Source organism: Shewanella surugensis, assembly GCF_023284005.1.
GTDB lineage: Bacteria > Pseudomonadota > Gammaproteobacteria > Enterobacterales > Shewanellaceae > Shewanella > Shewanella surugensis.
On record NZ_JAKIKS010000026.1, the window covers coordinates 1 to 54,200 of the forward strand.

At 40.7% G+C, this 54,200-nt stretch carries 47 protein-coding genes, 3 tRNA genes and 1 pseudogene; 26 read left to right on the top strand and 25 right to left on the bottom strand.

All coding sequences use genetic code 11. From position 1 onward, the window contains the following. Positions 1 to 110: pseudogene (locus L2764_RS08620) on the top strand (IS30-like element ISVsa7 family transposase); the annotation flags it as partial. Between the two features lie 585 nt (positions 111 to 695). On the opposite strand, the gene L2764_RS08625 reads toward L2764_RS08620, so the two are convergent. Further along, a complete protein-coding gene (locus L2764_RS08625) occupies positions 696 to 1,439 on the bottom strand; it encodes a DUF481 domain-containing protein (protein WP_248939817.1) in 744 nt (247 codons plus the stop codon). 233 nt (positions 1,440 to 1,672) lie between these two features. On the opposite strand from L2764_RS08625, the gene rpsF reads away from it, so the two are divergent. From rpsF to rplI, 4 genes are read left to right on the top strand one after another with little or no spacing between them, the layout of a single operon-like run. Next, positions 1,673 to 2,104, top strand: a complete 432-nt coding sequence (rpsF, locus tag L2764_RS08630; protein WP_248939818.1) for a 30S ribosomal protein S6 — start codon at positions 1,673 to 1,675, stop codon at positions 2,102 to 2,104. An 8-nt stretch (positions 2,105 to 2,112) separates the two neighbouring features. After that, positions 2,113 to 2,418, top strand: coding sequence for a primosomal replication protein N (priB, locus tag L2764_RS08635; protein ID WP_248939819.1), 306 nt, complete (start codon positions 2,113 to 2,115; stop codon positions 2,416 to 2,418). An 11-nt stretch (positions 2,419 to 2,429) separates the two neighbouring features. Beyond that, a complete protein-coding gene (gene rpsR / locus L2764_RS08640) occupies positions 2,430 to 2,657 on the top strand; it encodes a 30S ribosomal protein S18 (RefSeq protein WP_248939820.1) in 228 nt (75 codons plus the stop codon). Between the two features lie 27 nt (positions 2,658 to 2,684). After that, positions 2,685 to 3,137 (top strand): 50S ribosomal protein L9, encoded by a 453-nt coding sequence (gene rplI / locus L2764_RS08645; RefSeq protein WP_248939821.1) that lies wholly within the window; start codon positions 2,685 to 2,687, stop codon positions 3,135 to 3,137. Between the two features lie 89 nt (positions 3,138 to 3,226). Here the strand turns inward: rplI and L2764_RS08650 are convergent, their stop codons facing one another. The 4 genes from L2764_RS08650 to L2764_RS08665 all read right to left on the bottom strand — a co-directional run bounded on the left by L2764_RS08650 (position 3,227) and on the right by L2764_RS08665 (position 8,031). Continuing rightward, the gene (locus L2764_RS08650; RefSeq protein WP_248939822.1) at positions 3,227 to 3,547 is read right to left on the bottom strand and encodes an HdeA/HdeB family chaperone; all 321 of its coding nucleotides are present in this window, start codon (positions 3,545 to 3,547) and stop codon (positions 3,227 to 3,229) included. A 233-nt stretch (positions 3,548 to 3,780) separates the two neighbouring features. Beyond that, entirely contained in the window at positions 3,781 to 5,520 is a 1,740-nt protein-coding gene (locus tag L2764_RS08655; RefSeq protein WP_248939823.1) for a hypothetical protein, read from the bottom strand. Positions 5,521 to 5,933: 413 nt separating this feature from the next. Next, positions 5,934 to 7,577 carry a curlin gene (locus L2764_RS08660; protein ID WP_248939824.1) on the bottom strand — a complete coding sequence of 548 codons (1,644 nt, stop codon included), beginning with the start codon at positions 7,575 to 7,577 and terminating at the stop codon, positions 5,934 to 5,936. 22 nt (positions 7,578 to 7,599) lie between these two features. Next, positions 7,600 to 8,031, bottom strand: coding sequence for a curlin (locus L2764_RS08665; protein WP_248939825.1), 432 nt, complete (start codon positions 8,029 to 8,031; stop codon positions 7,600 to 7,602). 493 nt (positions 8,032 to 8,524) lie between these two features. On the opposite strand from L2764_RS08665, the gene L2764_RS08670 reads away from it, so the two are divergent. Both L2764_RS08670 and L2764_RS08675 read left to right on the top strand, forming a co-directional pair. After that, positions 8,525 to 11,038: a S8 family serine peptidase gene (locus L2764_RS08670; protein WP_248939826.1), complete on the top strand. Its 2,514-nt coding sequence runs from the start codon at positions 8,525 to 8,527 to the stop codon at positions 11,036 to 11,038. Positions 11,039 to 11,458: 420 nt separating this feature from the next. Then, positions 11,459 to 11,905 carry a hypothetical protein gene (locus L2764_RS08675; protein ID WP_248939827.1) on the top strand — a complete coding sequence of 149 codons (447 nt, stop codon included), beginning with the start codon at positions 11,459 to 11,461 and terminating at the stop codon, positions 11,903 to 11,905. A gap of 93 nt (positions 11,906 to 11,998) precedes the next feature. Here the strand turns inward: L2764_RS08675 and galK are convergent, their stop codons facing one another. From galK to L2764_RS08690, 3 genes are all read right to left on the bottom strand, one after another. Beyond that, complete coding sequence (galK, locus tag L2764_RS08680; RefSeq protein ID WP_248939828.1) at positions 11,999 to 13,165, bottom strand: galactokinase; 1,167 nt, start codon at positions 13,163 to 13,165, stop codon at positions 11,999 to 12,001. Positions 13,166 to 13,835: 670 nt separating this feature from the next. Further along, positions 13,836 to 15,470 (bottom strand): cation:proton antiporter domain-containing protein, encoded by a 1,635-nt coding sequence (locus L2764_RS08685; protein WP_248939829.1) that lies wholly within the window; start codon positions 15,468 to 15,470, stop codon positions 13,836 to 13,838. 229 nt (positions 15,471 to 15,699) lie between these two features. Next, positions 15,700 to 17,538 carry a protein-disulfide reductase DsbD gene (locus L2764_RS08690; RefSeq protein WP_248939830.1) on the bottom strand — a complete coding sequence of 613 codons (1,839 nt, stop codon included), beginning with the start codon at positions 17,536 to 17,538 and terminating at the stop codon, positions 15,700 to 15,702. Between the two features lie 356 nt (positions 17,539 to 17,894). Here L2764_RS08690 and L2764_RS08695 point away from each other — a divergent pair, with 356 nt between their 5' ends. Then, positions 17,895 to 18,446, top strand: a complete 552-nt coding sequence (locus L2764_RS08695) for an FxsA family protein (protein WP_248939831.1) — start codon at positions 17,895 to 17,897, stop codon at positions 18,444 to 18,446. Positions 18,447 to 18,458: 12 nt separating this feature from the next. On the opposite strand, the gene L2764_RS08700 is transcribed toward L2764_RS08695, so the two are convergent. Continuing rightward, positions 18,459 to 20,318, bottom strand: a complete 1,860-nt coding sequence (locus tag L2764_RS08700) for a protein kinase domain-containing protein (protein ID WP_248939861.1) — start codon at positions 20,316 to 20,318, stop codon at positions 18,459 to 18,461. Positions 20,319 to 20,773: 455 nt separating this feature from the next. On the opposite strand from L2764_RS08700, the gene L2764_RS08705 reads away from it, so the two are divergent. From L2764_RS08705 to L2764_RS08715, 3 genes are read left to right on the top strand one after another with little or no spacing between them, the layout of a single operon-like run. Further along, a complete protein-coding gene (locus L2764_RS08705; protein ID WP_248939832.1) occupies positions 20,774 to 23,311 on the top strand; it encodes a hypothetical protein in 2,538 nt (845 codons plus the stop codon). Between the two features lie 18 nt (positions 23,312 to 23,329). Beyond that, positions 23,330 to 27,094 (top strand): DUF637 domain-containing protein, encoded by a 3,765-nt coding sequence (locus L2764_RS08710; protein WP_248939833.1) that lies wholly within the window; start codon positions 23,330 to 23,332, stop codon positions 27,092 to 27,094. Between the two features lie 16 nt (positions 27,095 to 27,110). Next, positions 27,111 to 27,599 carry a hypothetical protein gene (locus L2764_RS08715; protein WP_248939834.1) on the top strand — a complete coding sequence of 163 codons (489 nt, stop codon included), beginning with the start codon at positions 27,111 to 27,113 and terminating at the stop codon, positions 27,597 to 27,599. Positions 27,600 to 28,167: 568 nt separating this feature from the next. Here the strand turns inward: L2764_RS08715 and L2764_RS08720 are convergent. Continuing rightward, on the bottom strand, positions 28,168 to 28,440 hold the full coding sequence (locus L2764_RS08720; RefSeq protein WP_248939835.1) for an endonuclease V: 273 nt from the start codon (positions 28,438 to 28,440) through the stop codon (positions 28,168 to 28,170). A 302-nt stretch (positions 28,441 to 28,742) separates the two neighbouring features. Here L2764_RS08720 and L2764_RS08725 point away from each other — a divergent pair, with 302 nt between their 5' ends. From L2764_RS08725 to L2764_RS28185, 5 genes are all read left to right on the top strand, one after another. Further along, positions 28,743 to 29,336: a hypothetical protein gene (locus tag L2764_RS08725; protein ID WP_248939836.1), complete on the top strand. Its 594-nt coding sequence runs from the start codon at positions 28,743 to 28,745 to the stop codon at positions 29,334 to 29,336. Continuing rightward, complete coding sequence (locus L2764_RS08730; RefSeq protein WP_248939837.1) at positions 29,270 to 29,971, top strand: hypothetical protein; 702 nt, start codon at positions 29,270 to 29,272, stop codon at positions 29,969 to 29,971. The genes L2764_RS08725 and L2764_RS08730 overlap by 67 nt, the downstream gene beginning before the upstream one ends. A 23-nt stretch (positions 29,972 to 29,994) precedes the next feature. Continuing rightward, positions 29,995 to 30,906 carry an NHL repeat-containing protein gene (locus L2764_RS08735; RefSeq protein WP_248939838.1) on the top strand — a complete coding sequence of 304 codons (912 nt, stop codon included), beginning with the start codon at positions 29,995 to 29,997 and terminating at the stop codon, positions 30,904 to 30,906. An 84-nt stretch (positions 30,907 to 30,990) separates the two neighbouring features. Beyond that, the gene (locus tag L2764_RS08740; protein WP_248939839.1) at positions 30,991 to 31,185 is read left to right on the top strand and encodes a hypothetical protein; all 195 of its coding nucleotides are present in this window, start codon (positions 30,991 to 30,993) and stop codon (positions 31,183 to 31,185) included. A gap of 649 nt (positions 31,186 to 31,834) precedes the next feature. Beyond that, positions 31,835 to 32,128, top strand: a complete 294-nt coding sequence (locus L2764_RS28185) for an avidin/streptavidin family protein (protein WP_376708394.1) — start codon at positions 31,835 to 31,837, stop codon at positions 32,126 to 32,128. Between the two features lie 186 nt (positions 32,129 to 32,314). Here the strand turns inward: L2764_RS28185 and L2764_RS08745 are convergent, their stop codons facing one another. The 3 genes from L2764_RS08745 to dkgB form a co-directional block, all read right to left on the bottom strand. Further along, entirely contained in the window at positions 32,315 to 32,650 is a 336-nt protein-coding gene (locus L2764_RS08745) for a hypothetical protein (protein WP_248939840.1), read from the bottom strand. A 181-nt stretch (positions 32,651 to 32,831) separates the two neighbouring features. Then, on the bottom strand, positions 32,832 to 33,062 hold the full coding sequence (locus L2764_RS08750; protein ID WP_248939841.1) for a hypothetical protein: 231 nt from the start codon (positions 33,060 to 33,062) through the stop codon (positions 32,832 to 32,834). Between the two features lie 146 nt (positions 33,063 to 33,208). Further along, entirely contained in the window at positions 33,209 to 34,015 is an 807-nt protein-coding gene (gene dkgB / locus L2764_RS08755; RefSeq protein WP_248939842.1) for a 2,5-didehydrogluconate reductase DkgB, read from the bottom strand. 160 nt (positions 34,016 to 34,175) lie between these two features. Between dkgB and L2764_RS08760 the strand changes: the two genes are divergently transcribed. Genes L2764_RS08760 through L2764_RS08775 form a run of 4 tightly spaced genes read left to right on the top strand, consistent with a single transcriptional unit; the run spans position 34,176 to position 35,365 of the window. Beyond that, positions 34,176 to 34,322 carry a hypothetical protein gene (locus L2764_RS08760; RefSeq protein WP_248939843.1) on the top strand — a complete coding sequence of 49 codons (147 nt, stop codon included), beginning with the start codon at positions 34,176 to 34,178 and terminating at the stop codon, positions 34,320 to 34,322. A 26-nt stretch (positions 34,323 to 34,348) separates the two neighbouring features. Beyond that, positions 34,349 to 34,501 (top strand): hypothetical protein, encoded by a 153-nt coding sequence (locus L2764_RS08765; RefSeq protein WP_248939844.1) that lies wholly within the window; start codon positions 34,349 to 34,351, stop codon positions 34,499 to 34,501. A 4-nt stretch (positions 34,502 to 34,505) separates the two neighbouring features. Further along, complete coding sequence (locus L2764_RS08770; protein ID WP_248939845.1) at positions 34,506 to 34,661, top strand: hypothetical protein; 156 nt, start codon at positions 34,506 to 34,508, stop codon at positions 34,659 to 34,661. A gap of 38 nt (positions 34,662 to 34,699) precedes the next feature. Further along, entirely contained in the window at positions 34,700 to 35,365 is a 666-nt protein-coding gene (locus L2764_RS08775) for a thiopurine S-methyltransferase (RefSeq protein WP_248939846.1), read from the top strand. A 97-nt stretch (positions 35,366 to 35,462) separates the two neighbouring features. Here L2764_RS08775 and L2764_RS08780 read toward each other — a convergent pair whose 3' ends face one another. The 6 genes from L2764_RS08780 to L2764_RS08805 form a co-directional block, all read right to left on the bottom strand. Further along, positions 35,463 to 36,335, bottom strand: a complete 873-nt coding sequence (locus L2764_RS08780; RefSeq protein WP_248939847.1) for a DUF417 family protein — start codon at positions 36,333 to 36,335, stop codon at positions 35,463 to 35,465. A gap of 181 nt (positions 36,336 to 36,516) precedes the next feature. Continuing rightward, positions 36,517 to 37,584 carry a porin gene (locus L2764_RS08785; protein ID WP_248939848.1) on the bottom strand — a complete coding sequence of 356 codons (1,068 nt, stop codon included), beginning with the start codon at positions 37,582 to 37,584 and terminating at the stop codon, positions 36,517 to 36,519. Positions 37,585 to 37,666: 82 nt separating this feature from the next. Next, complete coding sequence (locus L2764_RS08790; protein WP_248939849.1) at positions 37,667 to 38,773, bottom strand: porin; 1,107 nt, start codon at positions 38,771 to 38,773, stop codon at positions 37,667 to 37,669. Positions 38,774 to 39,120: 347 nt separating this feature from the next. Continuing rightward, positions 39,121 to 40,176, bottom strand: a complete 1,056-nt coding sequence (locus tag L2764_RS08795) for a porin (RefSeq protein WP_248939850.1) — start codon at positions 40,174 to 40,176, stop codon at positions 39,121 to 39,123. A gap of 395 nt (positions 40,177 to 40,571) precedes the next feature. After that, entirely contained in the window at positions 40,572 to 41,630 is a 1,059-nt protein-coding gene (locus L2764_RS08800) for a porin (protein WP_248939851.1), read from the bottom strand. Positions 41,631 to 41,871: 241 nt separating this feature from the next. Continuing rightward, positions 41,872 to 42,921, bottom strand: a complete 1,050-nt coding sequence (locus tag L2764_RS08805) for a porin (protein ID WP_248939852.1) — start codon at positions 42,919 to 42,921, stop codon at positions 41,872 to 41,874. Positions 42,922 to 43,521: 600 nt separating this feature from the next. Here L2764_RS08805 and tcdA point away from each other — a divergent pair. Then, positions 43,522 to 44,343, top strand: coding sequence for a tRNA cyclic N6-threonylcarbamoyladenosine(37) synthase TcdA (tcdA, locus tag L2764_RS08810; protein ID WP_248939862.1), 822 nt, complete (start codon positions 43,522 to 43,524; stop codon positions 44,341 to 44,343). Positions 44,344 to 44,373: 30 nt separating this feature from the next. Beyond that, a complete protein-coding gene (locus L2764_RS08815; protein ID WP_248939853.1) occupies positions 44,374 to 44,964 on the top strand; it encodes a superinfection exclusion B family protein in 591 nt (196 codons plus the stop codon). Positions 44,965 to 44,984: 20 nt separating this feature from the next. Here L2764_RS08815 and L2764_RS08820 read toward each other — a convergent pair whose 3' ends face one another. The 6 genes from L2764_RS08820 to rsgA all read right to left on the bottom strand — a co-directional run bounded on the left by L2764_RS08820 (position 44,985) and on the right by rsgA (position 52,720). Next, positions 44,985 to 45,179 (bottom strand): bacterioferritin-associated ferredoxin, encoded by a 195-nt coding sequence (locus L2764_RS08820; RefSeq protein WP_248939854.1) that lies wholly within the window; start codon positions 45,177 to 45,179, stop codon positions 44,985 to 44,987. A gap of 292 nt (positions 45,180 to 45,471) precedes the next feature. Next, positions 45,472 to 46,398, bottom strand: coding sequence for a D-2-hydroxyacid dehydrogenase (locus L2764_RS08825; protein ID WP_248939855.1), 927 nt, complete (start codon positions 46,396 to 46,398; stop codon positions 45,472 to 45,474). Positions 46,399 to 46,484: 86 nt separating this feature from the next. Further along, positions 46,485 to 47,183, bottom strand: coding sequence for a glycerophosphodiester phosphodiesterase (locus L2764_RS08830; RefSeq protein ID WP_248939856.1), 699 nt, complete (start codon positions 47,181 to 47,183; stop codon positions 46,485 to 46,487). Between the two features lie 3 nt (positions 47,184 to 47,186). After that, entirely contained in the window at positions 47,187 to 50,387 is a 3,201-nt protein-coding gene (locus tag L2764_RS08835) for a mechanosensitive ion channel domain-containing protein (protein WP_248939857.1), read from the bottom strand. 365 nt (positions 50,388 to 50,752) lie between these two features. Next, the gene (gene asd / locus L2764_RS08840; protein WP_248939858.1) at positions 50,753 to 51,631 is read right to left on the bottom strand and encodes an archaetidylserine decarboxylase; all 879 of its coding nucleotides are present in this window, start codon (positions 51,629 to 51,631) and stop codon (positions 50,753 to 50,755) included. Between the two features lie 18 nt (positions 51,632 to 51,649). Next, entirely contained in the window at positions 51,650 to 52,720 is a 1,071-nt protein-coding gene (gene rsgA / locus L2764_RS08845) for a small ribosomal subunit biogenesis GTPase RsgA (protein WP_248939859.1), read from the bottom strand. 129 nt (positions 52,721 to 52,849) lie between these two features. On the opposite strand from rsgA, the gene orn reads away from it, so the two are divergent. The 4 genes from orn (at position 52,850) to L2764_RS08865 (ending at position 54,042) form a co-directional block, all read left to right on the top strand. Further along, a complete protein-coding gene (gene orn / locus L2764_RS08850; RefSeq protein WP_248939860.1) occupies positions 52,850 to 53,395 on the top strand; it encodes an oligoribonuclease in 546 nt (181 codons plus the stop codon). Between the two features lie 186 nt (positions 53,396 to 53,581). Continuing rightward, a tRNA-Gly gene (locus tag L2764_RS08855) sits at positions 53,582 to 53,657 on the top strand. 116 nt (positions 53,658 to 53,773) lie between these two features. Continuing rightward, positions 53,774 to 53,849: transfer RNA gene (locus L2764_RS08860), tRNA-Gly, on the top strand. 117 nt (positions 53,850 to 53,966) lie between these two features. Continuing rightward, positions 53,967 to 54,042 (top strand) — tRNA-Gly (locus tag L2764_RS08865). Positions 54,043 to 54,200 lie beyond the last annotated feature (158 nt).

Below are 54,200 nucleotides of genomic sequence, written 5' to 3' on the forward strand. Positions count from 1 at the left end.
TAGCCAATGCTGAATTTTTAATTAACATGAGGCCAAGAAAGGCGTTAAACTTTCTCAGTCCTTATGAGTTTTTAACAGGTAAACGTGTGTCGCTTATTGCTGAGATCTAGGCATCAGTGACGTACAATGAATTGGATATCCATGACCTTCATTAAGCGGAGCTTAATCAATAAGACCCCTGTGTGAGTGGGAACTCACGACCTTAGCCTAACCGAAGGTGATAGATCATGATCTTAGACTGTTGCAAGCGATAAATAAGATTGAACTTAAAAGGGCCCAGTAGCCTTTTAGATAGTGAAAATACTCAGTAAAGTCCATAAGGAAGCTATCCAGCATACCCAAGAAACACTTCGAAGAAACCCTCTAGCTTTTAATCAAAGTGTAGATACATCTGTGACCTTCGGCTTCAGGGATGAAGTCGTAGAGCGGCCATGGATGGCTTCACAGCGTGTCACAGGAGTATCTGCACAAAAGCCTGCGGCAGGGTGAATATGGCAACGCCATGAGTTAATGAACGAGAAACACGGATGTTGAACTGGCGTTTAAACAGGATGTTGTTATGCGCAAGCAGTCTTCCTTGCTACTAGTGTGAGTGGGAACTCACGATCTTAACCCGCTGTAAGCGATGAGTAGTGATTCATATCATTTTATGTTTGAGCTGCAAAAAATTGCAGCTTACAATTTCGCTATACCCTTTATTGAAAGGTATAAAGCAACCCTATGGTGGTGATCGTATCGGTTTGCTTAGTGCCGTCGGGGACTACTTGGGTGTATTTCATCACTGTGCCGATGGTGAAGGCCCAGTCTTGAAACAGGGTGTTTTTGTAGCTCATATCTAAGGCGATAGTGTTGTTCTCTGCGCCGACTTCTGAGGTGATTGCCGCATTTAAGCTAGTGTATTCTTGCATTTTAAATTCAAAAATAGCTGCGGAGCGCAAAATGACGTCGGTACTGGCGGCGGGATCCGGAGCGGAATCGGTGGCAATAGCTAAGTTGTAACGATAACCTGGACCGACTTCTAGGCTGAGGTTGGTTTTGCTATTATTGATCGCATCGAAGCCATAACCGCTTGAAATCGTATATATTCGAGTATAACTACCAAATCTGTCCCAGGTGGCATCACCTCGGCCGAAGACATAACCGCTATCGAGTTTATAGTTCGATTGCAGTTGTAAATCATAGCGCTCAGAGGTGGCACTTTGAGAGTCTGCGGCATAGTAAGCTTTCATGGTAGCTTCTTGTTTAGCGGTTACTGTATCGTAGACAAGTTTAGTTCTACCATTGAAACTTGTGGTATTGGTATTCCCCGTATTGAGCTGAAAACCGCCTTCTATTTCGGCAGTAAAATCACTGGGTGGTTCTTTAAAATCGGGTGGAACTAATGCCTGAGCCGATAGGGGAGTCCCTAAGGCGCAGACAACAACAATAGTTCTTAACATGACACTGAATTCTTGGAGGCCTAATTGGCCTAAATTAGGTTTTTCTAATAGTTGGGTATCATACCGATAATGGCGAGGTGAGCAATGAAAATTAGCATTAAAGTTATCGCTTGAATTAAAGGGGGGGTTTGTGTAATACTGCGCCGCTTAATTCAGTCACTTTAATTCGTTCCTTGCCTCTATTTGGTCTGACTGAACCAAGAATGAGGCTAGATAACCGTAAGGAGCAAAAAATGCGTCATTATGAGATCGTATTTTTGGTTCACCCTGATCAGAGTGAACAAGTACCTGGCATGATTGAGCGTTACACTGGGATTTTTACCCAAGCTGGCGGTCAAGTTCATCGTTTAGAAGATTGGGGCCGTCGTCAACTGGCTTACCCAATCATCGAATTGCATAAAGCTCACTATGTTCTTATGAACGTAGAGACAACTGCAGAATCGATTGAAGAATTAGAAACAGCTTTTCGTTTCAACGACGCTGTTCTGCGTAGCATGGTTATGCGTACTAAAGCAGCCATCACTGAAGCATCTCCAATGGCTAAAGCAAAAGATGAGCGTGATACTCGTCGTGACGGTGAGCGTGAATCGCGTCCTGTTACTGAAGCTGCTCCAGCTATTGCCACTGAAGAAGTGAAAGAAAGCGCAGAAAAAACAGCTGAGTAAGTTTTTCTATGTTCACTAATCAACTGAGTTTATCTGGAACGATAACACGCAGTCGGCGATTTGATAGTCCAGCAGGTATTAGCCACGTGGTTTTACAGCTGGAACACAAATCCCAACGTTTCGAAGCCGAAATGCTAAGAAATGTGTATTGCCAGATACAAGTTGTATTAAGTGGCGAACGTTTTAATAACGTTACAGAACAACTGAAAATTGGCGTTGTAATTCAAGTGGACGGTTTTATTGCTCAACAACAGAGCAGAAATGGTCAAAGTCGCTTGGTATTACATGCTGAAAATGTCGAATTGAAAACTTAGGAGACTGTCATATGGCACGTTATTTCCGCCGTCGCAAATTCTGTCGTTTCACCGCTGAAGGTGTGACACAGATCGATTATAAAGATATTGTTACTCTAAAGAACTATATCACTGAAAGTGGTAAAATTGTTCCTAGCCGTATTACGGGTACCAATGCTAAATATCAACGTCAACTAGCTCGCGCTATCAAGCGTGCTCGTTATCTTTCTCTACTGCCGTACACTGATTTACATCAGTAATACTGCAATTATTTAGAGGAATTAATAATGAACGTTATTTTACTTGATAAAATTGCTAACCTAGGCAACTTAGGTGACCAAGTTTCAGTTAAAGCGGGTTACGCACGTAACTTCCTTTTACCTCAAGGTAAAGCGGTTGTTGCTAACGCTGCAAACACTGAAGTTTTTGAAGCTCGTCGTGCTGAATTAGAAGCTAAATTAGCCGGTGAACTATCAATTGCTAACACTCGTGCAGAAAAACTAGCTGCATTAGCAAGCGTTGTTATCGCTTCTAAAGCGGGTGATGAAGGCAAGCTATTCGGTTCAATTGGTAACCGTGATATTGCTGACGCAGTAACCGCTGCGGGTGTTGAATTGGCTAAAAGTGAAGTTCGTCTTTCACTAGGTGCATTGCGCAATACTGGTGATTTCGAAATTGAAGTCCAGTTACACACTGAAGTTAAAGCGACTGTGAAAATCTCTGTTGTTGCAGAAGATTAATTTTCAAAAGCTTTAATAAAAACACCGCCTTCATGGCGGTGTTTTTTTATCTGAAATAGATTATATTAATCTGTTATATTCGTTTCAAACTAGTGTTTATCATTGGGCTTTTTTGGCGGTAATCCTGTTTTAGTTGATGCTTTTACGGCATCAGAAACTTTCGCTTTTGGATTTTGCTTACAAAAATCAACTACATCATCAACTTCAACATTATCTAGTTCATCCACTTCGACAATATTCACATTACCGGCATCGTTAACACCGACAATGTATCCCACGACAACAGGGACGAGATCATCGTCTACTTGCAAAAAATCTTGACACTTTAGATCTTTTACTGGGGTGTGATGAGCCATGCTAAAGGGACTGATTAAGATTAGGGGCAGCAAGATAAGTGGTAAAAATTTCATAGTGTTCTCCAAAATTAACGTCATTAATAGTAGACAAGGATTGTTTTAAGTCGTCCACATACAGCTGAGCGATCTGAAATGGTGGTCAATTTTCAGGGCGCTTGAGTATAAAGTGTAGTCAAAGATAAAGGGTTTGGATAAATCTTAAGGTGGACACAGAGAGACGAAGCCCTCTGTTATCTTTTGTGCAAGTGATATCACACTAACTGATTCTCTCTTGAGAGAAAGTCAAATTAGTGTTGAATAATCGTCGCTACGTTGAAGTCACCTGCTTGTGAAACAAGCAGGTTGTTTTGGCTACCATATTGCCCACCGATGACGGTGTTGTTATTGTCCGTTTGTGTGATCTCAAGCTGGTTAGCTTCACCGACAACAACAAATTCCAATTGGTCATCACCACCAATCCAGTTACTGTTACCCGTTTGAGTCATTATCGCGATATTTTCATCACCATCAATGATCAGGGCTATTAAGTTAAGATCGCCAGATTGTGTCGCTTCAACATTAATGTTTCTTTCACCGATAACCTTTATAAGGCTTACGTTGTCGTTACCCTCTTGTTCCAAATCCACTTCGTTGCTCTCACCATTGATAGCAGCATAACCGAAGTTACCGTTACCTGCTTGAGTCATATCAATATTGTTATTATTACCGTTAGCGAAAGCAGAAAGAGTATTGGCGGCACCATTAGCGTTGAGACTTAAGTTGTTATCATCACCGCTAACGCGAGTGAGGCTGAAGTTTCGGGTGCCTTTTTGCCGTGTTTGAGTGCTGTTTTCATTGCCAATAGTCTGAGTGCTTAAACTATTCTGGCGGCCATTTTGGATTGAAAAATCATCATTATTGTCCCCTTGAGTACTCATTACCGTATCATTATCATTGCCTGCTTGATGGACGTTGGCGGTGTTGCTATCTCGGATATAAGAAACGTGTATATTGTTGCCGTCACCATCAGTGAAAGCGTTAATGGTATTGTTTAGGCCATCAGAGTCGAGTACTAAGCTGTTATCATCCCCATAAATTTCGGTAATGGTGGCGTTAGTGGTGCCTGCTTGTTCTATCTTTATTTCATTGCCAGAACCGATAAGCGGATAAACTAAATTGGAGTTGCCTAAACCTTCTTGGGTAACGATAGAATTATTATCATTACCATCAATAACGTTGGTCGTAGCATTACGATGACCAGACTGTTCTAAAGAGATCTTGTTATTATTCCCAATGTTGTGGGCATCTGTAAAATTAAGTGAGCCCTGTTGTTTGACTTGAGTGTGGTTATCGTTACCGACTGATTTTACTTGTCCAACATTGTCATTGCCTTCAGCGCTAACGATGGTTCCGTTGTCCCATCCATCTTGTTTGATTTTTGCAAAATTGTTCGCGCCTATTGAGCTGATGTTTGTGGCGTTCGTATCACCAAACTGCATTACTTGTGCCCTATTTTCATCGCCTAGATGGCTGATGATGACACCGTTATTAAATCCAATTTGTTCACTACTGGCTGTGTTGCTATTGCCTATTAATAGTATGTTGGCTGCGTTTTCATCATGATGCTGCTTGATATTGGTGAGGTTATTGTTACCGACCGTGTCGTTAATAGTTGCGTTGGAATAACCTGTTTGATTCACTGTGGATACGTTTTCATTGCCTTGCTGAAAGACGTAAGTGACATGATCATTATCGACTTGGTTGATACCGACGTTGTTTTCAATACCTCTAGTATTAACAAAGCTGAAACTGCCAAGACCCGTTTGTAGTACCTGAGTAGTTTGTTCATCACCGATTTGATTGATAATGGCAGTGTGGTGACCACCTGCTTGTTTAACGATAGTATTTTGCCCGATGACATTGCCATTAGTCGCCGTGCTCTGGTTGATTTCGGTGGTGTTATTTGATGCGGCGAATGCAATAGAGCTCAGCCCAAAACTTAGCGTAATGGCAATAGCGAGTGTGGATTTTTTTGTTGCTAATATCATAAGCGTTCCTTGTTTATGTAGTGAATTTTATTGTTCGCTGAGGTATTCGTTAGGTATCTATTATGGGCGTTAAGTTAGATATCAATTGATGGAACGGTGAATGTGTTGAAATAAGCGATTCATTGGGGACTATCGTTAACAATACCACTCCTTTGTATTGGGCTAACGGGTGTTGAGAAGTGATGCTTGATATCCATAATGTCAGCTAGTGTCAGATACAAACTTAACTGTGTTCTTTGAGTAATTTATCGGTATATGCAAATATTGTCATCGGAAGGAAGTCTATTTATCAATTATTATTTTATGAGGATGGAGAAAGATGGGGGAAAAGATAACAGAGAGCAGAAGCTCTCTGTTTCATTTTGTGCAAGCGATATCACACTAACGGTGTTTTCTCTTGAGAGAAAGCCGAATTAATTTTGGATGACAGTCGCAGTATTGAAGTCACCTGTTTGTGAAACAACGATGTTGTTGTTAGTACCGAATTGAGAACCGGATACTAAGTTGTCGTTACCACTTTGTGCAACCATTAAGCTGTTACCTTCACCCACAACAGAAAATGCAGATTGGTCATCACCACCGATCCAGTTACCGTTACCTGATTGAGTCATCATGACGATGTTCTCATCACCCTCGATGATAAGGTCAATTAAGTTAAGATCGCCTGATTGTGTTGCTTCAATATCAACGTTTCTTTCACCCATAACAGTGATAAGCGTCTCGTTATCGTTGCCATCTTGCTCAACATCCACTTCGTTACGTTCACCAAGGACATCAACATAACCGAAGTTAGTGTTACCTTCTTGAGCAATTTCGATGTCGTTGTTATTGCCATCAGCAAAAGCAACGATAGTGTTGCTTAGACCGTCAGAGTTTAGATCGAGGTTGTTATCATCACCATAAATACCAACAGTAGCGAAGTTAGTCGTGCCTTCTTGATCTAAGTCTAAGTCATTTTCATTACCAAAAACTTGGAATTCAACGGCGTTTGCTTCACCTGCTTGATGAATATCGAGGCTGTTGTCATCACCTTGAAGCTCAGCAAGCATCGTGTCGCCAATGATGTTGTTGCTGCCAGATTGAGCAATTTCAACATCGTTGTCGTTACCACTTGCAAAATCGAGGAAGCTAGTGTTATTAAAACCAGTTTGCTCCATTTCGATTTCATTGTCTGAACCGACTAAAGAGTAGACTGAACTGGCGTTTTCATCACCTTCTTGGGTGATCATGAAGTGGTTGTCGTTACCGTCAACACCTTGAATCGCCGCTAAGTTTTCATTACCCACTTGAGATATTTCAGCATCGTTGTTATTACCCACATTCATGCCGCGTTCAATACCTGTCATTGCTGCAAGGTTGTTGTCACCCAGTTGTGAGATGCGGACATCGTTGTCCTCACCTTCTACTTGAGAAATGGCGATGTTAGTCACACCTTCTTGGCTAATAACAGCTGTGTTTGTGTTACCCATGTACTCAACGGTCGCGTCATTTTGTACGCCATTTTGCATAACATCTGCGTAGTTGCTGTCACCCGTTAGGCTAATGGCTGTTTGGTTTGAAGTGTCATACTGATTGACCGTTACTAGGCTGCCATTACCCTGAGAAGTGATCTGTGCATCATTTTGAGAACCGTCTTGCATGACATCGGTGATGTTATTGTCACCCACGCTGCTAATATTCGCTTGGTTAAAGAAGTCATATTGAGCAACACTGGTGTCATTATTACTGCCTTCTTGATTAACGGTCGCAATGTGCCAATCATCAGCTTGGTCGATATCAACGTTGTTTTCAACACCTCTAGAATTAACATAAGCTTCAGCCCACACACCGTCCTGCATGACAGTGGCCGTTTGCCCGTCGCCAATTTGATCGACAGTGGTGATGTGCATAGTCCCTGTTTGCTTAACATAAGCTTCTTGGCCCATAGGCTCGCCCGCAGCGACAGTCGTTTGATTGACGTGCGTGGTGTTATCAGAAGCGGCTAACGCTGAAGCACTGAATCCTAAACTTGCTGCAACAGCAAGTGAAATAATGGATTTCTTTGTAGATGATTTCATAAGCATTCCCTGTTTTATGTTATTAATATTGTGTTATTGATATCGAGGCATTATCGGCAATTTGCTCTATTGAGAAATTAGCGCTGCCAAGTTGATTTAAGTGGACTAAATTATTGTCACCGACTTGAATGATAGCGGCTTGATTATCGTTACCGATTTGATCGAGCTCTATCCGGTTACGTTCCCCAAGTTGCGAAATATCCGCTTGGTTACCTAATCCTACTTGTAAAAGCTCTGCATAATTTTCATTACCAGATTGGATCAAGTTCGCCTGATTCATCTCACCGAGTTGAGAAAGGTGAATAAGATTATCTCGACCGCTTCTTTCCAGCAGTGTTTGGAGGGTGACGGGTAATTCATACGTCCCATTGATATTGCCGAGTTCATCAGCGCTGGCGCTGAAACTGCAAACCTGACAAACAGTGGCGAATAACAAGGTTTTAAAAGCTGACAATGAACACTCCTTTGTGTTTGGTTGAATAAACTTTAGTTACTCTTTTCTATTCAACCTATTAGCTATCCATAAGACTTGGTCGACCCCATGCCTCATGATCCAAGTTATTGATAAATCTACAGGCATATAAATTTGTCGCAATCGGAAGAAAGTCTATTTATTCGTTCGATTATAAATGTATAAATATCGTTCAAATATTGCTTATTTAATTGTTTTTAATAAGTTTAAATTATTTTTATTTGTTTTTAAATGAACGGGCTCACCCAATAGAGCTAGTAACAAAGTTGTAAAGAATGTTAAAAAACTTTTAAATATTGATTTTGCATGTTACCTATTCTCCTGCTTACTAATTTAAAGTTAAGTAAAGCATGTATCTTTTTTTACTTTTCACTTTTGGCTTTGAGGCTATCGTTTCTTCTAAATTAAACGAAGGGTTACAAGGAAGTGAAATGGATTCTCTAAAATGTAAAAAAACTAAATAGGAAGCCAATTTATGTTTAAAACTTTATCTCCTCTTGCGATTGCCATTGCAGCTGCTATCGCGGTTTCATCTGTACCCGCTTTAGCGAAAGGCGCACCTGAGCATGAGTATGTAAAAGACTCACTGATTGTGGTGTATAAAGACAATGTCACTCAAGCGGAACGTTTATCTGCTCAGCGTCTTGTTCGTGGATCCATGCAAGATGTTAATGCCGATGGCGTGGATGACAGATTTTCACGTTTATTAAATGGCAAGCTGGCTCGTTTGGCGTTACGTCAAGGTGCTGATGTTAAAAAGGCTATCAAAATGATCAGCCAGCATCCTGCGGTTAAATATGCTGAGCCAAACTATGTCATTAAAGCATTAGGTGCGCCTGATGATCCTAGTTTTATTTCATTATGGGGTATGCATAACACTGGGCAAGATGGCGGAACTGCTGATGCCGATATCGATGCCGTTGAAGCGTGGGATATTAGTACTGGTGATAGTAATATTGTTATCGGTGTGATTGATACGGGGGTGGATTACAACCACGAAGACTTACAAGCCAACATCTGGACTAACCCGAATGAAATCGCGGGTAACGGTATCGATGATGATGGCAACGGTGTTATCGATGATATTCACGGGTTTAGTGCCGTGAATAATAATGGCGATCCTATGGATGGTAATGGTCATGGTACCCATGTTTCTGGCACGATTGGCGCGAAAGGTAATAACGGTGTTGGTGTTGCGGGTGTTAACTGGGATGTGACGATTGTGGGCTGTCAGTTCTTGGATGCGAGTGGTTCGGGTTCAACAGAAGGCGCGATTGCTTGTATCGACTATATGACTGACTTAAAAATCAATCATGGGGTTGATATTAAAGCGACCAATAATTCTTGGGGCGGCGGCGGCTTTAGCCAAGCGTTGAAAGATTCTATTGATGCAGCGGGTGATGCAGGGATTTTATTCTTTGCTGCAGCGGGCAATAGTGCTGTCGATAATGATGTTAACCCTCATTATCCATCAAGCTATGATTCTGAAGCGCTGATGTCTATTGCCAGTACTGATCGCAATGACAATATGTCGAGCTTTTCTCAATGGGGTTTGACCAGTGTTGATATGGGTGCGCCAGGCTCATCGATTTTATCGACAACGCCAAGTAATGGCTATTCTACTTATTCTGGTACGTCAATGGCAACGCCACATATGGCTGGCGCAGCCGGCCTAGTATGGTCAGTGAACCCAGATTTATCGCCAGTAGAAATGAAACAATTACTGATGGAATCCGGTGATACTAATGCCGATTTAATCGGTAAAACCGTTGCAGGTACTCGTCTTAATGTGGCGAATGCACTTGAGATGGCCGATCCTGATCCAAGTTTTAAGTTTAGTGCTTCACCGATGACACAAACCATTGAAGCGGGCTCAAGCACGAGCTATGACTATACCGTTGGCAGCATTGCTGGCTGGAATGGTGAAGTGTCATTATCGGTTTCAGTCTCACCAGAACTCGCGGGCGTATCTTTATCAACTGATACGGTTGTTGTCGGTGATACCTTTATGGTGAACGTCGCATCAGATGCCAATGCAGCTTGGGGTGACTATAGCATCACTGTTGCGGGTATGAGTGGCGACTTAGCGAAAAGTAAGTCAGTATCTTTAAAAGTGCTGCCACAAGGCATTGAAGACTTTACTTACGCCAATGACGAAGCCATGGATATTCCTGATAACGATGTGAATGGTATCGTTAGCACTATTGAAGTTGCTGATGATGTTCAAATGTTTGGCGTTAATTCAAATGTCAATATTTCACACACTTGGATTGGTGATTTGATTGTGACATTAACCTCACCAGCAGGAACACAAGCTGTGCTGCATAATCGTGAAGGTGGCAGCGCAGATGACATCGTTAAAGATTGGGACTTAAGTGTCTTTAACGGTGAAATGGCAATGGGAACTTGGACATTATCAGTCAATGATAATGTCGGTGCCGATACGGGGATGCTGAATAATTGGGGTATGGTTATTTCGGGTGTGGGTGAAGGCGGAAGCTCTGTACCTGCTGCGAGCTTTGATTATAGCGCTTCAGGACTAATGGTTGACTTCATGAGCACCAGTACCGATGCTGATGATGATATCGTCAGTTATGCGTGGTCATTTGGTGATGATGCAACGTCATCAGACATGAACCCAAGTCATGCTTATGCGCAAGCGGGAAGTTATCCTGTTGAGCTTACTGTGACGGATGCTGAAGGGAACACTGACACCACAAGCATGAGCGTTAGTGTTGCTGAAAATGAAATTACAGCAAGCATCACACGCGCTAAAATCTCTCGTCGTGGCAGTGCGCTAGTTGATTTGAGATGGGAAGGTGCGTTAGGTGATTCAGTCAGCATTTACCGTGATGGTGCGCTTGTGACAACGACAAGTAATGATGGTCGTTATCGCGATCGTTTCACTGACGCTGGTGAAAGTGCTGAATACCAAATCTGTGAAGCTGATACTGAACTTTGTTCTGCAGTGATTGTTGCCACTTTCTAAGGATAGAGGGTATGTATTAAAGCGGCCTTAGGGCCGCTTTTTTTATGTGTTTATCCATCATCATATGGTTGATAAAATGAATAAATGAAGTTTTTACGTGATCAGATTGCTTGTAGTGTGTTGTTTTTATTTGTTTTGATGAGGTTTGTTTGTTTGTTATATTGATTTAACCTAACTTAAAACTTGAATAATTGATGCTTTCAACTAAATTCGATAGAAGAGAATGTGATAACAGATTATTAGATATTCAGTGGTGATGTTTTTGTCAAAAAGCTCTATTGGTTGTCGCCATATTTCTGTTAAGAATAGGCTCTTATAAATCATCGTAAAAGATGAGAGTTTATAGGTGAAGTGAGTTCCTTAGAGGCTGGCTTTGATTCATTATGGCGGGTATGTGTTGATTTAAGGGTATTAGCATATATGTATAATATTTCTAAGAAAGAAGTTTGGTATGGCGAATTAAGAACAGCGCGTGGTAATACGGTTCTTATTTATGATAACCAGTTCCCAGAAGCATCGGCTGGACGGGTCTATTTTTATAATACTGTCCGCGATGAAGTTATTGAATATGCTGAAGATATTGTGAAATCGAATTTACATGATTTAGATGATGCAGCGATTCAAGCCGCTAAAAGTGAATATGGGAAAGCATGGAAAGCAACACGATTGGCTTTTATGGATAAACACGATGGTTGGGTTGAAGCCAATAATCCGAAAAGTGCGCCTGTTAAAAAAGCCAAGCCTGTTGTGGAGCCTGTCCCTGAAATGGACAATGACGCTACGGGAGATGTTAATCCGGAATTAGAAGCTGAAGGTTTAGAAGCTGAATTTGATACTGAATGGCCAAGCGATGATTTTGATGATTAATATTTTTATTTAATGGGTCGTTTAATGTCAGTCGATATTGAGTAGCAAAAAGCAGCGTATGACGCTGCTTTTTTGATCACGTTATTCGTCTTATCAACTTTCAGCAAGGCGCTTAGCCCCGTCACTGGCTGAACATAAATAAATGCTTGCTTCTAATTGTGTTAGGCTAAAATATTGGGTTTCTATGGCGTTGACCACCGCGTCTGTATACTGATGATCGACCAATGCGACCACGCAACCTCCAAAACCAGTGCTGGCCATACGCACGCCACCTTGTTCACCTACCACATTGGCAATAATATCCACAAGGCAATTAATGGCTGGAACGGTTATTTCAAAATCATCTTTCATTGAGGCATGAGACTTCGCCATTAACTGGCTGAGCTTTTTGATATTTCCAGCTTCTAATGCCCAGGCAGCCTGTTGAGTTCGACGATTTTCTGTGACAATGTGCTTGGCGCGGCGATAGTGGATATCGTCTAATTCATCTTTTGCCAATTCTAACTTTTTAAGGGTTAAGTGGCTTAGAGCATCCAGCTTAAAATGGCTCGCCACTTGCTGACACTGAAGTGCTCTTAATTGATATTGAGGCTCTAATTCATGACGTTCTACATTCGAATTGACAATGAATAAGCTTAAATTTTTAGGGATAGTGATCGCTTCACTGTCTAAGTCGAAACAGTCGATTAAAAGAGCGTGATCTTGTTGTCCCATGGCGCTGATCATTTGATCGACGATGCCACAGTGATATCCCGCATATTGATTTTCGCCTCTCTGAGCCACTTGGGCAATGGCGAGGGGAGATAAATGTAATTGATTAATATCATTAATCGCGGTACCAAAAGCAATTTCTAGCGCCGCTGAAGAAGATAAACCTGCGCCTAAAGGCACGTTACTGACAATGGATAAATCCATTCCTGTTGCTGGAAGCCCTGTTGCGGCCATTGAGGCAGTAAAGCCTTTTAAGTAATTGACCCATGCCTTAGGATCTGCGGGGATCATGGTATCTTCTTTACCAAATCGCCATTCTTGAATATGGCCAGGAAAGGCATCAGAAACGGCTCTAAACTGTTGATCAGTACGACGTTTCACTGCAATGACGGTATGAAAATTAATGGCTGAAGATAATACAAACCCTTCATTATAATGCGCATTTTCACCCATGAGGTTAATACGCCCAGGCGCTAAATAAAGGCCATCAGCCTTAGTTCCGAAGGTTTGTATAAAGAGTTTGTTAGCGCGTTGAGCTGGATCCGGCATAATGAGCATTCCCGCAATGTAAAATCAGTATTATTATTATTTTGTTTATCGATTTACCCATTTTGATTGACCCATTAATAATGGCAATAAAGGGTGATAGATTTCAATAGTAAAATTTAAATGATCAAAATATGAGTATAGTAAATAAGTTTACAATAAAGAGAGATGTTTTTTCATTTTTTAAAATTATTTCCATACGTTATAACACGACGGGATGTTCAAAGAACTTGAGTTTTTCTGAATATTTGTACAATTTGAAACGATTTTGATCTCTCAAGTATCACAATATGCTTTATTGGATACTTGAGAGAGGGAAGATGACTAAATGTTAATACCACTTCCAGTAAATAGATGATCAATTCAGAGCCTCTCAGGTTTTTCAATTCAAGGCACATTGATTAATAAATGGTAATTCCCTTTAAAATTAATGCAACGCTGAAGTGGAATGCCTGAGAGACTTACGTAGTGCGGGTTTCAAAATACTTTATGCTACGTTAGATGCTTTCGATATACGCCCCCATGGATGGGGAAGGTAGAGCGACGTTTGAACCCAAGCCGAGAATAACTATTAGCTTCAAACATCGGCGACCGCCATGGATGGTGGGAATGTCTGTTAATGCAGGAGCAATTAATGACCTTGCCTACAGTATTTTGAACTCTCGCTGAAAGATCACTTATATACTGGAATTGGTATAATTTCTTCTTTTAAGTCATGGCTTAATGGTTGAGATGAACTCACTTGCTTCAATGCATGTTCGGCAAAACCGACTCCTGCTACTTCATAAAGATTATACACACTGTCAACGCCTGTGCCTTTTAACGATTCGACATCTTCACTGTAGCGTACAATGGCACTAAATTTTCCTTTATAATTCATTTGCTTTAGTTGCTCCACTGCAAATAAGTTACCGGCATGATGAGGCATTGCCAATAAGACTAATTCTAGATTTGGCGCATCATCGAGCTTTTCCCAAAAATCGATATCGCCGGCATCTCCTTGTATGACATTTCGTCCCTGTTTTTTATGGAAACCAATAACGTTGTGTTTATGTTCTACGCCTATGACTTCATTAGGGTACAGTGAGTTAAGCTCATCATAAGCGCCTGAACCGATACGGCCCATACCCAAAATAAGGAAGCGTGGATTACCGACAGGTATCGGCTTATCTTCTGGATGTAAATCGGCACGCTCTAATTTTTGTAGACGGCGAGGGTTTTGTTGATATAAGCGGTTTGCGAGTGTGTTTAATGGGGCGGCAAATAAGAAACTGATGCTAACAGCGACGGCGATGATCACCATCCAATGAGGTGGTAGCCAACCTTTGTAAGTGGCCACGGCAGCAACAATGAGGCCAAATTCACTGTAGTTACTTAAATTCAATGCTGTGAGTAAAGAGGTACGAGCACGTAATTTAAAGCGGGTGAGTAAGTAAATAAATAACCCGATTTTAACGGGCACTAATAAGACCAAAATACTGGCAAGTCCCACATCGCTTAGGCTCGGTAATCCATTGAGGCCCACGGTTAAGAAGAAGGCGATTAAGAAAACTTCTTTAAAGTAAAACATGGACTTGGCTAATTCTGAAGATTTTTTGTGGTTTGCGAGGAGGATCCCCATAATTAATGCGCCAAGATCGGGCTTTAAGCCGACAAGCTCAAATAAAGAGCCGCCCATCACTAGTGCCATCACTAATCCAAAGAGCACGAGTAATTCACCATGACCCACTTTATCAAAGACTTTATAGATAATCGGGCGAGCGAAAGGCAGGAGCAATAATCCTAATGCCCACCAAGAGGGGATTGCCCCTTTCGATATGGTTAAAAAGGCGACGGCAAAGATATCTTGCATGATCAAAATACCGATGGCGACTCGACCATAAAGGGTTTGCATATCACCTTTATCTTCAAGAATTTTGACAGCAAAAATAGTACTGGAAAAACTTAAGGCAAAAGCCAGCAAAGCGATTTGTGTATAAGCTAAATCGGTTAGCTGTTCGAGTCCTATCCAGCCTAATAATTTAAGTAACGGGATAAAAAACAACATGGATCCCATCAAATGTAAGCTGGCTCCAGCCCAGACTTCAGCTTTAAATAGGCTACGTAAATCGAGTTTAAGCCCAATAGCAAACAGTAAGAGGGTGACGCCGAGGCTGGCTAATGACTGCAGTAGCGGTAAGCTTTTTTCATCGACACCAAAAATATACAGTATGAAACCCGCAGCAAGATACCCAATAAGGGGGGGGAGGCCAATACGCTTAACGAGCATACCGCAAACAAGGGTGGTAATAAGAATGGCGGGTTCCATGATTCTCCACTAAAAGTCAGTTAATAAGTTTATTGCATTTCAAGCATTTTATACTTGCACGATAGCTATCATATGAATAAAAAGATTGGGTTTAAATGGGAAAAACACCTGAGTTTAATACTTAGCAACGGGTTTTAGACTAAAGATAGGCTATCGGCTTGAGGTTATTTGACCGTAAGGCCAGTAAAAAGTGAACCTTAGGCTCACTTTTCACTGTTTTAGCGGGGTGTTATTGAGTTGATAGGACTGTATCGAGATGTTTGGCAAAAGGTTGAGGTTTCATGAAGCCTGTTACCGTTAACGATGAAACACGCTCCCCTTGTCGATTAAACATTAATAAAGTGGGTAAACCCAGTACATCGTAGTGTTCGAGTAATGCAATATCAGTGGCATCATTTTTAGTCACATCAGCTTGTAGTAACACCATTTGCCCCATACGTTGCTTAACATCGGGATCTTGAAAAGTGATGTGTTCAAATTCTTTACAGGCTACACACCAGTCGGCATAAAGATCCAGCATCACCGGTTTACCTTGGCTAGCCGCTTTGGCCACTTGAGTTTCTACGTCTGCAAGGGATTTGACTTTAATAAAACCTTTTTCTTGCTGTGAATTTATTTGGGTGTAAGCAGAAAAGCCAAAATGTTGCATCACAGATTGAAAGCCAAATGAGAACAGGGCGAGCAAGCTCAATATTAATAACACTGAGCGTACCGTTTGCTTCCAATTAAACGCCGTCAGTTTATTCTGATGCATCAGATAACCGACTAAGGTAATACCCCATACTGCCCATAAAACATCGGCGACAGTGCCTGCCCATATTCGAGCAATCAGCGTAATCGAGACGGCGATGAGTAAGAAACCAAAAATGGTTTTAATCACATTCATCCATTGACCTGCTTTAGGTAATAATTTACCGCCTGAGGTGCCCATGATGAGTAATGGGATCCCCATACCAATACTGAGTATGTACAGGGCGAGAAAGCCGAGCACTAAATCGCCCGTTTGTGCGATATAAATTAAGGCTCCCGAAAGGGGCGCGGTGGTACAAGGCGAGGCGACTAAGCCAGAAATTGCGCCCATCAAAAAGACACCAATTAGCTTGCCGCCTTTTTGGTTATTGGAGAGGTTGCTCATTTTATTTTGCCATTTAGAAGGCAAGGTTAAGTCATACAGGCCAAACATCGATAGGCTGAGAACGATAAATAAAATCGCCAGTACCACTAATACCGCAGGATGTTGCAATGCCGCTTGATATTTCATGCCCGCAGAGGCAACCACTAATCCCAGTAGTGAATAGGTAATGGCCATGCCTTGTACGTAGGCCATGGATAATGAGAAGGCTTTGGCGGTCGACAGCTTTTTGCCTTGTCCGACAATGATCCCCGATAAAATCGGGTACATCGGAAAGACGCAAGGCGTGAGGGCCAAACCGATCCCGAGTACAAAAAAGCTGAGTAAAGTCCAAAATAAGCTACTGTTTTCGAGCATTTTGCTTAAACTGTCTTGCTGAGATAGAGGTATGGCTTGGCTATCGGTTAGCGTTTTTTCTGCTGTTTGCGGCGCATTGGTGTCGCTCGTTGCAATGGCGGCATGAGTGCCCGTTTGTGGGTGTGGCACTATTGTGCTTAACGGGATTTCTCGAGTGGTGGGCGGATAACAGAGTTTATCTTCAGCGCAGCCCATAAATGTAACATTAAGCACAGCATCATTAGCGGCTTGGGTAAAGCTGACGGGTAAAGTGACAAAGTTATAATATACTTGTTGCTCACCAAAATAATCATCGATGTGGGTCTTGCCTTCAGGGAGAGTGATCTTATCTATGCTGGCATTGCTGGCTGAAAATTTGAGTTTGTCACGATAGAGATAATAGCCATCGGCAATGACAAAACTAATTTTGACTTGATTACCAACCTGTTTGAAATCCATTGCAAAGGCTTGATCAACGGGCAGTAGTTCTGGCTCACTTTTTAAAAAGTTGAGTCCGCTTTGATCAAACAGGCCTTCTGAATAGGCCAAGGGACTGAGTAAAAGTAATGCAGTAAGTAGGATTGAAATAATTTTTTTCATGATTAATATCGTTTCTTTTATCCAGTCAAAATACTTAAGGGAGTGATTACTGATAGTCGCTATGAGTAATATACTGTAGGTATAAATCGATGATGACACGTCATTATACGGATTTTATCGAGTAAAGGTTAGCCTGTGGATAATACCTCTTATGTTGGTGTGATAAGGATCGGATTTTCATCCGTTAATTTTTGAAATTAGTGTTAAGATTAATACATGTCCTTCTCAGTTATCGGCTGACGTTATTTTTGTCATTCTGTCCTTGGCTTTTCTTTCGGGACGAATGAGAGGCCTTAAGTGAGAAGAGACCCGATATTACCTGTTTAACTTTCATCTCTTGAAAATGTGAGGTCAGCGTGTTTTTAATCGTTCTGTTACTTTTTATTGTGTTACCCATTATGGAGTTGGCAGTATTAATCCGTGTCGGAGAAGTACTAGGGACTTGGCCAACGGTTGGCCTCGTTATTTTGACGGCGGTTATTGGGATCTCATTAGTGCGCAGCCAAGGGATCAGTACCTTGATGCAAGTACAAAAAAAATTATCCAGTGGTGAAGCGCCGGGCCAAGAAATTGTTGAAGGCATGATGTTGGGGATTGCGGGCTTATTGCTGGTGATCCCTGGATTTATCACCGATTTTGTCGGTCTCTTACTGCTGACGCGCTTGATCCGTATTCCTGTTGCAGGCTTTCTCTTTAAGCGAATGCAGCTTAAAGTGGTCGCTAATGGGGGAGGAGGCATGGGAGGCCAACATCGAAAAAACCCTTTTGGAGAGCATTCTCAAGGTGATACTTTTGATGGTGATTATGAGAAAAAGTCCGATCCCAGTGATAAACGGCCTGAGACCCATCAAGTGGAAACCAATGATCCTACTGATTTAGATGATGAGTCTAAAAAGCCCAAAGATTGACCGCTTCCTGATTTATTCACTGACAATAAAGTCTTTCGGGTTTTTGGGATAAAAATGATCCGGCTTATGGGATGCAGGGCTAAAGTGACGAGTATTTTTATAGGGTAGCTTCATGAAACCCGAGACGCCTTGTCCTTGAATTTTTTTCACATGACTTAAGATGCGATCAAGGCTCGCTCTAAAGGCCGCTTGCTTACGCGGGTTGAGCAATCTCAAATAACTGTGGATTTTCATGTGTTGGGGTAAGGCTTCAAAAATGATGCAGCCAGTATGATGAATTTGGTTAATGCGGCGGAGCTCTTCCATGATCTCGCTGGGCAATTCAAGATTTTCTTCAGGATCCGGCCCGTCTTCAAAATAAGAATGTAAGCGAGACTTATCTTCTAAAAAGGGCGTGTCACCGATTTCAAAGGGGAGTTGTTGATCGGGGGCGAGCACAAAAGGATCTTGAGTACGTTCTCGCTCGATATGCAAAGTGTCCTTAGCATTAAAAAAGCAAGCCTTAAACACTCCTAAGCGTTTAATGCCACGCGCAAGGGTGACCATATTATTCACCGCTAAAGTAAATGCGACTTTTTCTTGGGCATGAATTTTGGCTTGTTCATCGTTATTGAGTGCGCTTTGATGTGAGTAATACAGGCTAAAGCTGGAATCAATAAAAATGCCACTCTCTCGCCAATGTATGGCCAAGCCGCCGACGATAGGATATTGCGCCAGTCGGCCTACCGCGACAATAAAGCCTTTTTCATTATCACCCATGCCCGCTAAAAAATTACGATAATATTTTTCTAATTCCTGATCGTCCATATTGGTGATCGGATCGTTGACATTATGCTCTTTTAAGAAGGATTTTCTTGAGCTGTAAGTGACGGTGTCGACTTGCTGTTGTTTATGCAAGGTCCATATGGGGATGTCAGACTCAATAGGGGGAGATTTGATTTCGGGTAAATGTAACCAAGCGTTATGGGACATACTTTTTAAAAAATAGTCCCCAGCTTTGAGCCGAATAAGCGGATCTTGGCTGAGCATGCCGGTTAATGTTTTTGCCAGCTCAATGGGCAGTCCAATGCTGGTGGCAGGGATCACTTGGCTACCAAAGCGGCTCGCTTGACCCGAGGCGAGGGCATAAAGGGTTGCCGCCACACCTTGCTCGTCAAATCTGGGGCTGGACATAGCGCCGTTTAGTTGCTCATCACCAATAAAATACACATCCCCCATTCTGGCGTTGGTATGTTGCTGATCGCTCGACATCACATCCATTACATTGCCATTCACCGGATTATCATGCACATCACGTTGGGCGAATACCGCAGAGCCCCAATCGATGAGTGATAGCTGTTCAGTGTTAAGATCGTAAACGAGATTTGAAGGTTTAATATCACCATGGATGAGCGGGCGACCATGATGTAAATACAATAAAATATCAGCAAGTTGCCGAGCAATGTTCATGATCATGGCGACCGGAAGCTTACCTAAGCGGCGACAAAGCTTATCCAAATCTTCTCCGGGGGCTTTTTCCATCACCATAATGCCTTGCTTACCCACCCGCTCAAATTTAATTAAGGCTGGTACATTAGGGTGAATGACTTGCGATAACATAAAGGCTTCTTCTTCGAGCCTATCTTGCACGCTTTGTGGCAAGGTAATGCGAGAAAACTTAAACACATGAGCTTGGTTGACACTATTGAGTCCTGAAAATACAAAGCCGTAAGCCCCTTTGCCCACCAGCTCAATATCTTGATAACCCAACTTGGTTAACTCTTGCTTACACAGCCTGATCCAAGCCTTATGTTTGCGAGCGTTATCAGCGGTCAATAAGTAAATTGATTGCTCTTCAGAAATATAAAAGTGTTGCAGCTGAGGTGTTTGCAAGGCCGACATCCAATAATCATTGATAGCTTACTTATAGAGAGTATACCGCAGTTATGCGTTTATAAATCGAAATGAGTAAAAGCATGAGCGGGAGAAATCAAGAGAAGAAAAAGGAATGCTGATCTGATGGGAATATTGATTCATTCACTTTATTGTAAAATTAATGGCTTAAGTTTGTTTTTATGTTGAGTTAATGTGTCATTTGTAGATAATGGCATCTTGTATAATAACCAATTGTATTGTTTTATCTGGCAATTGGTTACATCCCCACCATTTTAAACATACAGGATGTTGTAATGTCTCCCATATCCAGAATAGTTAGACGAATATCAAATTCGTTATTCTTGGTTTTAATTTTATATTTTCAATCGTTTATCTCTTTAGCTTCAAGTTACTCGATTGCGAGTAACAGCTCCGATACTCAAATAAAACTTCAGTCAAGCACATCTGCTGACATGTTAATTCCTGCCTCTGCAGTCAATGGGGTGTCTATTAATGTATTCAATGAGTTTTCAGTATCCGGAAGAAAACTCATTATTTATAATGGCAGTCGCGAAACGGGGGGATCAGTAAATGGAGATGCCGCTGGGCTGATTGTCATTGAATCAACAGTGCTTTCACTTGCCGATAACATTGAAATTTTAGGCGCACCTGCTGATCTATTATTGGTGAGTCGCGGCGCTAATAAAACACTGAATTGTTATCAATGTAGCTTTGAAAACGTGGGCCGTTTGACGCTCACGGTAGCGGGATACAACAGCGTTTCAACCATTCAAAGCGGTGGCGATATAGGCCGACTAACCACTAGCTATAATGGCGTCGTTGATATTAATCAATTGTTGGCGCCAGGTGTACAGTCTTTAGAAGTGATTGCCGATAGAGTCTTAACCAACGGCATAATTGATTTAAATTTAACCGCCGATAGCCATCCTGAGGGCGGCTTTATTATTCATCCACAAGGCTCTAAAATAGTCGGTTCTGGTGGAATTAATATTTATGCTGGTGATATATCGATTAAGTATGCGGATTTGACGGTCACTAACGTCGAGGTGAGTGAACACAGCTTAACCGTGAATGGCCAATTATCGGCGGCGAGTATTGCTATTATTAGCTCACAACACATTACCTTAGATCCAGCAAGTCAGTTAAATACTTCATCAGACTTACTGGCAACCAGTACTCACAATGACCGTTTTTATGCGCCAATTGAGGGGATTTATATACAAAGCATAAAAGCCAGAAGCAGTACTGTCGATCATGGTGTATCACTTAATGGCCGCCTGATGTCTGACAATATTATCTCAATTAAATCCCTCGATAATATCAACCAAAACGCCAGCATAGTCACTGGCGATTTAAGGCTGATGAGCGTGGATGATATTGTTCAGCAAGGCTACATTCAAGCAAGCGTAGTTGAAATGGCGGCAAGGCGGTTAATCAATACCGCGACCATTGAGACCTCAACCTTGAATGTAGAAACCCAATACAATATTCATAACAGTTTTGGTGGCGATATCACCGCTAAAACGGCGGTATTAAAGTCTCAACAAGGTTATGTGGTTAATGGGTCTCGTAGCCAGTATCAATCATACCCACTGACGACTCAAGCCTTACCTATATCCACTGATTTGACTTCGTTTTTACATGGTATTTATTACGATGTACAAGAATCTGGCACAAAGGCCAGCAAGCTATCAGCGCATATTCGCGCCAACAGTTTATCCATTGATGCTAAGGCCATTGAAAACATCAACCCTTATTCATTAACGCGGCCCTCTTCAACGAGTTGGGATGCGGGGATCATGATTAATAACAGTCAAGCCCAGCAAGTTTCCATTCAAGTCGAAAATCACATGGCGCTAAAAGCCAGCCAATATATTCTCAATGCTTCAGCCATTATGGGGTTAAACCAAGCGGGCCAATTTACGGTCAACACCCCTAAACTGAGCAATGAGCGCTATCGAATCCAGCTTGAAAATTATATTTTTAATCAAACCACACTCAGTGATGATACCAGTGTGGATCATGATAGAGCCAATGTCGGTACTACCACCAAAGTGATTGCCTATTCGCCGCCAGCACGTTTGTATTCATTTGGTAAGTTACTGTTTAGTAATGGTAATGATGGCAATGATGTCAAAGAGCAACTGATTAATGAGATGTCATACTTTGAGGTGTTTGCCGACAGTCATTTTTATAAAACCCAAATTCAAAGTATTGGCTTAGAGATCACCGAAAATTATGATGCTGTGACCCTAAGTAATGTCAAAGATTGCCTGCGTTACCGTACCTGTGACGGTGACAATATCAGTACTGTCGCAGAAGCCGAAACCCTAACCGCCTTCGGTGGCAATGTGTATGGCATCGATAATAGCTTACCGTCACAGTCCGATCTTGAAATTGGCAACATTAACGGCCAGAACGCGGCGGTTAAACGCGTGGTTGATGCCTACTTAGAGCCGTTTTTTTACGATGAAGTCCGAAAAGTACGTGGGGAATACACTAAAGTGAGAGGGCATGCGACATCGGTGCGCATTGAAGGCGATTTACTTAAGTTCACTGTAGTAGAGTGTGAGGAGTTTATTGATGGCGGTGGCGCGAAAGATGAACGTTGTGGATGGTTTCCTCGTGAACAAAGTATTCCTGAGCTATTAGGCGAAGAAGCCAAAGACCGGGAAGTGGGTGATACCGGTTACACCGATACCCAGTTTGTCGCTGCGAGCATTGAATATGTGAAGACTTTACCGCTTCAAGAAGATGTATTAAACGCTCGATTAGAAGCAATAAGAGAACCACATATGTCTGTTACTTTTTCTCGTTTCGTTGGACATACTTTTGATGTATATAGCATAAGTGGCACTACAGTTAATATTCATTTCTTGCAAACCGTTGAGCTATTCATTTCTGTATCGAGAGGTAGGGGAGAGGCTGATTATACCGACCCAGCCTCTGTCTCTATTTCTATCGATGAATTAATGACCTATTTGCCATAAGCCGTGACAAGGAATTCCATGAAACACACTAATCAGATTTCGCAGACCTTGGTGTCACAGACACCCGAGGCGCCCTTGTGGCAAAAAATGACCTCCTATTTGCTCACCTTTGTGATGTTATTTCAAATCACATTGCCAATGACCGCGCAGGCGGCCAATCTAATTTCTGACAGCTTTATTCAAAGTGAGGTCAATGCTAACGGTCAATATGAGCGAGTCAGTAATAGTCAGTATCAATTTGAAAAAGCTTACTATGTCGATGATGTGATCAGCCACGTTACGCAAAATATCGCCACTTTTCAGCAAAAATTACGTACCTTCCGTAAGAGTGCGCTGCCAACGCCATTGATGATCCCCATCATGAACGATGGCATCACTATTATTTTGCCGCTGTATCCATTGGCGAAACAAATTGGCGACGGGTTTGTGCAGTCGCGTTTTATTCGCTCGCAAATTTTTAATGCATTAAACCGAAATTTAATCAGTGATGCGTATACCACTGAAAGTATACAAATCAATGCGCTATACAATAATTCTTATACCTTTAGTGGCACCAGCAGTGCCAAACTGGGCGATAGCCTGACTCAAGCGCAAGTGAACAGCTTTGGGCAAAACTTAATTTGGCCAGAGCTGCGCAGCATTAACGGTGAGCAAGTGTTAGTGCCTGTGGTGCACTTTACCGATGCAAGCCTTGATGCCTTAATCCTTGAAGGGCATAGGGTCGAGTTTTTAGGTGATGAGGCGCAGTTTAATAGCATTACCGTCAATGCCGGTACCATTTTCACTAACCGTAATACCTTCATTAACACGGCCGGTGATTTTAACGTTAATCAGAATGCCAAAGTGGTCTCCAGTGGCGACTTAAACTTATTGGTGGGCGGCACATTACAAATATTGTCGGGGCAATTAACCGCGCAAGATAGTGTGAATATTATTGCCAATCAATATCAACAAAAAACGCTAGTCCACCGCTTTGCCACCCGTTTTGAGCAAGGTACTCGCTTAGGCACCATTGCCAGCGTCAATGCCATCAATGGCAATGTGTCGATCCGTTCTTATAGTGATATCGTGGTGCAAGGCGGCACCATAGATGGCAATAATATTGTCCTCAATGCCGACGGCAATATCATGCTGCTTAGCCAGCAAACCAGCTATGTGCGCAATGAAAATGTGGGTGGCTATGATGAAAGCACCTCTATTGTCAGCCATACCGCGTCCAGACTCAGTGCCAGCGACAGTATTTACCTGATGGCCTCAGGCGTGATTCAAATTAATGCCTCCACCTTAACCGCCGATAGCGGCGTACTGCAACTACTTGCCCAGCAAGGTATTTACATCACCAATGAGTTTGATGAATTTAACAAAAATCGTCAAGGCACTGTGGGCATTGTCACGATCACCGAACAAGAGTTTCAAACCATCGCCATTCAATCGGCATTAGAGGCAGGTAAAGGCGTACTCATAGCATCCGACTTTGGTGATATCACCCTGCGGGCTACTGAAATTACCTCGGGCGACGGTACGCAAATTAATGCCTATAACGGCGCGGTGAATTTACTGTTAGCCAAAGAGCAAGATCACTACTTTGTAAATCGCGTCACCGAAGGCTTTTGGCGCATTAAGACCGAAACCCAAACTGATACGGTGGATACGGCGGTATACAACCGCATTATTGGCGGCGTCAAAGTGCAAGCCACTCACGGTGTCACCTTGGAGTTAGGGCAAAGTGAGGATGTCACCCTCGATGAGATGATGGCGCAGTTCTCAGCGACCGACGATCTCAGCTGGATGGCGGATCTGTATCAAGATCCAGAGTTGACTCAAAATGTGGAGCTGATTTACCAAGAGCTGGTCAACATTCATGAGTATGACAAAACCAGCAGCTTAAGCCCTGCTGCGATGGCGATTATTGCCATCGCGATGGCGGTGGTGATGGGACCTGCAGGTTTTGCAGCCATTGGCGCGGGTGGTGGTATTGCCGTTGGTGGCGCGACGATGACCGCTGCACTGCAAGCAGGCGCATTGGCACTGGCAACACAAACTGCCATGAGCTTTGCCAATGGCAATAACCTGATTGAAACTGCCAAAGCCATGCACTCCTCGGAGACAGTGAAAACGGTCGCGATGGCAATGGCAACGGCGGGTGCGCTAAGTGCCTTACCTGATTTAGGGCCATTTACCGCGGCGAAAGATGCCAGTGAAGCGGCGCAAAATGCAGTAGCAGTGGGTAATCAAGTGGTACAAATGACGGTTAGATCTGCCGTCAGTGCGGGGATCTCGACCATTGCCGAAGGCGGTGATTTTGGTGAGTTTAATGATGTGTTTGTTCAAACACTGCAAACAGCAGCCATTAATGCCATTGGCGAAGAACTCGCGGGAGAAATTGGTGATGCCAGTAAGAGTGGTGATATCAATCAGGCCGTGCGTTATATTGCTCATGCGTCTTTAGGTTGTGTGATTGGAGTGGCGAGCGCCTCAGCAACAGGTAGCGACAGTGACTTTAATTGTGCGTCAGGCGCCGGTGGCGCCGTTGTCGGTGAAATCATTGCCGATAGTTTTAAAGAGTACAATAATCTTGATGAGTTTGAAGAAGCCATAGGAAAAGAAGAAGAGGCAATAAAAAAAGCCTTGGGTGTGGACAATATTGATCCAAACAATCTCACCAATGATCAACTTGAAATTTTGTTTGCTAATCAAACCTCATTAGAGAGTTTGGATACCGCGCAACGATATTTACAGGATATGAAAGCCCAAGGTACCGATTTAGCTAAATTAGGTGCAGGTTTAGCCGCTTTTATCGCCGGAGGTGAGGTTAATATTGCCGCTAACGCAGGTGAAAATGCGGCAGAAAATAATGGACTGTTTTTCCTTTATGCATTTCAAGCGGCAGTCATATTATGGAAAGCCTATGATTATTATCAAACCGTTGACTCAGTTTATGATTTTGGTAGCAAACTTAATGCTATTAATAATAGTGATACCTTAACGGAAGCGCAAAAAGAGACCAAACGCAATGAGTTAATCATTGATGCGGCCGGAGAGCTTGCCGTTGGTTTAGTGATTGGTAAAACGGCTGCTGATAGTCTGAAAGGGTTGGCAGATGCGGCGAAGAAGACAGAGGTTGGCAGTAATCTTGAAACCCAATTAAATGCCTTAATCGATGCTTTTAGTAATAAGCAAGATTTTGCCATTGCAGGTTTTGGTCGCTTAGTTGACCCAAGTGACGCTAAGCATTTTACTCAATCGGGTTATTCCGTTGATGCTAAAATCCATGGCACCGATTTACCTAAATCAAAAATACCAGAGGGTGAGTATACCCCTGAGCAGCTAACAATACTCAACGCGCTCAATAGCTCGCATACTCTGACTCGCCATGGGCCTCATGTGACTGATGAGCATTTAAAACTACGGGCCACAACAGGGCGCTTACCCGATACGGGTAAGCGAGTAGATGTGCCTGCGATCTCTTCTAAGTTTAATGATAAGGAGAGCTTACTTGAAGCAACAGAGCTAGTAGCTCCCGGTACACCAGCTTTTATGGAAGCCTTTATTGTCAGAGATAGAACAAAAGAGTCGTTTAGTTTTAGTATTTCTACGGGTAAAAGTATGGGTTACGGCTATCAAAACGAAACAGGCGGCTTCGTATCAGCAAAGTCGATGAAAGGTGTAACTTTAGGTGAGCCAAGGTTAGTTGATTCGTTAACTTATGTAAAAGTTAGTTATAAGTATAATAAGGCTTCAGATTCTTGGCACATGAATACCATGTATCCGAGTAATAAATAATTAAAGTGTAAATATTATGAATGAGTTAACTTATTTTAAGATTGCAGTGAATTGTTTTTTTTATGATCCTGATGATCCTGATGAAAATTGGGAAGAGGGGTATGCATCACCTATGGATCGACCAGATGTTAAAAACCTGTATAGTCGCTTTGATATTGTGGCAGGCGAGTATTTGTACATTGATAAGAACGAACTTAAGCTGCAAATTATTCAGGCTTATACGTGTGATGACGCTTTCTGGATAAGTTTAAATCAAGATGTGCAGGGAAAAGAATATGAGGATGGGCATGGTTTTGCTTGTATAGGATTAGAAATTTGGGATCAAGTCTATCCCGAAGTAACCCCTTATTTGAATTATGATATTGAAAAATATCATCCAGAAATGTTAAAGCTATTGGTTAAGCGTTTAATTTGGGATCTGGTGTTTACGGGGGAAACTTTGCCCAACTACACCGAGCCGACCGATGGCTGGTTGCCTTATATTGAGCATTTAAAACCTAAGTAGAGATGGGGGTTTTCTTCAATATTAAGTAATCCATAACCAGCATCATTTTTATATTCATTGAAAGTGATGCTGGTTTTTTATTTAGTGGACAAATATTTGAGGCCGCATGTCACCGATGCGCATTGCTAATATCTAGGAAAAGCATAGAACCAAAACGGGGCACCCATTCATCTCTAAACAGGGGCTGATGGGGGCCGTGACGGTATTCCCACCATTTCCTCTAAGTTTACCGATAAAGAAAGTTTATATTACCTCAAGAATACTTCCCTCAGTTAATCAACTGAGGGAAGTATTCTACGCTTTAAAACTCACTCATTTCGCTTATATCACTCATTTCTCCAAGATTGTTAGCAGGTAGTATGTTGAAAACGGTTCAGATCTTGATTTGATAGACGCTGAACGTTTAGGTCGGGTGGATATATTAGTATGTTACTGATTGATAGTGGCTGGCTTTGATACCTCACGTTGGAAGATTTAAGCTTGTTACAGATCCACCAATATCGATTTAAGCTTTCGGGGCAAGGTGTGAATGATGAGTTGATGCAAGTGCTACTCACTGAAAACGGGATTAATACCGTGCAGCGTATGACACTATGTAAGGAAATAGGGCTTTGGCTTGGGTGGTGACGGTAACCGCTAACGTTTGTGCATCGAGCAGCACCACAGCGGCAAAGAACACATCGCTGTCATTACAATAGGCTACATCCACACCGGCAATGATATTGATTGGATTGGCTGTGTTCTGCTTATCTGTGGTTATGATTTGATGAGCGAGTTGGCTTTGCAAAGCAATAGCTTGCGCTTCTGACTCGGGTAGCGAAAAAGGAATAACAGGCTGCATAATATGAAATGTGATGTCAGTTTTTTGAGTATGAGATCATCATAACAAAAAATGATGTAAACAGATTGAATTTATAGTTTTGCGTCCGATGGATGATTAATAGGTTAACTGAAACAGCCATTGTTAAATCTCATTTTTTAAATTCACTGATTTCACACCTCTCATTCATTTTTCAAGCTTTAGCAGCCAAGGGCTTTCATTCAAAGATAAAAATATCTCAGATATAAGTAGCGAGATAGCATTATGTGAATTAAGTTTATATTGAATGGCGGTTATGTTAAGTAAGGGTAAACAGGGGGGCAATGATACAAGGTTATAAGCTACTTATTTTCATTGTATTCTCTGGCTTGTTATTTGGTTGTGATAGCAATGAAAGTGGACAGGCTCGTAATTTATGCGTCTCGGGGGCTTTTTGTGGCACGATTGAGCTTGGGCAAGAAAAAAGTTTTGAACCATGGGTTGTAAAGTTATGGAAAGCGGGTTCAGCAACGCCATTGGTCATCGATTCCAATTATGCGACTAATGGGCAGTTTATTTTAACCCCTGAACAGGGTAGTTATTCGAGTTCAGACACCTTATACATTACCGCTAACAACCAAGCCGCCAGTCTACTTAATAAAGTCATTTTAGCCACCACCTTAGGGCAATCGCCAACGGCGAGCAACACCTTAGTGATCAATGAAATCACGACAGTCGCCACCGCTTATACCTTTGCGCAATTTTGGTACGATGAAGGCCCAGATCAAGAACCCAGTATTGGCACGTCGACGGAGCATGGTACAGGTGATATGGCATATGATCTAAAGGTTGGGATCCCCAACGCGCGGCAATGTGGCGCAACATTGCCACCCTTGAAGGCGAAACCAGCTTTGTACTGCATCACGGGCCGAATGTAGGGCAACGTACGTATCTTAATCATCATATAGAGTTAATTGATTTTGTATTAGGTGTGGTCAATAGCTTATCGAACATGGTGCAAGCGGCGTCATTAAATGATCGCGACAATTATGCAGCATTGACTGCTTGGTCAAATCGGGCCAATGAGCCAACGAGTAGTAGCATGCCATGTGGTGATGGCATAGCAACGCATAATATTTTGTTGGCACTTGCTAATATGGCAAAATACCCACAACACTGCACCGATGAATTCTATGCCCTATCATTAATGGCGTCAATGCCTTACGAGCCTCAATATCGATATGGAGAATCGGAGGTTACTAGCTTAAGTGGTTTGGGGTGGATGATATCGATCATGTTTGATGGTATTACAACCCCCGATGGTTTTCATTACGTTCCGCGTGAATATCGTATGAATGGACCGGCAAATTTTGTTATCAACTATGAAGGGAGCATTTGGGTTTCGAATAATTATCTATTTGAGCCGGAATTAAATGAATCATGTCCGAGCCATATGGCCATACGTTTAAACCCAGATGGCACCTATGTTGATGATTATGTGCAAGACAATGGCTTGTATGGTGTTGGCTATGGTATAGCAATGGCGCTTGAAACTGGCAATGTATGGTTTTAAAACTTTGGTTTTAGGGCTGATGAGTGCCCACCGCCATTAGGGCAGACAAGAGTGTGTCTGTTTTTGGTCCTGAAGGTGATCCTGTAGCCTTGTATAAGAACCTTGATCTTGATTTTGAAGCGCCGCAAGGAATGGATTATGGTAGTGGCAAAATGTATTTAACTGGATGTGGATCCAATACACTGGCAACAGCGAGTGAAACGGGTGAATTTGAGGTATGGGAGATCCCTGAAAAAGAGGGGCGGCCAAGATTACAAGAGCCGTTTGATACAGCGTTTTATTTGGAAAACACAAATATTGCTCAATTATGGGTCAGTGGTAATAGCTCAAAAGAAGTAGGTGACGATAAGGTGGGGGCTATCTATGTGGTTAATTTTGCCCCTATCAATGATCAACCACCTTATGAGGACATCGAATCGTTTTATGGGGATGAAATTTCTTGGCCGTTAGGGATCGATACCGACAGTCAAGGCGTGGCTTGGGTTGCAAATAGTCGTTTGGTCGATATTCCCTGTGGCCCAGAAAAATATCATGTGGATTCGAATGTTGGTTGGGTGAGTTCGATTAATTATAAAACAAAACACATTGAAAGGTATCAAAGAGGGGGCTTGGGAGCCCCTTGGGGACTCTGGATTGATAGTCAAGATAATGTCTGGATTTCGAATTTTAGTTCACAAAAGATATCTAGGTTATGTGCCAATATCGATGGTTGTCGAGGTGGGATCCAATACGGTGAGTTTTTTGTTGATGAGGGCTATCGTTTTTTAGGCTATGAGCGCTTAACCGCGACGCGTGCCGATCCATCGGACAATCTATGGGCAGCCAATAACTGGATATTTGACTTCATAAACACACCGTCTAGTCCTGGTGGAAGCTCTGTTGTGGCCATTATCGGCATGGCAAACCCAGAAAAAGGTCAAGGCCCAGAGAATTAACGCTTAAGCCTGTTTTGGATAAGTTTAAACGAAGATGAACCTGGTATAGAACGTGATCCTGGTTTGGGGCTTCATAGTGTTGGGATGTCCTTATGGAGTGAACTTTATCCTGAAATAGAACCCTATTTGAGAACTTACGATCATTATCATCATGAAATGCTAAAACTATTGGTCAAACGCTTGATTTTGGATGTGATATTTACTGGGGAAACCTTACCCACAGATACAGAGCCGACCGATGGCTGGTTGCCTCATATTGAACATTTAAAACCTAAGTAGAAATAGATAGTTTCTTGAATATTAAGCAAGTCATCACCAGCAATCACTGTCATTTTTATTGAAAGTGCTTGCTGGTTTTTTATTGATGAGTGAGCATTATCGTGCTAATGAAATATGTGTCGTACTGCTATTTTGAACAAGGGGTTGTTGAGATTTTGAGATGAATAATAGCGGGTTATATTTTATTTTAGCGAAAATATATTGATGCCTTAATATTGGCATTTATGGGTGATGCAATGCCTCATGGCTAGGCTTATTTCAGGTTGTTAAATTGTTTTGTGCTATTGCTATTGTCGCTATTATTAGGCAGGTTTAAAGCCTGTCATATTGAGTGATGGTTTATTAATTTAGCATCATTAGATCTTCTTCTCAGCTGATTAAGATGGATATGTTATTTAAATAAAAACACTTAATCACCTTGCTTAACGGTTTTACTCTTCCTCTCCACAGTGTTATTCGGCAAAGTGGTGCATTGTTAGGGAAAGCAATCATTAAAGGTTAAAAAAGAAAAGGAGAGCATGATGAAAAGAACATTAAAGGTAATAGTTGTTAGATCCTTGGCCCTGTCATCATTTGTGTATGCCGCTAAGCCAACGTGTGAAAAATTAAAAGGGGAATGGGTGAATGAAGTCGGTTCCACTCTCAAAATATCAAGCATAAATTAAAGGGAACCTTTACGTCTCCTTCTGGAACATCTGGTGAGTCTAATCCATTAATTGGTTGGGTTAATTTTTTAGCGCCTGTTAAGGGGCAGGATAATGTGACAGTAGTAGCCTTCACTACGCGTTGGGGCAAATATGGCAGTGTATCGTCGTGGTCTGGAGAGTGTCGAAGTGTAAATGGTAAGCCTGTTATAAAAACAATTTGGCATTTAGTGCGTTCTAACGCGAACTACGAATGGGATCATATGTTAACGAACAGTGCCACTTTTGTACCAAAATAAACGTGGGTAAAATATTTATGCCTTCATTATTGTTGTGTTTGTTGAATATCCACAAGTAGATTGGCTTAATGTCTATGAGTCTTGATTGAGTGAAAATGAGTTAATTTATGGGGGCAACCGACTCATTATGATAAGTGTCATGATGAGTCGATTGTCATTATTGGTCATCTTATTGATCAAGAGTCGTTACATATTCCCATACCAGATACTCTCGACAGTGTCTGGATACTCTGAACAACTGCCTATACCATAAGCGGTCATGGGCTTACTTGTTGTCCTTGCTGCCAGTGCCATCGCATAAATGGCTTTGCCGCCTTCGGTATTGGCATCAAATGAATAAGCCTTGTGATAAAATTCACTAGTACAACTGGCCATGTTTTCAATGGATTTATCGAAAGTTATAATCCCTTCACCATTTTGATCTATTCGAACATTTGTCACCACGCCTGAGACCTTGCTAGTTGCTGCATAAGCACTATTCATGCTGGCGAATAGGGTGACTAATATTAATGATTTTTTCATTTTAAATTCCTAATCTTGATATTGATTCCATTGAATTAAAATTATTTTATCATGAATGAATGAATGAATGAGGGGAGTATGGGGTTGATCATTTACTCTCATAAGGCGAGAAAAAGATAAGTACCTAAGCCGACTAATAAGAGGTGCTTTTGGGAAACCAGGTAAGTTGTGCTCTTGAGCCTTACAATCTTATTTTTAGTGACTTCATCGCCCGTAGACCAAGGTTGTGAATATACTCGGGCGGCTCGAGGATGTTACCCTGCGAGAAATGTTCAATCAGTGCCGCAATGGCAATTTCTGTCTCTAACCGTCCAAGCGCGGCGCCTAACAGTAAAAAGACTCGCTTGCCTTTTTCAAGCAAGGTATCGCCAATGAGGGTGTCTCTTGTGACTATCCGTCCGAGTCGATGCAACGGGCTAAGTAGGAGCCCAAAGCGGAGAAATTAGTGTATGGACTAGTGCATAATTCACAGCGGCAGTAGGTGTATGATCTTGAATTACAACAATTATTACAAGGCAGTAAACGTTATTTCGTTAATAATGATCACTAATCGTTGGGCTACTCATCCCACTTGGGAGCAAAATCGGGATTAGCGATCCGTTCATTTTTATCGAGCGCATCGATAAGTTTACATTCATGAGTGGTTAAATTGATCTGAGTGTAATGTAAGTTGCTTTCAAGGTTAGCTTGTTTAGAGGAGGAGGGGATGGAGATCAAGTTTTTTGTATCCATCCAAGCTAAAATAATTTGGGCCGGGGTTGCTTTGTGAAGTTTGGCGATGTGTTTAATGGTGTCATCAGCTAAGGCTTTGCCAACGGCAAAAGGCATATAAGCGGTGACGAGAATATGGCGTGATTGGCAAAAGTCGATGAGCTTTTTATTTTGTAAATAAGGATGAATTTCAATTTGATTGGTGAGAATATGATCTCTTGGTAGCAGATCCATGGCGGTTTTCATTTGATTGATGGTGAAATTGGAGACACCGATATATTGGGTTAATCCCATGGCTCTGGCATTGGCCAGTTGCGCTAAATATTCAAACATGGGGATGTCGTCATTGGGTGAGGGCCAATGGATCAGTAATAAATCCACATAGTCGGTGTCTAAATTATCAAGGCTGATTTTAACACTGTCGATAAAATGGGTCACTGATAAGTTATTTATCCAAACTTTGGTGGTTAAAAAAATATCATCTCGGGGAATACCACTTTTAGAGATGGCTTGCCCGACAGGGATTTCATTTTGGTAGACTGCGGCGGTATCAATATGGCGGTAGCCGACTTTGAGTGCCATGGAAACTGAATCAAATGCAACTTGATCCGTTAAACGATAGGTACCCATGCCAATGGCGGGAATATGTGTCATGTTATCGCCTCAATGTTATTTTTATTTAACTCTTGTTTATTATTTTAGCTGTATTTTCAGGCTTTATTGTATTTCTCTTGTTTGCGGCGACCTTTAATCCTCAAACTTGTTTCTACTCGCTATAGTCAGTCTTGCAGCGATGTTGAGGAGTAATATAAGTATGCTGGAATGGATATTACTGATAAAAGTGGTCACCACCTTGATTGTGGTCATAGGGCTGTCCTTTATTGCGGAAAATAGCAGTACGCGGATAGCGGGCATTTTGTCTGGATATCCAGCGGGAATGGCGATTGTTATTTTTTATTAGGCTTTGATAATGATATTGAATTTGCCGTGAAAAGTATGGATTATACTTTGTCAGGAAGTGTCTCTTCTTTGGTATTGGTATGGGTCTATTATCGCGTGTCTGTTTATTGTCAAATCAAAGCGGTATTACTGCCTTTCTATGGTGCCATTTTTAGTTGTTATTCATTTGACCTATGGTAAAACGGTGGCGTTTACTGCGCTTAAGAATTTTGCTATTGGAATAGGTGCGTCGGTCAGTTATGCGGTATCTGTTGCGTTTTTATATCCTATTTGGGATCTATATTTAGGGACTTTATTTTCATTAGTGCGATTCACTTGGGTATATAATACTCAGTATTAAAAGATATTTTATAAAGAATGAAATAGGTAACACATTGTATGAAAGCAAGTTTTTGGAATGAACGTTGGGAGAAACAACAAATTGGATTCCATAGTGAGGATGTTAACCCTTTATTAGTCAAATATTGGCCTCACATAAAAGTGAAACCTAACGCGAGAGTATTAGTACCTCTTTGTGGTAAGTCATTAGATATGTGTTACTTTAACGAAATGGGGCACAGTGTCTTGGGGTGCGAATTAAGTGAGTTGGCCGTGACTCAATTTTTTTCTGAGTATGGTAAACCTGATGCCGCTCCCAAACGTACTCAAATAGGGCTGCATCAACACGTTGAATTAGAAGGCGTGAAAATCATTCAAGGTGATATGTTAGCGCTGACGCCACAAGATTGTGGTCATATTGACGCATTTTATGATAGAGCGGCATTGATTGCTTGGCCAGAAACGCTAAGGCTGGCTTATGTTGAAAAATTGATGATGTTATTGCCTGCTGGAAGCCAAGGTTTACTGATCACCTTAGATTACCCACAGGAGGTGATGTCAGGCCCACCGTTTTCCGTACAAAATGACTGGATCATGGCAAATATGGCTTCTGGGTTTGTGATTGAGCGGTTAAGTTGTGAAGATGTATTGCAAGACAACCCCAAGTTTATACGCAAGCAAGTCCCTTGGCTAACGGAATCTGTGTATCGATTGGTGAGGCAATAAGGAGTCTGTAATATGACTATCCATGCTTAAACAGAGAAAAGAGGAACAGCACTTAGTATCATGTTTAGCATGGAGTAAATAGTCACTTTTCTGTTTTTTATTTATTTTTACAGAGTTTGGGTATCAATAAAATAAAAAGTAAGTTAATGACAAACCAGAGATCTTTTATGAGGAACTGTCCGCCAGTTGTCAGGACTGAAGTTGAAGATAGGGCACCGTCCCAGCTGAAGAGAAAAGTTTGCGTGGTTAAAAAAACCAGTAAAGCTGGCAGCATCAATATCAATCGATATTGTCGATAACCTATCCCGATGGCTAACAGTAAGGTGACTATAATATCGTAAATTCCGATTAAGTTTGATGTGGTTTGCAGGCTCCAGAATGAATACATCCATGACATCAAAGGTGAGCTTTCGATTAAATCTTGAATACCGTTCGCTTCAATTTCTGTAAATTTCATCCCACCAATCCATAATAAGACAGTGGCAATCGGTACGAAATTAATCCAGATTAAAGTTTGATTAGACAATATGTTGGGGCGATACAGTGTTATACCAATTGCCAATAATGCCATATACTTAATGACCCCTTGCCCAGAACCAATGGCCGGAAAACCACCAAGGCTGGCTATCCAAGGTGCGCTGCTAAAAAGTGACAATAACGGAAGAGTCGCCATGCAAATGAGTAAAATGGCTAAAAATCGTTTTATTAAGCATTGAAGATTTAAATGAGGTGCTAGAGATAAATAAGCTAAAGACAAACAGCTTGCTAACAAGAAACAAAATCCCGCCAAGGTATAGAAGAGTGTTTCAGGAAAGAGTGGCTCAATAGAGAGAAAGCGTGTCACAAGTTCAAAGTGTTTATGAGGCCCAATGATTAAGATACTGAGTCCAAGTAATAGGCAGGATAGTGACAGTAAGAGATAGGTGAGAAGGTTGATATAATCAGGCTTTATGTTCACTGGATTTAACATGAAAAGACTCAAATAGGCGATATGAATTTAATAGACCTTGAAAGTCGGAAATTTTATTCAATAAAGATCCATGATGTTGATTATTACAGTAGAGTTTAAGGGTGAAACGGAACAGATAAAAGCTAGTCTTTCAAATGTTACATTGAATTAGAGCAAGCTTTTATCTGTTTCTAAAATGTCGTTAGAAGTTATATCTTACCCCAGTGGTGAAGACATTATCTTTCTCAAGATCAATGAGTGCGCCAGTATTTTGATAATGACCTTGATATTGAGCGATGTGTCCATACAGTAAGGTCGTTTGAGAAATAGGGTAGTCAGCACCAATGGTTAATTGAGTGACTTTGACATCGGAAAAAGTACTTCTGATAGTACTATTGCCACCTGTTGCATTGGTAAAATACTTACCTAAACCTGAGGTATCTATTCCGTATTCTGTTTTTAAATTAATCCCGTTAATTTCATAAACCAAATTTAAAAAGTACGAGTAGCCTTTCATATTTTGCTCGTTACTTTTCTGGCTTTTAGTGTATTGATACAAACTACCTAGTTTCACTTGGCCTAGCTTTATTTGCGAAACACCGCGATATGCATCAACATTTGCAATACCTTTATTAAAAGCGGCTGCGAGGTAATAATTATGCTCTCTAAATTTTTTGTCACCTAAGGTCATATTAAGGGCGTATTGCTCGTTAGGATTGCGATCTTGCTCATTATCGGCATCGGCATCGGCTTGATTGTCTGTGACTAAATAAGTGGCATTGATATTGACAGCCCCAAGCAGTGTTGGCGAATAATACCAAATAGCATCAGCACTTCGAGTTTGAGCAGCAACGAGCCGATCGATATCGGCATTGGTATTACCAAAAATATCAACACTGCCTTCAGATTGCTTAAATACCGTGTCGTTACGACCCAGAAGAAGCGTACCAAGCTGTTGACTCTCAAGGCCTAGATAGGTATTTCTCGCTTTAAAAGGGTCTTTTCCACCACTGGTAGTTGTATTTTCGACTTGAAATTCTATTTGGTAGATGATGTTGAGTGTGTCAGTGACTCCCTCTTTTCCTCTTAGCCCTAAATTGGAGAAATTATTTTCTAACACGGTGCCAGATTTACCATTTTGCGTCGTATTACCTGTAGTTGAATTTGTTATGGCTAAATCGAGGCGACCATAAAAATTCAAGTCCTCATCGGCCATACTATTGAATGTCAGTAAAGTTGAGAAAATAGTGAAACAAAGTGCTTTATTCATATTGAGGATACTCAAAAAAAACAGTAAAAATGGGTTGTTTTGTTATTGAAGCGGACACTATTTTGTCGCCAACATTAAAACGTTAAAAAACATGTTCGACTCCAACAGTGAAAATATTGTCCGTTTTTAGCGTGATAGGGGTCCCCGCATTAAGATAGTGCCCCTTATATTGGACAAAGTGACCATACACTTGGGTGGAGGCAAGTAGCATGTGATCGGCACCAATCGTGAGCTGTTTCATTTTGATGTGTGAAAACTGGCTTCTATAATGAGGGGGTGTTGTATCCGTGTCTTTTTTCTTTTTCTTTTTGGTGGCGTTTGAAAAGTAGTAACCTAACCCAGAGGTGTCTGTGGCATATTCTGCTTTAAAATTAATGCGGTTATAGCAAAACATCAGATTATAAAAATGACTATTACCCTGCATGTTTTGCTCATTTTCTTCGAGACTTTTAGTGTGTTGAAATAGTGTACCGAGTGTGAATGCCCTCCATTGAACTTGGGCGACACCACGATAAGCATCTACATTGGATATGCCTTTGTTATAGGAGGCTGAAAAGTAATAATGTTGTTTTCTAAAGTTTTTATCGCCAAGACTTGAAGTCAATGCGTATTGAGTTTGTGTATTGTGTGCCTTGTCTTGGTTTTTTTGTGAAGACTGGTTATCTGTCATTAGATAGGTTGAGCTAATTTCAATGAGATCTGCAAATCGAGGTGAAAAATACCAAATTGAGTCAGCAGTGCGACTTTGCCCTGCGACTAAATTATTAATATCCGCGTTGCTACCATTAAAAACATCGACATTGCCTTCAGAGTTTTTAAACACGGTATTGTTTCGACCAACCAATATGGTACCGAGTGTATCTTCAATCCCCAAATAGGTGTTATGTGCTTTTAAGGGGCTTTTCTCATTTTCAACACTTGGGTTGGATAAGTGCACACTGAGTTTATAAATGATTCGGCTTTGCTCTGTGATGTCATATCCACCTTTGAGGCCTATGGTGGCATAACTTTCAATTGTTGAACCTTGCTTATGACTCTTAGTGGCATAAGGGGTTGTGGCATTGGCAAGTGAAAAGTCCATACTGCCATAAAGTTCAGGATCTTGTGCAACAGCGTGTGAGCAAAAAAGGGTGACTAAAAAGTAAAGTAAGGTTTTTAGGTGTGCTAACTTTCTAATAATAATTGTCATTGGTTAATCTTTAACGTCTAAATTTCATCCTGCATTTTTTAACAAGCGTCCTGTCTTGTATTTATTAGGGCGAGAATATTAGCGTTTTATTAAGCGATGAGTATGAGATAAAACATATTTTGGGTTTTTTAGGCTTAGAATTAACCTTTAGTATTTTTATGGTAACAAATATTTATGTTTGTATTTATTTGTAATGAGAGGTATTAATTTTAAATTAGCATTAACTGCTTTTGTGCTACTTATTAGAGGGAGGGTATTTAATGAGCGATGGATCGTTTGGTAGAATATTGTCGGCTTTTAAAAAGTGAAAACATCCCTGTACAAAAAATCGGTTGTTCCACATTGTATTAAAAGTGATAATCGACACCGACCGTCATGATATTGTCATTGGAAAGTGAAACTTGAGTATTGGAGAGATTATAACTGCCTTTATAGAGGCTGTAATGAGTATAAAGCGTGGTGGAATTAGATAAAATATAGTCAGCACCAAGCGTAATTTGTGACATTTTCACATTTGAGAAGGTACTTCTGTCGGTACCGCTCCCCCCCGTTGCATTCTTGAAATAATAACCTAATCCTGAATTATCAGAGCCATACTCTGCTTTTAGGTTGATATTATCGAAAGAGTACATCAGATTTAAAAAGTAACTATAACCTTTCATGTCGCTTTCTGTGATGGTTAAGCTTTTGGTGTATTGATATAACCCTCCGACAGTAAATTGCCCTAATTTGAACTGCGATACACCTCTATACGCATTTACTGAAGATATCCCATTATTATAGCTTGCTGATAAATAGTATTTTTGGTCATTAAAGTGTTTGTCACCTAAGGTGGCAGATAAGGCATACTGACTATTAATATCAACAGTGTTGTCAGTGGATTGATTTGCAGCCATTAAGTAAGTCGCATTGAGTGTGATCAAGTCAGCAAGTTTGGGAGAGTAGTACCAAATACCGTCCGCGCTGCGAGTTTGGCCTGCGACTAAGTTATTGATATCAGCATTACTGCCATTAAAAAGATCGATATTGCCTTCACTGGATTTAAAGACAGTGTTGTTACGACCAACCAAAACGGTACCGAATTGATTACTGCCAAGCCCTAAATAAGTATTATAGGCTTCGATTGGGGTTGATGAGCCATCCGTGCTAGCGTTATAAACTTGAAAGCTCATCTTATAGATGATGCTGACATCATTAGTGATCCCTTCACTGCCTTTAATGCCTATGGCTGCCCAGTTTTCTATTGAGGTGCCTGATTTATCATTTCGGGTTCCATAGGCTGTATTCGAGTTGACAATAGAATTATTCATTTCGCCAAAAAAAGTGATATCGTCGGCATAACTAGTAGACGAGAGTAGGCATACAATTGATGCCATAGGTACCAATAAAGTCAATTTACTCATTATTATTCTCAATTATGGTCATGTAACAGCGAAAGTATTAAATCTTCATTTTGAATAATGGGAGGGAATAATAAGTAATAAATGTATTTAAAATCTATTTATTTAATTAATTAATCATGAAACTAAGGTTAATAAACAAAATAATCAATACCTGACTTTAAAAACAAAACCTAGAATATATGTTTTTTTTCTAAAATTAATATAGTTATAACAAATGCGTTGTAATGTTAACTTTTATTAAGGCTGGTGGATGATGGTGGGGTTTTTGTGAGTTGGTGCATAGAGGTAAGATTTAATTACTATATAATTAATGTGATTAAATGTAAGTGTTATGCATTATTTATTTTTAAATTAAATATCAGTGTTAAGTAAAAAGGAGGCAGAATAAAGGCGAGTTAAAAATTATAATCGATGCCAATAGTCAGCACTTTATCATTTTCTAATGAAGTATTTATTCCAGAATTGCTATAATCCCCTTGAAACATAATCGCATGGGTATAAAGTCGGGTTGATGCTGAAAGCATATAGTCGGCTCCAATGGTGATTTGTTCTATTGAAATATCAGAATAGTGGCTTCTATCAATGGTGCTACCTGAACCTCCTGTCGCGTTGGTAAAATACCAGCCCAATCCTGAGGTGTCTTTTCCGTATTCTACTTTAAAATTTATCCTATTCAGATTATATTTCAGGTTGATAAAATAAGTGTTTCCTTTCATGTTTTTTTCATTTAATTTAATGCTTTTAGTATGTTGGTAAAGCCCCCCTAAAATAACGTTGCCGAGCTTTATTTGTGCGACTTGTCGATAGGCATTTATCATGTCAATGCCTTTGTTGTAAGCACTTGCAAAATAAAATTGTTGATTTAATAGGTTTTTGTCTCCTACTACGGCGGTTAGCGCATACTGTGAACCGGTGCTCTCACTTGGAGTGTCGGCTTGATTACGGGTCATTAAATAGGTACTGTTGAGGCTGATAAGATCCGCTATTTTTGGAGAGTAATACCAAATTGCATCTGCGCTAATCGTTTGTCCTGCGGCTAAATTGCCAATATCTGCATTGGTAGAATTAAAGAGGTCAATATCACCCTCTGAAAATTTGAATACAGTATCATTTCGTCCAATTAAAAGAGTGCCATAAGCGCTCTCTAAGCCTAAGTATGTATTATAGGCACCAGTAGGATTGTCGTTGCCATCAAGACTGGCGTTATAGACAAGTGAACTCATCTTGTATAATACATTAAGCTTGCTACTGATTTCGTCTTTACCTTTAATTTCTATATATATCCAATTTTCTAGTGAAGAGTTTGATTTTTCACTGAGTGTGGCATATGGAGTATTGGAATTTGAGATGGAGCTGTTTATTTCTCCCGAAAATTGTGTGTTATTTGCTTGAACCTTATAGGGAGTAAAGCAATATAAAAAACAACAGAGTATTGTATATATGGAACGATTCATTGTGATTAATCTTATTTGTATTTATTCTCTGCGAAAAGAGGAATGCATGTGTTGTTTGTGTTAATCTATTTAACAATTAAGTGATGCTTGTGTTTATTTTGTTAGGTAATTAAAATGATTTTTCTTGGTATTTGTTTTTTGTTTTATTTTTAGGTTGTTTGTATTATTTGTAATATAAAATGTTATCCTTAATATTTTTACATACATTTAGTGGGGTAAGGAATATAAAGTATATATTAACCTAGAAGGTATAATCGACACCCACGGTGAAAATATTATCATTTTGCAATGATGTTACTACCGCTGAATTTTTATAGTGACCTTGATACATGATGTAGTGGCTATAGAGTCTCGTGGACTCTGAAAGTAGATAGTCAGCACCAACAGTAATTTGTGTCATGTTAATATTGGAATATTCACTTCTGTCGATGAGTGTGCTGGTGCCACCTGTGGCATTAGTAAAGTATCCCCCCAACCCTGAAGTATCGGCACCATATTCGGCTTTCAGGTTGACGCCATTGAGATCATATTTGAGGTTTACAAAATAAGTGTACCCTTTCATGTTCTTCTCAGTGGTTTTAAGGCTTTGAGTTTGTTGGTATAAACCTCCTAAGGTAAATTTACCGAGTTTGACTTGTGCCACTTGTCGATAGGCATCAATAGAGGCGATACCTGCATTATAGGAACTGGCTAAATAGAAGTTTTGATCATTTAGATTTTTGTCGCCAATAATCGCGGTTAGTGCGTATTGAGAGCCTATATCTGCTGTAGTATTGACGTTTTGGTTCGCAGCCATCAAATAAGTTGCATTTAAGGTGAGTAAATTAGCCAGTTTAGGGGAGTAATACCAAATCGCATCTGCACTTCGGGTTTGGCCTGCAACAAGGCGATCAATATCGGCATTGCTACCATTGAAAAGATCCACTCCACCTTCTGAAAATTTAAAAACAGTATCATTTCTTCCTATTAATACAGTACCGTAGAGGCTTTGCAAGCCTAAATAGGTATTGTATGGGCTTAATGGTGTTGATGAGCCGTCAGTGGTCGCGTTTAATACCTGAAAACTCATTTTATAGAGTATTTTTAGGCTACGGCTTAGTTGTTCACTGCCTTTAATACCCAATGTGGACCAGTTTTCTAATGAAGTTCCTGTTTTTTCACTTCTTGTACCATAAGGGGTATTAGCGCTAGCGATGGCGACATCCATGTTGCCGTATACTGTTGGCCCTTCAGCATATGCTGTGTATGAAATCATCGCCAGTATAGGCGTTAATAATCGCGTTTTATTCATGCTTGCTACTCTCATTTAGTTTGCCGATTTTTATTACGGACAGAATATTTATTCTGTGTAATTGATGGCAGGATGAGACTAACGTTTAATAATGATTAAACATCTATTTTGACTATTTTTTTGATGAATAATGATAAAAAACTCAAAGTTAAAACCTTTAATTGATTAAAACTCTACTTTTATAGTGTTTACTCTTTTATAGGTGGTTATTCATTCGCTACAAGTGAGTATTAACATTAACTTTTGTACATCTTAATCGTTTTTACTTCAGTACTTACTATATTATTGTATCGATTTTGAGTGATAATTTTAATGTAACGTATTTGAACTTATCAACTGAGTGGCTGTATTTTATTTAATGGGTATTCTGTTGTTCTCTTTATTGTTGTGTGTTTTTAGCGCTGATATGTTGTATTTTTAACAATGAGTCAGTGGTAGCTTTAACTTAGATTTAGCAGCTAATCGAATGGAAAAGTTGATTGGAGGTAGGCGATTTAAGGGGTTAAATTGCTTTTAGGCATTTAACGTCTTTTGAGATAAAATCTCTTTATATTATTTGTTTTACTTCTTGTTGTAGGTGTAGCTTTGAGTTCTAAAATTATTTCAGATGCTTATATTAATCGCTTTGCGGGGATTGGTCGTTTATATGGGCAGTCGGCATTAACATCATTTGCTCATTCTCACGTGGTAATTGTCGGTATTGGTGGTGTTGGAACTTGGGTCGCAGAATCACTGGCAAGAAGTGGGATCGGGGAAATAACCCTGATCGATCTTGATGATATTTGTGTAACCAATACGAATAGGCAATTACATGCGTTAAAACAGACAATAGGCCAATCTAAAGTTGAAGTCATGGCAGAGCGTATTCGCAATATTAATCCCGATTGTAAAGTGAATGAGATTGAAGATTTTATTACACCAGAAAATTTAAGTGAGTATTTTGCTTCTAAAAAACAAGCGGGGACACTTGACTATGTAGTTGATTGTATTGATGCAGTTAAACCTAAAACAGCGCTCATTGCGTGGTGTAAGCGAAATAAGCTTCCGATTGTGGTTGTCGGTGGTGCGGGGGGGCAAATGGATCCGACGCAAGTGCAGGTGGCGGATTTAGCGAAGACCTACCAAGATCCTTTATTAGCTAAGGTGCGAAATTTACTGAGGCGTGAATATAATTTTTCTAAAAATACTGCTCGGCGTTTTAGTATTGAGGCGGTATTTTCGACAGAACAATTGATGTACCCGCAAAGTGACGGTAGTGTATGTCATACTAAAGCGAACGCTGAGGGGAGCATGCGTATGGATTGTGCTTCAGGTTTTGGTGCTGTCACTGTTGTTACAGGGACTTTTGGCTTTATTGCAGCCAGTCGTGTATTGATTAAATTAGCCAAAAAATCTGCAATTACTGCCGAAAGAGTGGTTTAACATTTACACATTAAAGGCTGAGACTAAAAGATGAAAGGCTTTTCTTTGAGGATGTTTTTCACTCAAAACAGATTACAGAGCGTTATATTGTGGTTAGCGATCTGCTGCGCCGGATTGCTGGTATTATCGCCGGGTTTACTGACGGCGATGCGGCTCAATGAGATCGCAATCAAATATGGTATGTACGCCGGAATAGGCTTATTGATCAGTTGTGCGTATATATTAACGAGGATCGTTAATTATTTTCTCGATGAAGCGATTTGTTTTTTGCAAGATAAACGAGAAAAAGAAGCTATTATTGAAAAAATAAAATTACTGGATGGTAGCGAAAGGGCCTTGTTACGGGAGTTTTTTCTTCAAGGTGAAACAGTATTAACCTTACCTCAAGATGAACAAGCTGTAAAAAGTTTAGTGACATCGAATATCTTGGCATTATTGGGGAATCAAAAGCATTATGCCATTCAGGGACCGACTTCGGATTACAAAATCTCCATGCGAGCAAGAGGACATCTGAATCGGCAAGTATTACGTTTTCCCACAGGAGAACCCAATAAGGAGGAAATGGACATTTTATTGAAGTCGAGGCCTGACTTCATGAATTCTCTTATTTCTCCTCGGTAATGAGCCTGAATTCACGTTAATTAGTCGGTCACTTCATAAAAATTAGAGCTGAGTTCGCGCTCTTTTTGAATGATCTGTACAGCCATTTTTGCACATTTACCACATTGCTCTGCCACACCTAGACGATGTTTGACATCCGCTAAAGATTTATCTCCCTGATTTACAGCTTCTTTTATTTGAGTATCCGTGACCGCGTGACAAATGCAAACGTACATTGATAGGCCTCCAACGTTATAAGTAATATAAGTGTAAATGAAAACAATTCTCACTGCTAATAACAGATTGGTATAATGAAGGTTGTTTTTCATTGATTGTGTCAGAATTGAGTGAAAAGCATTCGGTTCAAGTGAGGACTTCGCTGGGAAATAAAGCGAGGAAAGATTAAGTTGGAGATCGGGATCTCAGTTTTTTTACTAAAGTAAAATTATTCTCTAAGTCATACAGCTATAAGACTGAAGCTCATTACTATATCGAAGGTCAGTGCTGACAACCCTAGAATATAAAGGATTAATAGCCTTTTTCAAAATCAATTTGATGCAGTAGTGTTTTACTGTTTATCCAGCGAGAATAGTTTTGGACAAATATTTCAACGACTTGTTCAGGAAAGCTGGGAGCTGCGATATGAGGAGTGATAGTGACATTATTAAGTGACCATATAGGATGTGCTTTTGGAAGAGGTTCTTGATTGAATACATCAAGAATAGCCTGTTGCTCTTGATGTTGACTGAGTTGTTTGAATAAGGCATCGAGATCTAATACATTACCTCGGCCTAAATTAAATAGAATGGCATTAGGCTTCATTAATGCGAGCGTTTCTTCATTAAGAATATTTTGAGTGTCAGTGGTGTTAGGTAATATGCTGGCGATGGTATCAGCATGAGGTATGTACTGATTGAGATGACTTAATGTATCAATGCTATTAAAGCCTTGTGCGGGCTTAGCGCTGCGATTAATACCAACGACTTGCATACCGAAATGCTTTGCCGTTTTCGCGATATGTTGAGCAATAGAACCCGTTCCGAGTAAGAGCAAGGTCTGATCTTGTAAACTTTTAAAGCTGGAGGGCTGCCATATTTTTTGTTGCTGTTGTTGTTTATATTTCTGATGTTGTCGGCTGTGAGCGAGTAAGTATCCAAAAAGGTACTCACTCATCAAAGGGCCAAAAATACCTCTAATATTGGTGAGTTTATAATCTTTTCTGAGTTTGGGCTTTACCAGAGGATCGATTCCAGCAAAGGTCGATTGTAGCCATTTGAGATTATAGGCATGGGAGAGTATAGGGGCAGCTAAGTCAGGCTCTGCTAACCAAATATCGGCTTTTTGAATATTAATGGGATCATCATCAAGTAAGTGAAGTTGGGGTAATTGGCATGAGCTGAGTAATTGTCGATAACTGACGTTTGTTTTTGTAAGCAAGAATAACTTGTGCTTCATTGCCCCTCCTTGGTCAAACGGTCACGATTATAGGTTAATCATGCTGAGTCGCTCTTCATTTAAGTCTATATTGAGTGTAGAACAAATCAGCTTTTAATGGGGAACAAGGAAAGCGCTTTATCGGGATAATTGGTAAAAATACCATCCACTCCAGCTTGATATAGATGAGACATATCATCAAGGTCATTGACGGTATAGACAAAGACTTTTATACCTCGATTATGCGCGTCGATAATCATTTCTGGAGTGACAAAATTAAGGTTCAAGTGAATCGAATAAGCACCTAATGTGGTGGCCACTTTGGCCAAAGATAAAGGGACGCCAGCAACGATGGGTGCAAGATATGCTTGCGAGAAAGATTGTCTAAATGTAGCTAAAAAAGGATGATGAAAGGAAGAAATCAATAATTGCTCGGCTTTAAAGCCTAAATCATTAATGAGTTTTGGGTAGAGTTCCATGAAAGGCTGTAGACTGTTGAGACCCTTGAGTTCAATATTGACAGTGCACGGATGCTGTTTTAAATAATCCATTACTTGCCAAAGCGATGGAATGGCTTCGCCTTCAACCTGAGTGTGCTGAATGGTATGAATGTTGGTTTGCTCTATGAGCGGATAGTGCATTTTTGCATTATTAAGGCGTCGGTCATGATAGACGTATAATTCCCCTTTAACATTATGAATATCGAGTTCAACGGCCGTAGCGCCTAAAGCGATCGCTTTTTTCATTGCGGCTAAGGTATTTTCTGGTGCATGACCACTTGCGCCTCGGTGAGCAAATATCATCATAAGTTATGTTCGGATCAGGCCTTGATTGTCTTTTAGAGCGTTATTATTGATATGCACTTCTAATTGAGGATAGGCGAGTTCTAAATTATTTTCACGGAGTTTTTTCGTAATGAGTTTATGTAACTTGTGACGTAAGGGCCAGCGAGCACTCATTTCTTTTGCGTAAGCGCGCACCTCAAAGTTTTGGGTGTGTTGGCCAAAACCGGCAAACCAGACCTCAGGTTCAGGCAACTTCAAGGCATCTTCACATTCTTGTACAGCTTGATATAGCGCGGCTTCTACTCGAGACGGATCAGAATCTCGAGCAACAGAAACATCGATAATGACACGCGTGATGGGATCGCTCAAAGACCAGTTAATCAGTTGTTCGGTAATAAAGGCCTTATTGGGCACAATGATTTCTTTTCTGTCCCAATCGATGATGGTGGTCGCCCTGATTTGAATTTTACTGACGGTACCAGTGAGATCGCGAATCGTCACGGTATCCCCTATTCGTACTGGTTTTTCAAATAGAATAATCAAACCTGATATGAAATTGGCAAAAATCTCTTGCAGACCAAAACCTAAACCAACGGAAAGAGCGGCGACCAGCCATTGCAATTTAGACCATTCCATTCCTAATGTTGAGAACCCGGCCAAAATACCAAAAAATACCACTAGATAGCGGCTTACTGTGGTGATGGCAAACCCTGTGCCAGGGGTTAAATCAAATTTTTGTAAAACGATGAGCTCCATTAACCCCGGTAGATTGGTGGCGATCATCAGGCAGAAACTAACAATAATAATCCCTAATAGTAAGGATTTTAGCGTAATGGGTAATTGTTGTTCCATGCCGTTGACCACAGTGTTACTGGTCCAAAGCGTGACGCCATCCAGTAATGAAAATAATGCGGTATGGGTTTGAGTCCAAAGACCCACTAAACTGGCAAGAAAAGCTAATAATAATAATGAGCGCACTAAACCTAATGATTGACTCGAAATAGTTTCTAAATCAACCTCGGGTTCCTCATAGGTTTCAAGCTGTTCATTGTTAGTCGAGGTATTGTCTTCTTTTTCTCTTTGAGCGAGTTGTTCAGCTCGTTTGGCTTTTGCTCTCTCGAAGGCGATTCGACGCCTTTCTATTAACATCCAGCGCTTGGTGAGTTGATAAGTCATTAAAAATCCGACACCAAAGAGTAATGACAGTTGTAATTGCAATAGCATTTGGAAGGCTGTGTAGTAGTAGCCTTGAAACGCTAATATGGCGCAAGCAGGTGGAACTGTCATTAGCATGATCCATAAAAACTTTTGGATCAGTCTCTTATTTTTATCATTCTGATGACTATGGCTATAGCGTTTAGATAGCGACAAAATATCTTTGTAAAACCAAAATAGCATGATGCAAAAAATAATAAAGGCACCACGACCTAAGCTATTTCTGACCAATGAATTATCTAATATTTGGGTAAATCCGATGGCCCCTAAAAAAGGCACGGACATGATGATAAATTGACGTAAGCGTATTTGGCTGGTGCGAATTAAGCCTCTAGGCCCTTTAAAGTGGCTGATCAATAAACCTTTATCAAGTGCCAGTAAAAAAGCGATACGATAGAGTAAATAAAAAAGGCCAATAGAGAAGAGGGCCATTCCCATTGCTGAAGCGAGGTTATGCGGTGATGAATATAAGATCACACCGGCAACAATGATGGGGGAGGGTTTAATGACGCTATAACAAAGAGAGTTAATCAGTACACTGAAGGTGTAAATAAACTTATCTTGGGTGACATTCCCTACATTGGCCAGATCCCGTCGGACTGAGGCTTTAAATTTAGGGGTGAGAATATCTTGCAGTACTAAGCTTAAGACTAAAATAATAATCCACCAAGACCAAGCTGTATTTTGCTCGTTAAATGAGCTTTTTAACTGTTGCCAAGGAGCTTGTCGAGTCAGCCATTGCCAACTTTGTAGTAGATCTGTGCCCCAAAGCTTACTAATGCTGCTGGCATTGGGGACCCAAAACAAGTGCTCATTTAATGTATTTTTTAAGGTTAAATATTGTTGGGTGAGTTGTTCATTGCTCACTCGTAGATCCGCTAATTTACTTAAATATTGATCATAGCTTTGTAATAGCTGAGATAAGAGTAATTTTTGTGAGTTAAGCAGCTTTTGCTGTAATGTTGTGAAGCTCTCTGATTGTGATAACTGTTGTGAATTAATATTGAGGCTTTGTTCAAGTTGATATCGAGCTAATCGAGCATTGGCTATTTTTGTTTGTAGTTGATCTTGGTTCGGTGGTTTAGGTAAAGATTGCAAAATTTGCAGAAATTGTTCACCGAAAGCTGAATTCAGTTTTATCCAACCAATTTGTTGTTGAATGGTCGTTAATTGCTTCGCTTGAACTTGGTATTGTTTTTCTGCTTTTTCTTGTTGGCTGACTATGAGGCTAATGTTATTGGTCAGTTGTTGTAATAATAAGCCATATTTTTGATTGTCTTGACTGACTTGTATGGTAAATGGATTGGTATTTTCATTGGTTTGTATTTTACTGTCGGCTATGGCTGCCGAAGTCTTTTGTTGTCTTTTTTCAGCGATTTGGATGTTAAGTTCTTCAATTAAGGCTTCTTGTTGTGCGAGTTGTTGGCGAACAAGCTGCAATTGAAGTTGGTTGAGTTCTATGCGTTTCTGGCTACTGGCCAATTCAGCTTCAAGAGTGGTAACGGTTTGGTTATATAATGTTCTTTGTACCGTTAATAGATCCGTTCCTGGGGTTTTATTATCGATAATCGGGTTTTTTTGATGTTGTTGTAAATTATTTCGAGCATCAGTAATTTCACTGGGTAACCCATCTCGACTCTTCATTAGTGAGTTGATTTTATTGCCTAAGGTGACTTCGATTTCTTTTAATTCAGACAGACGCAAATAGGCCATCGACGCTTGTTGATTGAGATCTTGTTTGATTGACCAAGTCAGTTTGATAGTAGCATTAGTGAGTTGGGCTGCAAGGCTCTGTTTATGAGCATTAAAGTTCTTAAGCAAATCTTGTGCATTTTTCTCTGTGACTTTGAGTTTATCAACTTGTGCTTGTATGGAGGCGATTTTATCTTCAGTGGTAAGGACTTGTGTTTTGTCAGATGTTATGCCAATTCGCTTGTCGAGCTGCAGGGGATCCGCTCCATACGCAGAAAGAGACATGAGGCAGAATAAAAACAATAAAGCACGGTACATGAAGAAGCTGCATTAATGAGAGAAACAAGGCTTCATACTAGCTAAGTTCGCTTAAGAATGAAATCACTGTTGAGTAACTTTTATTGAACCTTTGATGACTCTGATCATCTTGTTAATTAATGGTGTTAATTATTGGTTTTATGTTGTTTTCAATGCGGGGGGGCGGGGTAGACGAAAGGGCTAGCTCAAATGACAGCACATTGATAAAGTGATGCCATTATGCTCATTTTTAAAATGAGCTTGCGCCGCATTTTTTATTAAGCCGTTTCTATATCAAGTGCCTTCTTTCTAAGGACGCTTTATTCGACTCAAGTTATCTATTTTTAAGACGCCCCTCTGATTTATAAAGGGGCTTGAGGCTGAGATCAATCTGACTTGCGAGTGGCTGGTAAGCTGGCGAACAGCTCTCCCATACGCGTGACCGACTTCGGGGCGAGATCAACAGCAAAACTATCAATGGCACCTTTTTCAAAAAGAATGACAACAGTGCTACCTAATTTAAAGCGTCCCATTTCACTGCCTTTTGCAAGTGTGATGGCATCAGGGCCCGATGTGGGGTAGTCCCAAGTGAAAACATTTTTACCCGTCGGAGGGGTAACCGTTCCTGCCCAAACTGTTTCGATGCTGGCAACGATTGTTGCTCCCACAAGTACCATTGCTATAGGGCCAATGGCGGTTTCAAATATGGCGACAACACGTTCATTACGCGCAAATAAACCGGGAACATTTTCGGCCGTTAATGGATTAACTGAAAATAGATCGCCTGGTACATAAGTCATTTTAGATAAGGTGCCTTCGATGGGCATATGAATACGGTGGTAATCTTTTGGTGCTAGATAAATAGTGGCAAAGTTCCCGTCAATAAAGCGTGTGTCATCGTCACTTTGATCACCTAATAATGCCAGTGAAGAATAATCATGGCCTTTCGCTTGAAAAATACGGCCTGCTTTAATGGGACCCAATTGACTAATCGCTCCATCAACAGGATGAACAATAGTGTGTTCTTGCTCATGAAGAGGGCGGGCGCTAGGTTTTAATGCGCGAGTAAAAAAATCATTAAAACTGCGATAAGCTTTTGGGGAGCTTTCTGCGGCCTCAGTCATGTCGACTTTATATTTCTTAATGAAGCCTTTTATCGCGGCAGTGGTTATTGCTCCCATTTCAGCACTTGCGAGTTTACCCACAAGGCGTGACAATAAGTGTTTCGGTAACAGATACTGTAAAGCAATTTTTAACTTATCCAATGTTTGATCCTTGTACTCTTATTCATTCGGGCCAATTCTAAAGTGACGAGCATGTCGTTGCTCATCTAAGCTGGCAATGATTTTATGGTAATTATGATAACGATCGTCACTAATGTTACCAGCCTTATAGGCATCGGTAATCGCACAGCCGGGATCATTTAAATGCTTACAGTCTCTGAATTTACAGGTGCCGAGATAATCTCTAAACTCAATAAAACACCAACCAACGCGTTCAGCGGGTAGATGCCAAAGTGCAAATTCTCTGACGCCGGGAGAGTCGATGAGATCGCCGCCGCTATTGATATGTAACAGTTTGGCTGTTGTCGTTGTATGTTGGCCTAGCCCTGAGCTTTCAGAGATATCTCCGATGAGTAATTGAGCATCGGGCATCATGGCATTGATGAGTGATGATTTTCCGACACCAGATTGCCCAACAAAAACACTGACCTTATCTTTCATTAAGTCATGTAATGTATCAACGCCTTGATTTAAGGTGCTACTGACTTTGTAAACCGAATAACCTACGTCACGATAGCGTTGGAGTGCGGCTTCAATTTCCTCTGCTTCATCTTCTGAAATCAAATCGATTTTATTTAAAATGATAATCGGGGCAATGCCTGTATCTTCCGCGGCAACTAAATATCGATCAATAATCTGGGTTGTAAAACTAGGTTTTACAGAAGAAACAATAAATATTTGATCAATATTGGAGGCAATAATTTTGACGCCATCATAAAAATCTGGACGTGAGAGTAGAGAATGCCTAGGGTGTACGGCTTCAACAACACCCGCGATTGCGGTGGGATTAGCCTGATTAATATGTTGAGACAACCTCACGATCACTTTATCGCCAGTGACTAAGCTTTTAATATTTCTTCTTATGTCACAACGCGAAACTTTACCATCTGGGGTTTCAACATCAGCATGTTGGCCAAAGCGAGAAATAATAGTGCCAGCTTGTTCAATGCCTAAAGAACTATCTTGCAGTTCTGGAAGAGGCTCAGCAATATTGTGTTGTTGTAGCTTCTTTTTATGGTTGGTCCGCATACGGCGTAATTGACCATGACTCAATGGTTTTTTTTTGCTCACAGAATATAGTCTTCGTCATTTGTCTTAGGATTAGTAAGACAGATTTTGTGTCTGTTAGATAAGGCAGTATGATACACGGTCTTAAAGAAAAAAGCCTAAATTTAGATAAACCGGATTAAAGAGGATGCTATGACTACCGATGCCAACAACCTAATATGGGTCGATTTGGAAATGACGGGACTTGATCCTAGTGTCGATAAAATTATTGAAATTGCAACAATAGTGACAGATAAAGAATTAAATATTCTCGCCGAGGGTCCTGTACTGGCCATTCATCAATCAGATGAGCAATTAGCCTTGATGGATGAGTGGAATCAGACACATCATGGAGATTCAGGGTTAATTGAGCGAGTGAAAGCAAGCAAGGTTAGTGAGCAAGATGCGATCGAAGCGACGATTGCTTTTTTATCTGAATATGTGCCTTCTGGTGCTTCCCCTATGTGTGGTAACAGTATCGGGCAAGATAGACGATTTTTAAATCGTTATATGCCTGAACTGGAAAATTTCTTCCATTATCGTAATATTGATGTCAGTACGATAAAAGAGTTGGTTAATCGTTGGGAGCCTGAAGTGATGAAAGGCTTGATTAAAAAAAATGCACATCAAGCTTTACTCGATATTCAAGAGTCAATTGCTGAATTACAGTATTATCGTGCAAAAGTATTTAAAATTTAGTCAGTCAGTAAGTTTATTTACAAGAAGGGGTTGCAGTACAGCGAAATTCTCCTATAATGCGGCCTCAACTTTACAGCCTTTGCTTGTTTTAAGCTGCGAAGTTGAAAGTAAGGTAGTGCGACATTAAGTTAGTTGATAGGGTTGAATACGATACCTTATTAATTGGTGTAGTGAAGCAGAAAAAATGCGACATTAGCTCAGTTGGTAGAGCGATACCTTGCCAAGGTATAGGTCATCGGTTCGAACCCGATATGTCGCTCCAAATAAATGATTTAACTCAGTTGGCAGAGTAATAACTTGCTGATGTTAGGTCATCGGTTCGACCCATTCTTTACAAATAGAAAGGTCGCTCCAAATATATTGAAGTTTTAAAAAGATGCGACATTAGCTCAGTTGGTAGAGCGATACCTTGCCAAGGTATAGGTCATCGGTTCGAACCCGATATGTCGCTCCAAATAAATGATTTAGCTCAGTTGGCAGAGTAATGCCTTACTGACGTACAGGTCATCGGTTCGAACCATTCTTTACAAATAGAAAGGTCGCTCCAAATATATTGAAGTTTTAAAAAGATGCGACATTAGCTCAGTTGGTAGAGCGATACCTTGCCAAGGTATAGGTCATCGGTTCGAACCCGATATGTCGCTCCAAATAAATGATTTAGCTTAGTTGGTAGAGTAATGCCTTGCCAAGGTATAGGTCATCGGTTCGAACCATTCTTTACAAATAGAAAGGTCGCTCCAAATATATTGAAGTTTTAAAAAGATGCGACATTAGCTCAGTTGGTAGAGCGATACCTTGCCAAGGT

Excerpts from the sequence above, each read along its gene's own strand:
- L2764_RS08625 (WP_248939817.1), bottom strand. The coding sequence starts at position 1,439 with ATGTTAAGAACTATTGTTGTTGTCTGCGCCTTAGGGACTCCCCTATCG.
- rpsF (WP_248939818.1), top strand. The coding sequence starts at position 1,673 with ATGCGTCATTATGAGATCGTATTTTTGGTTCACCCTGATCAGAGTGAA.
- priB (WP_248939819.1), top strand. The coding sequence starts at position 2,113 with ATGTTCACTAATCAACTGAGTTTATCTGGAACGATAACACGCAGTCGG.
- rpsR (WP_248939820.1), top strand. The coding sequence starts at position 2,430 with ATGGCACGTTATTTCCGCCGTCGCAAATTCTGTCGTTTCACCGCTGAA.
- rplI (WP_248939821.1), top strand. The coding sequence starts at position 2,685 with ATGAACGTTATTTTACTTGATAAAATTGCTAACCTAGGCAACTTAGGT.
- L2764_RS08650 (WP_248939822.1), bottom strand. The coding sequence starts at position 3,547 with ATGAAATTTTTACCACTTATCTTGCTGCCCCTAATCTTAATCAGTCCC.
- L2764_RS08655 (WP_248939823.1), bottom strand. The coding sequence starts at position 5,520 with ATGATATTAGCAACAAAAAAATCCACACTCGCTATTGCCATTACGCTA.
- L2764_RS08660 (WP_248939824.1), bottom strand. The coding sequence starts at position 7,577 with ATGAAATCATCTACAAAGAAATCCATTATTTCACTTGCTGTTGCAGCA.
- L2764_RS08670 (WP_248939826.1), top strand. The coding sequence starts at position 8,525 with ATGTTTAAAACTTTATCTCCTCTTGCGATTGCCATTGCAGCTGCTATC.
- L2764_RS08675 (WP_248939827.1), top strand. The coding sequence starts at position 11,459 with ATGTATAATATTTCTAAGAAAGAAGTTTGGTATGGCGAATTAAGAACA.
- galK (WP_248939828.1), bottom strand. The coding sequence starts at position 13,165 with ATGCCGGATCCAGCTCAACGCGCTAACAAACTCTTTATACAAACCTTC.
- L2764_RS08685 (WP_248939829.1), bottom strand. The coding sequence starts at position 15,470 with ATGGAACCCGCCATTCTTATTACCACCCTTGTTTGCGGTATGCTCGTT.
- L2764_RS08690 (WP_248939830.1), bottom strand. The coding sequence starts at position 17,538 with ATGAAAAAAATTATTTCAATCCTACTTACTGCATTACTTTTACTCAGT.
- L2764_RS08705 (WP_248939832.1), top strand. The coding sequence starts at position 20,774 with ATGTTAATTCCTGCCTCTGCAGTCAATGGGGTGTCTATTAATGTATTC.
- L2764_RS08710 (WP_248939833.1), top strand. The coding sequence starts at position 23,330 with ATGAAACACACTAATCAGATTTCGCAGACCTTGGTGTCACAGACACCC.
- L2764_RS08715 (WP_248939834.1), top strand. The coding sequence starts at position 27,111 with ATGAATGAGTTAACTTATTTTAAGATTGCAGTGAATTGTTTTTTTTAT.
- L2764_RS08720 (WP_248939835.1), bottom strand. The coding sequence starts at position 28,440 with ATGCAGCCTGTTATTCCTTTTTCGCTACCCGAGTCAGAAGCGCAAGCT.
- L2764_RS08725 (WP_248939836.1), top strand. The coding sequence starts at position 28,743 with ATGATACAAGGTTATAAGCTACTTATTTTCATTGTATTCTCTGGCTTG.
- L2764_RS08730 (WP_248939837.1), top strand. The coding sequence starts at position 29,270 with ATGTGGCGCAACATTGCCACCCTTGAAGGCGAAACCAGCTTTGTACTG.
- L2764_RS08740 (WP_248939839.1), top strand. The coding sequence starts at position 30,991 with ATGTCCTTATGGAGTGAACTTTATCCTGAAATAGAACCCTATTTGAGA.
- L2764_RS08745 (WP_248939840.1), bottom strand. The coding sequence starts at position 32,650 with ATGAAAAAATCATTAATATTAGTCACCCTATTCGCCAGCATGAATAGT.
- dkgB (WP_248939842.1), bottom strand. The coding sequence starts at position 34,015 with ATGACACATATTCCCGCCATTGGCATGGGTACCTATCGTTTAACGGAT.
- L2764_RS08760 (WP_248939843.1), top strand. The coding sequence starts at position 34,176 with ATGCTGGAATGGATATTACTGATAAAAGTGGTCACCACCTTGATTGTG.
- L2764_RS08775 (WP_248939846.1), top strand. The coding sequence starts at position 34,700 with ATGAAAGCAAGTTTTTGGAATGAACGTTGGGAGAAACAACAAATTGGA.
- L2764_RS08780 (WP_248939847.1), bottom strand. The coding sequence starts at position 36,335 with ATGTTAAATCCAGTGAACATAAAGCCTGATTATATCAACCTTCTCACC.
- L2764_RS08785 (WP_248939848.1), bottom strand. The coding sequence starts at position 37,584 with ATGAATAAAGCACTTTGTTTCACTATTTTCTCAACTTTACTGACATTC.
- L2764_RS08790 (WP_248939849.1), bottom strand. The coding sequence starts at position 38,773 with ATGACAATTATTATTAGAAAGTTAGCACACCTAAAAACCTTACTTTAC.
- L2764_RS08795 (WP_248939850.1), bottom strand. The coding sequence starts at position 40,176 with ATGAGTAAATTGACTTTATTGGTACCTATGGCATCAATTGTATGCCTA.
- L2764_RS08800 (WP_248939851.1), bottom strand. The coding sequence starts at position 41,630 with ATGAATCGTTCCATATATACAATACTCTGTTGTTTTTTATATTGCTTT.
- L2764_RS08805 (WP_248939852.1), bottom strand. The coding sequence starts at position 42,921 with ATGAATAAAACGCGATTATTAACGCCTATACTGGCGATGATTTCATAC.
- L2764_RS08815 (WP_248939853.1), top strand. The coding sequence starts at position 44,374 with ATGAAAGGCTTTTCTTTGAGGATGTTTTTCACTCAAAACAGATTACAG.
- L2764_RS08820 (WP_248939854.1), bottom strand. The coding sequence starts at position 45,179 with ATGTACGTTTGCATTTGTCACGCGGTCACGGATACTCAAATAAAAGAA.
- L2764_RS08825 (WP_248939855.1), bottom strand. The coding sequence starts at position 46,398 with ATGAAGCACAAGTTATTCTTGCTTACAAAAACAAACGTCAGTTATCGA.
- L2764_RS08830 (WP_248939856.1), bottom strand. The coding sequence starts at position 47,183 with ATGATGATATTTGCTCACCGAGGCGCAAGTGGTCATGCACCAGAAAAT.
- L2764_RS08835 (WP_248939857.1), bottom strand. The coding sequence starts at position 50,387 with ATGTACCGTGCTTTATTGTTTTTATTCTGCCTCATGTCTCTTTCTGCG.
- orn (WP_248939860.1), top strand. The coding sequence starts at position 52,850 with ATGACTACCGATGCCAACAACCTAATATGGGTCGATTTGGAAATGACG.